The sequence below is a fragment of the Mycobacterium sp. WUMAC-067 genome (assembly GCF_020217485.1).
In the GTDB taxonomy this organism is placed as follows: domain Bacteria; phylum Actinomycetota; class Actinomycetes; order Mycobacteriales; family Mycobacteriaceae; genus Mycobacterium.
Map to the genome: position 1 here is coordinate 1 of NZ_JAEKMI010000033.1, position 51,970 is coordinate 51,970.

General features: G+C 68.5%; 50 protein-coding genes and 2 pseudogenes. 25 read left to right on the forward strand and 27 right to left on the reverse strand.

Annotated elements, in window-relative coordinates:
- Positions 1-153: pseudogene (locus JF781_RS28745) on the forward strand (hypothetical protein); the annotation flags it as partial.
- Between the two features lie 16 nt (positions 154-169).
- On the opposite strand, the gene JF781_RS20125 reads toward JF781_RS28745, so the two are convergent.
- Positions 170-1,912 (reverse strand): 3-ketosteroid-delta-1-dehydrogenase, encoded by a 1,743-nt coding sequence (locus JF781_RS20125; protein WP_225328723.1) that lies wholly within the window; start codon positions 1,910-1,912, stop codon positions 170-172.
- Between the two features lie 101 nt (positions 1,913-2,013).
- Between JF781_RS20125 and JF781_RS20130 the strand changes: the two genes are divergently transcribed.
- Genes JF781_RS20130 through JF781_RS20140 form a run of 3 tightly spaced genes read left to right on the forward strand, consistent with a single transcriptional unit; the run spans position 2,014 to position 4,246 of the window.
- On the forward strand, positions 2,014-3,147 hold the full coding sequence (locus JF781_RS20130) for a Rieske 2Fe-2S domain-containing protein (protein WP_225328724.1): 1,134 nt from the start codon (positions 2,014-2,016) through the stop codon (positions 3,145-3,147).
- A complete protein-coding gene (locus JF781_RS20135) occupies positions 3,147-3,434 on the forward strand; it encodes a ferredoxin (protein ID WP_225328725.1) in 288 nt (95 codons plus the stop codon). Before JF781_RS20130 ends, JF781_RS20135 begins: the two co-directional genes overlap by 1 nt.
- Positions 3,434-4,246, forward strand: coding sequence for an SDR family NAD(P)-dependent oxidoreductase (locus JF781_RS20140; RefSeq protein WP_225328726.1), 813 nt, complete (start codon positions 3,434-3,436; stop codon positions 4,244-4,246). The genes JF781_RS20135 and JF781_RS20140 overlap by 1 nt, the downstream gene beginning before the upstream one ends.
- Before the next feature lie 18 nt (positions 4,247-4,264).
- Here JF781_RS20140 and JF781_RS20145 read toward each other — a convergent pair whose 3' ends face one another.
- From JF781_RS20145 to JF781_RS20200, 12 genes and pseudogenes are all read right to left on the reverse strand, one after another.
- The gene (locus JF781_RS20145; RefSeq protein ID WP_225328727.1) at positions 4,265-4,708 is read right to left on the reverse strand and encodes a nuclear transport factor 2 family protein; all 444 of its coding nucleotides are present in this window, start codon (positions 4,706-4,708) and stop codon (positions 4,265-4,267) included.
- Positions 4,709-4,725: 17 nt separating this feature from the next.
- On the reverse strand, positions 4,726-5,508 hold the full coding sequence (locus JF781_RS20150) for an SDR family NAD(P)-dependent oxidoreductase (RefSeq protein WP_225328728.1): 783 nt from the start codon (positions 5,506-5,508) through the stop codon (positions 4,726-4,728).
- 17 nt (positions 5,509-5,525) lie between these two features.
- Entirely contained in the window at positions 5,526-6,602 is a 1,077-nt protein-coding gene (locus tag JF781_RS20155) for a hypothetical protein (protein WP_225328729.1), read from the reverse strand.
- Between the two features lie 45 nt (positions 6,603-6,647).
- Positions 6,648-7,632, reverse strand: a pseudogene (locus JF781_RS20160) (alpha/beta hydrolase).
- Positions 7,633-7,644: 12 nt separating this feature from the next.
- Entirely contained in the window at positions 7,645-8,517 is an 873-nt protein-coding gene (locus tag JF781_RS20165) for an SDR family oxidoreductase (RefSeq protein ID WP_225328731.1), read from the reverse strand.
- Between the two features lie 2 nt (positions 8,518-8,519).
- A complete protein-coding gene (locus JF781_RS20170) occupies positions 8,520-9,008 on the reverse strand; it encodes a nuclear transport factor 2 family protein (protein ID WP_225328732.1) in 489 nt (162 codons plus the stop codon).
- Positions 9,009-9,078: 70 nt separating this feature from the next.
- Positions 9,079-10,104: an acyl-CoA dehydrogenase family protein gene (locus tag JF781_RS20175; protein ID WP_225328733.1), complete on the reverse strand. Its 1,026-nt coding sequence runs from the start codon at positions 10,102-10,104 to the stop codon at positions 9,079-9,081.
- The gene (locus JF781_RS20180; protein ID WP_225328734.1) at positions 10,101-11,240 is read right to left on the reverse strand and encodes an acyl-CoA dehydrogenase family protein; all 1,140 of its coding nucleotides are present in this window, start codon (positions 11,238-11,240) and stop codon (positions 10,101-10,103) included. Before JF781_RS20180 ends, JF781_RS20175 begins: the two co-directional genes overlap by 4 nt.
- Positions 11,240-12,016, reverse strand: a complete 777-nt coding sequence (locus tag JF781_RS20185; protein WP_225328735.1) for a crotonase/enoyl-CoA hydratase family protein — start codon at positions 12,014-12,016, stop codon at positions 11,240-11,242. Before JF781_RS20185 ends, JF781_RS20180 begins: the two co-directional genes overlap by 1 nt.
- A complete protein-coding gene (locus tag JF781_RS20190; protein ID WP_225328736.1) occupies positions 12,013-13,431 on the reverse strand; it encodes an aldehyde dehydrogenase family protein in 1,419 nt (472 codons plus the stop codon). The genes JF781_RS20185 and JF781_RS20190 overlap by 4 nt, the downstream gene beginning before the upstream one ends.
- Positions 13,432-13,444: 13 nt before the next feature.
- The gene (locus tag JF781_RS20195; protein ID WP_225328737.1) at positions 13,445-14,551 is read right to left on the reverse strand and encodes a zinc-binding dehydrogenase; all 1,107 of its coding nucleotides are present in this window, start codon (positions 14,549-14,551) and stop codon (positions 13,445-13,447) included.
- Positions 14,552-14,589: 38 nt separating this feature from the next.
- Positions 14,590-16,188, reverse strand: coding sequence for an acyl-CoA synthetase (locus tag JF781_RS20200; RefSeq protein WP_225328738.1), 1,599 nt, complete (start codon positions 16,186-16,188; stop codon positions 14,590-14,592).
- 93 nt (positions 16,189-16,281) lie between these two features.
- Between JF781_RS20200 and JF781_RS20205 the strand changes: the two genes are divergently transcribed.
- Complete coding sequence (locus JF781_RS20205) at positions 16,282-18,219, forward strand: NAD(P)/FAD-dependent oxidoreductase (RefSeq protein ID WP_225328739.1); 1,938 nt, start codon at positions 16,282-16,284, stop codon at positions 18,217-18,219.
- Complete coding sequence (locus JF781_RS20210; RefSeq protein ID WP_225328740.1) at positions 18,216-19,106, forward strand: SDR family NAD(P)-dependent oxidoreductase; 891 nt, start codon at positions 18,216-18,218, stop codon at positions 19,104-19,106. The genes JF781_RS20205 and JF781_RS20210 overlap by 4 nt, the downstream gene beginning before the upstream one ends.
- Here JF781_RS20210 and JF781_RS20215 read toward each other — a convergent pair.
- Together JF781_RS20215 and JF781_RS20220 are read right to left on the reverse strand one after the other, a co-directional pair.
- On the reverse strand, positions 19,103-19,729 hold the full coding sequence (locus tag JF781_RS20215; RefSeq protein WP_225328741.1) for a Dabb family protein: 627 nt from the start codon (positions 19,727-19,729) through the stop codon (positions 19,103-19,105). The two genes, JF781_RS20210 and JF781_RS20215, sit on opposite strands and share 4 nt — an antisense overlap.
- Complete coding sequence (locus tag JF781_RS20220) at positions 19,722-20,078, reverse strand: hypothetical protein (protein WP_225328742.1); 357 nt, start codon at positions 20,076-20,078, stop codon at positions 19,722-19,724. The genes JF781_RS20215 and JF781_RS20220 overlap by 8 nt, the downstream gene beginning before the upstream one ends.
- Before the next feature lie 100 nt (positions 20,079-20,178).
- On the opposite strand from JF781_RS20220, the gene JF781_RS20225 reads away from it, so the two are divergent.
- Complete coding sequence (locus JF781_RS20225) at positions 20,179-21,408, forward strand: NADH:flavin oxidoreductase (protein ID WP_225328743.1); 1,230 nt, start codon at positions 20,179-20,181, stop codon at positions 21,406-21,408.
- On the opposite strand, the gene JF781_RS20230 is transcribed toward JF781_RS20225, so the two are convergent.
- The 6 genes from JF781_RS20230 to JF781_RS20255 form a co-directional block, all read right to left on the reverse strand.
- Entirely contained in the window at positions 21,394-22,317 is a 924-nt protein-coding gene (locus tag JF781_RS20230; protein ID WP_225328744.1) for an alpha/beta hydrolase, read from the reverse strand. The genes JF781_RS20225 and JF781_RS20230 overlap by 15 nt on opposite strands.
- Positions 22,314-23,150 carry an IclR family transcriptional regulator gene (locus JF781_RS20235; protein WP_225328745.1) on the reverse strand — a complete coding sequence of 279 codons (837 nt, stop codon included), beginning with the start codon at positions 23,148-23,150 and terminating at the stop codon, positions 22,314-22,316. Before JF781_RS20235 ends, JF781_RS20230 begins: the two co-directional genes overlap by 4 nt.
- A 157-nt stretch (positions 23,151-23,307) precedes the next feature.
- Positions 23,308-24,807: an FAD-dependent oxidoreductase gene (locus tag JF781_RS20240; RefSeq protein WP_225328746.1), complete on the reverse strand. Its 1,500-nt coding sequence runs from the start codon at positions 24,805-24,807 to the stop codon at positions 23,308-23,310.
- Complete coding sequence (gene bphC / locus JF781_RS20245; RefSeq protein ID WP_225328747.1) at positions 24,771-25,679, reverse strand: biphenyl-2,3-diol 1,2-dioxygenase; 909 nt, start codon at positions 25,677-25,679, stop codon at positions 24,771-24,773. Before bphC ends, JF781_RS20240 begins: the two co-directional genes overlap by 37 nt.
- 10 nt (positions 25,680-25,689) lie before the next feature.
- Complete coding sequence (locus tag JF781_RS20250) at positions 25,690-26,874, reverse strand: acyl-CoA dehydrogenase family protein (RefSeq protein ID WP_225328748.1); 1,185 nt, start codon at positions 26,872-26,874, stop codon at positions 25,690-25,692.
- 90 nt (positions 26,875-26,964) lie between these two features.
- The gene (locus JF781_RS20255; protein WP_225328749.1) at positions 26,965-27,243 is read right to left on the reverse strand and encodes a 2Fe-2S iron-sulfur cluster binding domain-containing protein; all 279 of its coding nucleotides are present in this window, start codon (positions 27,241-27,243) and stop codon (positions 26,965-26,967) included.
- A gap of 130 nt (positions 27,244-27,373) precedes the next feature.
- Here JF781_RS20255 and JF781_RS20260 point away from each other — a divergent pair, with 130 nt between their 5' ends.
- Genes JF781_RS20260 through JF781_RS20285 form a run of 6 tightly spaced genes read left to right on the forward strand, consistent with a single transcriptional unit; the run spans position 27,374 to position 32,766 of the window.
- On the forward strand, positions 27,374-28,984 hold the full coding sequence (locus JF781_RS20260) for an NAD(P)/FAD-dependent oxidoreductase (RefSeq protein ID WP_225328750.1): 1,611 nt from the start codon (positions 27,374-27,376) through the stop codon (positions 28,982-28,984).
- Entirely contained in the window at positions 28,981-29,784 is an 804-nt protein-coding gene (locus tag JF781_RS20265; protein ID WP_225328751.1) for a mycofactocin-coupled SDR family oxidoreductase, read from the forward strand. The genes JF781_RS20260 and JF781_RS20265 overlap by 4 nt, the downstream gene beginning before the upstream one ends.
- On the forward strand, positions 29,781-30,626 hold the full coding sequence (locus JF781_RS20270; RefSeq protein WP_225328752.1) for a mycofactocin-coupled SDR family oxidoreductase: 846 nt from the start codon (positions 29,781-29,783) through the stop codon (positions 30,624-30,626). Before JF781_RS20265 ends, JF781_RS20270 begins: the two co-directional genes overlap by 4 nt.
- A gap of 9 nt (positions 30,627-30,635) precedes the next feature.
- Positions 30,636-31,427, forward strand: coding sequence for an SDR family oxidoreductase (locus JF781_RS20275; protein WP_225328753.1), 792 nt, complete (start codon positions 30,636-30,638; stop codon positions 31,425-31,427).
- A gap of 59 nt (positions 31,428-31,486) precedes the next feature.
- Entirely contained in the window at positions 31,487-31,990 is a 504-nt protein-coding gene (locus JF781_RS20280; RefSeq protein ID WP_225328773.1) for a nuclear transport factor 2 family protein, read from the forward strand.
- Positions 31,991-32,004: 14 nt separating this feature from the next.
- Positions 32,005-32,766 carry a hypothetical protein gene (locus JF781_RS20285; protein WP_225328754.1) on the forward strand — a complete coding sequence of 254 codons (762 nt, stop codon included), beginning with the start codon at positions 32,005-32,007 and terminating at the stop codon, positions 32,764-32,766.
- A 117-nt stretch (positions 32,767-32,883) separates the two neighbouring features.
- On the opposite strand, the gene JF781_RS20290 is transcribed toward JF781_RS20285, so the two are convergent.
- The 3 genes from JF781_RS20290 to JF781_RS20300 form a co-directional block, all read right to left on the reverse strand.
- Positions 32,884-33,765, reverse strand: a complete 882-nt coding sequence (locus JF781_RS20290) for an alpha/beta fold hydrolase (protein WP_225328755.1) — start codon at positions 33,763-33,765, stop codon at positions 32,884-32,886.
- A gap of 62 nt (positions 33,766-33,827) precedes the next feature.
- Positions 33,828-35,216: a wax ester/triacylglycerol synthase family O-acyltransferase gene (locus JF781_RS20295; protein WP_225328756.1), complete on the reverse strand. Its 1,389-nt coding sequence runs from the start codon at positions 35,214-35,216 to the stop codon at positions 33,828-33,830.
- A gap of 253 nt (positions 35,217-35,469) precedes the next feature.
- Positions 35,470-35,904 carry a nuclear transport factor 2 family protein gene (locus JF781_RS20300; RefSeq protein ID WP_225328757.1) on the reverse strand — a complete coding sequence of 145 codons (435 nt, stop codon included), beginning with the start codon at positions 35,902-35,904 and terminating at the stop codon, positions 35,470-35,472.
- 184 nt (positions 35,905-36,088) lie between these two features.
- On the opposite strand from JF781_RS20300, the gene JF781_RS20305 reads away from it, so the two are divergent.
- Positions 36,089-36,322 carry a CsbD family protein gene (locus JF781_RS20305; protein ID WP_225328758.1) on the forward strand — a complete coding sequence of 78 codons (234 nt, stop codon included), beginning with the start codon at positions 36,089-36,091 and terminating at the stop codon, positions 36,320-36,322.
- A 135-nt stretch (positions 36,323-36,457) separates the two neighbouring features.
- Here the strand turns inward: JF781_RS20305 and JF781_RS20310 are convergent, their stop codons facing one another.
- Positions 36,458-37,303, reverse strand: a complete 846-nt coding sequence (locus JF781_RS20310; RefSeq protein WP_225328759.1) for an SDR family oxidoreductase — start codon at positions 37,301-37,303, stop codon at positions 36,458-36,460.
- Between the two features lie 197 nt (positions 37,304-37,500).
- Between JF781_RS20310 and JF781_RS20315 the strand changes: the two genes are divergently transcribed.
- Positions 37,501-38,556 (forward strand): alpha/beta hydrolase, encoded by a 1,056-nt coding sequence (locus tag JF781_RS20315; protein ID WP_225328760.1) that lies wholly within the window; start codon positions 37,501-37,503, stop codon positions 38,554-38,556.
- Between the two features lie 161 nt (positions 38,557-38,717).
- Positions 38,718-41,387 (forward strand): FHA domain-containing protein, encoded by a 2,670-nt coding sequence (locus tag JF781_RS20320; RefSeq protein WP_225328761.1) that lies wholly within the window; start codon positions 38,718-38,720, stop codon positions 41,385-41,387.
- 19 nt (positions 41,388-41,406) lie between these two features.
- Here JF781_RS20320 and JF781_RS20325 read toward each other — a convergent pair whose 3' ends face one another.
- The gene (locus JF781_RS20325; RefSeq protein ID WP_165605099.1) at positions 41,407-41,571 is read right to left on the reverse strand and encodes a hypothetical protein; all 165 of its coding nucleotides are present in this window, start codon (positions 41,569-41,571) and stop codon (positions 41,407-41,409) included.
- A gap of 241 nt (positions 41,572-41,812) precedes the next feature.
- Between JF781_RS20325 and JF781_RS20330 the strand changes: the two genes are divergently transcribed.
- From JF781_RS20330 to fadD1, 7 genes are read left to right on the forward strand one after another with little or no spacing between them, the layout of a single operon-like run.
- Complete coding sequence (locus tag JF781_RS20330) at positions 41,813-42,991, forward strand: acyl-CoA dehydrogenase family protein (RefSeq protein ID WP_225328762.1); 1,179 nt, start codon at positions 41,813-41,815, stop codon at positions 42,989-42,991.
- Between the two features lie 21 nt (positions 42,992-43,012).
- A complete protein-coding gene (locus JF781_RS20335) occupies positions 43,013-44,146 on the forward strand; it encodes an acyl-CoA dehydrogenase family protein (RefSeq protein WP_225328763.1) in 1,134 nt (377 codons plus the stop codon).
- Complete coding sequence (locus JF781_RS20340) at positions 44,139-44,639, forward strand: MaoC family dehydratase N-terminal domain-containing protein (RefSeq protein ID WP_225328764.1); 501 nt, start codon at positions 44,139-44,141, stop codon at positions 44,637-44,639. The genes JF781_RS20335 and JF781_RS20340 overlap by 8 nt, the downstream gene beginning before the upstream one ends.
- Positions 44,636-45,091 (forward strand): MaoC/PaaZ C-terminal domain-containing protein, encoded by a 456-nt coding sequence (locus JF781_RS20345; protein WP_225328765.1) that lies wholly within the window; start codon positions 44,636-44,638, stop codon positions 45,089-45,091. The genes JF781_RS20340 and JF781_RS20345 overlap by 4 nt, the downstream gene beginning before the upstream one ends.
- A complete protein-coding gene (locus JF781_RS20350; RefSeq protein WP_225328766.1) occupies positions 45,088-46,290 on the forward strand; it encodes a thiolase family protein in 1,203 nt (400 codons plus the stop codon). Before JF781_RS20345 ends, JF781_RS20350 begins: the two co-directional genes overlap by 4 nt.
- A gap of 2 nt (positions 46,291-46,292) precedes the next feature.
- Positions 46,293-46,733, forward strand: a complete 441-nt coding sequence (locus tag JF781_RS20355) for a Zn-ribbon domain-containing OB-fold protein (protein WP_225328767.1) — start codon at positions 46,293-46,295, stop codon at positions 46,731-46,733.
- Between the two features lie 21 nt (positions 46,734-46,754).
- Complete coding sequence (fadD1, locus tag JF781_RS20360; RefSeq protein WP_225328768.1) at positions 46,755-48,374, forward strand: fatty-acid--CoA ligase FadD1; 1,620 nt, start codon at positions 46,755-46,757, stop codon at positions 48,372-48,374.
- Position 48,375: 1 nt separating this feature from the next.
- Here fadD1 and JF781_RS20365 read toward each other — a convergent pair whose 3' ends face one another.
- Positions 48,376-49,248 carry a DMT family transporter gene (locus tag JF781_RS20365; RefSeq protein WP_308011566.1) on the reverse strand — a complete coding sequence of 291 codons (873 nt, stop codon included), beginning with the start codon at positions 49,246-49,248 and terminating at the stop codon, positions 48,376-48,378.
- Positions 49,249-49,398: 150 nt separating this feature from the next.
- Here JF781_RS20365 and JF781_RS20370 point away from each other — a divergent pair, with 150 nt between their 5' ends.
- Complete coding sequence (locus JF781_RS20370) at positions 49,399-50,496, forward strand: ferredoxin reductase (protein ID WP_225328770.1); 1,098 nt, start codon at positions 49,399-49,401, stop codon at positions 50,494-50,496.
- Positions 50,497-50,512: 16 nt separating this feature from the next.
- On the forward strand, positions 50,513-51,916 hold the full coding sequence (locus JF781_RS20375) for an acyl-CoA desaturase (RefSeq protein WP_225328771.1): 1,404 nt from the start codon (positions 50,513-50,515) through the stop codon (positions 51,914-51,916).
- Positions 51,917-51,970: the final 54 nt, after the last annotated feature.

A 51,970-nucleotide genomic window follows, 5' to 3' on the forward strand; every position in this document is an offset into this window, starting at 1 on the left:
AGCACCCGCAAAAACGCCCGGGGCGAGACCGAATGGAAACCCCCGCCCCACCTCGAGCGCGGCCAACCCCGCACCAACACCTACCACCACCCCGAAAAACTCCTCCACCACGAACACGACGACGACGAAGCCGACAACCCCGGCGCGGCATAACACTTCGCGATCGCCGCTAGGTCCGATGGCGGCGACCCGCCTCGCCCGGCTGCGCCGCGCTCGCGATCGCCGCGTCTTGCGCCGCGATGTAGCCGTACACCAGACCCTGCGCGATCGTTGCGCCCGCACCCGGATACGTCGTGCCGAACGCATTCGCGGCGGTGTTGCCGATCGCGTACAACCCGGGGATCACCCCGCCGTCCTCACGCAGCACCCGCGCCCGCTCGTCGGTCCTGAGGCCGCCGCAGGTGCCCAGATCGGACAGCACCACCTGCACGGCGTAGAAGGGGCCTTTGACCAACGGACGCAGGTTTGGGTTCGGCGTGACCGTCGGGTCGCCGTAATAGCGGTCGTACGCGCTGCGGCCGCGGCCGAAGTCGGGGTCCTCGCCGACGGCGGCATGGTGGTTGAACCGCGTCATCGTCTCAAAGAACGTCGAGACCGGCACCCCGATCCGCGCGCCCAGATCGGTGAGATTATCGGCCCGGGCCGCGATGCCGGCGCCATACCACGCCTGCGGGACGCGCATGCGCGGGAACAGTTCGGCGCCAAAGACATAACTGTTGCGGTACTGCTGATCGAAGATGATCCACATCGCCTCGACCGGGCTGCCGGATCGCTCCAGCTCGAGCACCCGCTGCCCGAACGTCATGTAATCGGTCGCTTCGTTGGCGAACCGGCACCCGTTCTGGTCGACGATCAGGCAGCCCGGCAGCGAGCGCTCGGCCAGCATCACCGCCGGCGCCTTGCCGGGCAATGGCGCGATGGCGGGGAACCACCACGCCTGATCCATCAGGTCGATGCCGGCACCGAGTTCCTGCCCCGCGCGGATGCCGTCGCCGGTGTTGGCCGCGGCGCCGAGGCTGAGATCGGCGCCCAACGACTCCGATTGAAACTTCCACCGCATGTCCATGCTGTGGTCGAAACCGCCGGTGGCCAGCACCACGCCGCGCCGGGCGGTGATCGTCACCTCGCGGCCGCCGTGTTCGACGACGGCGCCCGTCACGCGTTCACCGTCGTGGGCGAGGCGCGCGAGCGCGGTGTCGGTCCACACGGGGATCCCGGCGCGCAGCACCCCGGTGAACAGCCCGGCCGCCAGGCCCTGACCGCCCGCCGCGTAGCGCCGGCCCAGCATGCGGCCCGCCACGCCCTGCGCCAATCGCTTGCCGTACGTGGGAATACCCTTGCGCGGCATCCGGGCGACGAGGTTCATCCAGCGGTAGTCCGCGCCCGTCGTCGGCATCGGAATACTGACCTCCATCAAGCCGGGCTCCAGCCGGGTGCGGTATTCGCCGAGCAGCGCGGTGTCGAATGGGCGGCATTCGCAGGTGCGCCCGGCCGCGCTGCCGCCGGGCTTCTCGGGGTGGTAGTCGGAATAGTCGCGGGCCCAGAACAGCCGCAACGGCGTCGTGCGGCGCAACATGTCCACCGTCGCCGACACGTGCGCCAGGAACCCGGCCGACCGCTGCGCGGGCGCCGACCCGGCGACCACCGAATCCAGGTAAGCGCCGGCGCTTTCGGCGGTGTCGCCGGCGCCGGCCTCGGCCAGCACCGGGCTGGCCGGCAGCCACAGCGCTCCGCCGGACCGGGCGGTCGAGCCACCCACATACGACGATTTCTCCACGATCAACGCAGACAGCCCGGATTCGTGGGCGGCCAACGCCGCCGCCATGCCGGTACCGGAGCCGACGACGAGCAGATCAACGGCGGTGTCGGCCACGGGAAGGCCGGCAGGGATCGTCGTGCTGCGCGTCGTCACGTCCGAAACGGTAGGCCGCGCCGGCGCGCTACCGGAAGAGCCGTCCTGATGAGTGGAACAACGCGGCCCACGTGCCGGGCCGGGGGAGTTGAATCGCGCCCATGACGTCGCAGACTGAGGCCGACGAGGTTCGGCTGATAGAAGCGCAGGCGGCGCCGACGCGGTTCGCCCGCGGCTGGCACTGCCTGGGACTGATAAGGGACTTCGCCGACGGCAAACCCCACGCGATCAACGCGTTCGGACAGAAGCTCGTCGTGTTCCGCAGCGGTGACGGCAGCATCAACGTGCTCGACAGCTATTGCCGGCACATGGGCGGCGACCTGTCGCAGGGCGAGGTGAAGGGCGACGAGATCGCCTGCCCGTTCCACGATTGGCGCTGGGGCGGCGACGGCCGCTGCAAGCAGGTGCCCTACAGCCGTCGCACCCCCAAACTGGCCCGCACACAAGCCTGGACGACGCTGCAGCAGGACGGCTTGCTGTTCGTCTGGAACGACCCCGAGCGCAAACCCCCGCCGTCGGACGTGACGATCCCGCGCATCGAGGGCGCCACCAGCGACCAGTGGACCGACTGGCATTGGTACACCACCGTCGTGGGAAGCAACTGCCGCGAAATCATCGACAACGTCGTGGATATGGCGCACTTCTTCTATATCCACGGCTCGTTGCCCACGTACTTCAAGAACATCTTCGAGGGGCACGTGGCCACGCAATACATGAACGGTGGGAGCCGGCCGGACATGGGTGGCACCGGATCGCAGATGCTGGGGACGACATCGGTGGCGTCCTACTACGGTCCCTCGTTCATGATCGACGACCTGACGTATCACTACGAGCACGGGGACGCCAACACGATCCTCATCAATTGCCACTATCCGATCGACGCGAATTCCTTTGTGCTGCAATACGGCATCATCGTGAAGAAGTCGGAGGTGATGCCGGACGACCAGGCGATGGAGACCGCGATCACCCTCGGCGACTACGTCAAGCTCGGTTTCGAGCAGGACGTGCAGATCTGGCGGCACAAGGCGCGCATCGACAACCCGCTGCTGGTCGAGGAGGACGGGCCGGTCTATCAGCTGCGTCGCTGGTATCAGCAGTTCTACGTCGACGCCGCCGACGTGCAACCGGACATGGTTGATCGCTTCGAGTTCGAACTCGACACGACCCGACCGTACGAAGCATGGATGAAAGAGGTCGAAGCGAACCTCGCGGCCCAGGCGGCGGGTTCCGTGTGATGGCACTCGACGGGTCCGTCAGGACCGACAACCGACTCGTCGACATGGCCATGGCCCCGATCACGTGCCGCGAGTGCGGTGCGCGGGTGCTGGCCCGCAAAAGCAGCTGGAACCAGACGAGTGTGCAGTGGAACGAGCGCGCCTCGGCGAGCTGCATCGAGCGGCGTGAAGCCGAGCGCCTCGCCGGTCATCATCACGGGCCGTTCCTGGTGTGTGCCGCACTGCGGGACTCGATCCAGGCCGCCGTGGCCACAGGAGAATTGGCGGTCGTCGACCCCGTAATGTGATGACCGTGAGTGGTGCAGCACGGGTCGCCGTCGTGACAGGAGCCAGCCGCGGCGCCGGACGCGGTATCGCGGCTGCGCTTGCCGCCCGCGACTGGCGGGTGTATGCGACAAGCCGCACCATCAGCGACGCTCCGCCCGGCATCGTGCCCGTTCGTGTCGATCATGGGGACGACGACGCCGTCAAGGGCCTGTTCGACCGCGTGCACGATGAGTGCGGGCGCCTCGATCTTCTGGTCAACAACGCCGCGACCATCTCCGACGCGCTGGTCAGCCCAAAGCCCTTCTGGGAGAAGCCACTCGAGCTGGCCGACGTGCTCGATGTGGGATTGCGTTCGTCCTACGTCGCGTCATGGTGTGCCGCACCGCTGCTGGTCGCCGCCGGCGGCGGCCTGATCGCGTTCACGTCCTCGCCGGGGTCGGTGTGCTACATGCACGGTCCCGCGTACGGCGCGCAGAAGGCCGGGGTCGACAAGATGGTCGCGGACATGGCCGTGGACTTCCGGGGCACCGGGGTCGCGACGGTGTCGATCTGGATGGGCATCCTGCTGACCGAAAAGCTGCGCGCCGCTTTCAGTGCGGATTCGGCGGCGCTGGCCGCGACCGCCGAGCACGCCGAAACACCCGAATTCACTGGGCATTTGATTCATGCGTTGTTCTGCGATCCGGCCCTGGAGGAGCTGAGCGGGCAGGCGCTGATCGGGGCGGAACTTGCGGAGCGTTACGGGATCACCGACGAGGGCGGCCGCCGCCCGCCGTCGCACCGGGAAATGCTCGGCTCGCCCCGGACGCCGAGCAGCGTCGTGGTGCGCTAGCCGGAATCGGATGAACCGTCAGCCACCGAAAACATCGAGCGCTCCGACGTAAGCGCGGTTGGCCTTCACCCGCTCCGTCAGGCACCACGATCCGTCATGGCGGCGCCGCCATGTGTCGTGATAGTCGCCGACCGTGTAGAACCGCGTCGATGGGTCAGCCGCCGAATTCAGGTGCACGTCACGGACATAGGCGCGGCTCACTGCGGTGTCGCCCGTGACGTCGACGACGACATTGCCCAGGAGGTGTTGGGTGGGGCCGCACTTGTCGAGAAACCCGCCAATCGTTTCGATGATCGCCGCGCTTCCCTCCAGGCGCCCCGTCCCCAAATCCCCGTGCGCATCCTCGGCAAGGATCTCGGCCATCGTGTCCCAATCGCGATTGTCCATGGCCCTCGCGGAAAGATTCAGCGCGCGTTCGATGTCGCGTTCGTCGCAGAGAGCCTGCAATCGTTCGTCATCCATGTGGCTGTTCCCTTGTCCTAGGCGTGCGCCCCGCCGTCGACGCGGATCTCGGTGCCGGTGATGAATGCACCGTCGTCGGAGGCCACCATGGCGATCACCGCGGCGACCGCACTGGCGTCGCCGAGTATTTCGCTGTCCTTGCCGTGCAACAGCGGAGTCTGCTTGGCCCACAGGCCGAGGTCATACCCGTCGGGCATTTTCTCCAGCGTGCTGTTGGCCAAAGCCGTTGAGATCCCGCCGGGTTGGATGTTCACCGCGCGCAACCCCTGCTTGGAGTACTCCAGCGCCAGCGAATGGGTGAAACTCAGGATGCCGCCCTTGCTGGCGGCGTACGCGGCCATGTAGGGGTGGGCGAACGACGCGGCGGTGGAGGTGAAGTTGACGACGACACCGCGGCCGGATTCCAATAGCGCCGGCAGCGCCTGGCGCGTCATCAGGAAGGTGCCGGTCAGGTTGACCGCCAGCGTCCTGTTCCAGTCGGCCAGCGTGGTCTGGTGAGTGTGCGAACAGGTCTGCACGGCCGCAACATTGACGAGTACCTCGAGGCCGCCCAGGTCGGCCACCGCGGCATCGACGGCGGCGATCACGTCGTCCTCGGCGGAGATATCGAGCACCGCGGTGGTCAAGCGCTTGGCGGTGCCGGCGTCGTCGGCGGCGGCCGCCGTGCGCGCCAACCCCTCCGCGGCGACGTCGTAGGCCACGACCGTCGCCCCCTCGTCGAGCAACCGGGCCACGGTGGCCTGCCCGATGCCGGAGCCGGCTCCGGTGACGATGGACCGCCGATCGGCGAAACGATCCATCAGTGCAGGCCTTTCGTTCATGCCAGTTGGAAGGCGCTGATCGGGGCTTCCTCCGGGTACGCGGTCGGCCCGCCGAGGTCGTAGGCGGCGTTGAGCGCGGCGATGAACGCCGGGTCGTGCAGCGGTTCGCTCGGGATGTCGAGCTTGATGCCCTTGGCCTTGAGGTCATCGACCATGATGTCGATGGCCTTCTCGACGGTCAGGTCATCCGAGCCTTCCATGTTCTTTTTCAGCTCGTCGTAGTCGGAGAACACTTCGGCCGACCAGTGCACCAGGAACCGGAGTTCGTCGGTGTGGTGGCGGGCGATCACGTCCTCGCCGTTCTTCAGCAGCCAGTGGTCGCGGCTGGCGGGGTCTCCCGCGAACACGGTGTCGAAGGCCAGGCCCGCCGGAATTTGTTGGTCCAGTGGGCCATTCGCCTCGCCGCGGTGCACCATCATCTCGTTTTGCACCACCACGCCGCGGTTGTTGATCGGCGGCAGGATGCGCTGGGGCGCCTTGAGCGGCCCCTGCGGCCAGTAGGTGAATCCGCTGCCGGCGTCGAGTGAGAACCAGGTGATGACCTGCGCCATCTTGATCAGATGGTCGCGGAACAGGCCGGATTTGCCCATGACGCTGGTCAACCACGTCGGGGCGTTCTCGTGGCGGACGCCGCGGAAGCTCGGCGAATCCAGGTGGCCGGGGTCGCGATTGGCGCAGGGCCCGTTGATGTTGAACAGCATCAACTGGGGCTTGGCGTATTCGGCGTTCCAGTAGCTCTTGGCCATGTCCAGGAAGCGCTCGTTGTAGAAGCAGTCGTGCAGTTGCGGGTAGAGCACCGCGCCGTAGTTGGCCAGGTAGCCGCGGAAGGTCGGGGTCAGGAACAAGTCCAGCGAGGGGGAGAAGCCCTCGGGGAACATGCCGCTCATCGTCGCCATCAATTCGTCGGCCGACGCGAAGTGCTGAGCGATGATCAGCTTCCACGGACCTTCGGTGCGCACCACGTCGAGCAGGCGCTCACGCTGGTCGTCGGTGTAGACGTTGTCGATTTCGCGGGGTGGGGCGGCCGGCCGCAGCACGTCGGAAAGCTCCATCCGGCGCTCGTCGGTGAGCATCAGCGGTCTCCTTTGCAGTTCGAGATCGGTTGATTGTGCGCAGTGTCACCGCGATTCGGTGGACGGCTGTCCGGTGATCGGGACGTCAAAAATGGAGCGGATGGGCGAACTTCACCCGAAGCAGGGCCCCGACCTCCGCGAGGGCCAGCCGGCCCCGCGCGGTGGCGTCGGAACGCATCAAAAAACCGTGGTACATGCCGGGATAGCGGGTGACGGTGGTCTGCACGTCGGCGTCGCGCAGCCGGGCCGCGTAGCGCTCACCCCAGTCCCGAATCGGATCGCAGCCCCCGGTGACCACGATCGCCGGCGGAAGAGCCGACAGATCGGTCGCATACGCCGGTACGAGATACGGGTCGGTGGGCGGACCGGCGTCGCCGTCGACCACCGCGTGCATGTAGTCGATGTCGTCGCGGGTGAGCAGCGGCGCGTCGGGCATCGCCGCAATCGAGGCGACGGACATGTCGCGGTCCAGGCCGGGATACAGCAGCACCTGTGCGCAGATGGCCGGTCCGTGGCGATCGCGCGCGGCCAGCGCCACCGCCGCCGCCAGCGAACCGCCCGCGCTGTCGCCGACGACCGCGAGCCGCTCGGCGTCGACACCCAGTTGGTCGGCGTTGTGCGACACCCATTCCGTTGCGGCGTAGGCGTCGTCGAACTGCGCGGGCGGCGGTGCCTCCGGGGCCAACCGGTAGTCCACGGCGACGACGACGGCCGCCGCCGCCGAGGCCAGCTCGCGTGCCAAGGGTTCGAACGAGCGGTTGGAGCCCATCACCAGCCCACCGCCGTGTAGGTAGATCAACACCGGTCCACCGGAATCCGTTGTCGGACAATAAATCCTGACGGGGACAACGCCGGCGGCGGTGGGTGCGAGCGTCTCGGTCACGGCCGCCATCTCGGGCATCGCCTCGGGCGGCGGCGCGGCCTCCAGCCCGGCGCGCACCGCGGCCAAACCCCGCTGCCGCATCGGGGCGATCTCGCCGAACGAGGCGATCCGGGCGGCCGCGTCGGGATCCAGTGCGGGAGAAGTCATGTCGCCGCCACGTCAGTGCGGTGCGGATTCGAACCGGGTCTCGGTCCGCAGTCGTGGGGGCTGTTGCGCGGCAAGCACATTGGCTCGCTCTGTCATCGCGGCGCCGACGCTGTCCGGGTGGGTGTGCAGGTAGAAGCGCCCCTCGGCGGACTGTTTGAAGATCGTCTCGGCGGCCTCCAGCGGATCCATGGACGCGGTCTTGATGCCGAGCATGGTCGAGCGGTGGGTTTCGGCCGCAGCCACGTCGCTGGCCGCGCCGGGGTCGACGCCTCCCGCGGACTCGAAGATGTTGGAGCGCACCGGCCCGGGCAGCACGGCCTGGACGTGGATGTGATGGGCGTGCCCGGTGGCCCGCACCTCCAGGTGCAAACACTCGGTCAGCGACAGCACCGCGTGCTTGCTCACGATGTAGGGCGCCTGCAGCGGCATCGCCACCACCGCGCCCACCGATGCGATGTTCCACACCCACGCCTGCTCGTCGCTGGCCATCATCTTCGGCAGAAACGCGCGCACGCCGTGGAAGACACCGCTGACGTTGACGTCCATGACGCGTTGCCAGTTGGCCACCGGCGTGTCCCACAGGTAGCCGAATTGTTCGATGCCCGCGTTGTTCACCAACAGGCGCACCGGCCCGGCGTCGCGGTAGGCACGGTCGGCGAGGTCCTGCACGGCGTCGGGGTCACGCACGTCGCAGACGACGTCGTGCGCCACGCCGCCGGCCGCGGACAGCTCGTCGCGCAGCGCTGTGGCGGCGTCCCCGTCGACGTCGGCCAATACCACCGCCATGCCCAACCGGGAGGCGTACCGGGCCAGTCCGGCGCCGATGCCGGATCCTGCGCCGGTGATGACCGCGACACCGCCGCCGAAGGCTGTCTGGGCGTCCATCGCTATGAGCCGGCGCCGCTTTCGGCGTGCATTTCCGACAGCAGAACGGAGTTGGTGGCGTCGAGGACGACGTCCATCTCGGTGAATTCCAGTCCCCGGACGCCGCGCCGGACCCCGACGTTGACCACGCCGCTGGACACCGCGAACGGCACGAAGTTGGCGATCTGGTTGACGAAGATGTAGAACCGCGCGCGGGTGACCCCGTCGTCAGGGCCGTCGCCTCCGGTGCGGTGCAGGTTGGTGGCGTGATGCCGCAACGGGTAGGGGCTCTGCTTGCGGTGCTCGGACAGCCATTCCATCACCGCGTCGCGACCGCTGAGCTCCGGTGACATCAGTTCTTCGAAAGGGCTTGCGCCGGAATCGCTCCGGGTCAGATAGTGCACATCCTCGGCGTAACTGGTCGCCAGTTCTTCGTAGTGGGCCTCGTCGTAGTGGTACCAGAAGGACGCGATGAACTCCTGCAGCTCGGCCAGGCTGATGTCGTTGCTCATGGGCACAAGTCAACTCCGGTGTTGTCCCGCTGAGTTTGCCGATGCCCGGTCAGTGGAACACGGTCTGGATTCAGCCGGTGATCAGCTCCCACAGGGCTCCAGCGCTCGCGTGCATCGCCGCGTCGGTGATCCGTTCGTCCCAATACCGCACCGAGCCGAACTCCGAACGCCACGCGAGCGCCGCGCGGGTGAACTCGTGCAACCGGTGCTCGCGGGTGGTGCCGATCGCGCCGTGCACCTGATGAGCGTTGCGCACCGCCACCGAAGCCGCATGACCGGCACACGAACGTGCCACGGCCACAAGGAATTCCAGGTGGGGCGCCGACCATTGACTGATGACTCCGGCGTGCAGTGCCGCCTCGGTCGCCGCTCGGGCGAGCGCGGCTTCGGCGGCGATATCGGAGATCAGGTTCTGTACGGCCTGGAACTTGGCCAGGGGGCGGCCGAACTGGACCCGTGCGGCCGCGTGGTCGGTACACAGCTGCACTATCCGATCCAGGGCGGCGCTCACTTGGATGGATCGCACCAGCGCGGCCTTCAGCCGAAGCTGGGTGATGAGGGCAAGGCCGACCGGGATCCCTTGCAGGTCCGCCGGATCGGCGGTCACCGTGTCGCGTGGCTCGCCGATCAGGTTGCTGCCCGGGGTGACCGTGAGCTGCTCGGCGGCGACGTCGGCAACTCGGTGTCCGCCCTCGGCTCGCCACACGACCACGATCCGCTCGGCGGAAGTGGCCCAGGGCACCGCCGTTGCGGTTGCCCGTTTGTCGAGCACGCACACGGTCCGAACCGTGTCGTCCGCGGGCATCCCGCCGGCCTCCAGCAGCCAGCAGGCCAATAAGTCGTGCTCGGCCAACGGGATTCGAACCCCGTGGCCGGCGGCCGCGGCCACCAGTTCGGCGGCTTCGTACCAGGTTGCCCCGCTACCGCCGTGCTGTTCGGCACCGGTCAGGCGCACGAGGCCGAGTTCGTCGAGGTGCCGCCAGAGGGCGGGTTCGCGCTCGATCGTCGCCGCGGGTGGGTGCTTGTCGCGGTAATCGGAGAAAACCGCGTCCATCATCTCGACGAGGGCGCGGTCAACGGAGGGCCCGGTGCTCATCGCATGCCCAACCCGCGCGCGAGCACACCGCGCAACACCTCGTTGGTGCCGCCGCGCAGCGTGAAGCCGGGCCGCTGATCGACGGCCGCACACACCAGGTCCGAGAAGGCCGAGTCGGGGGCCTCCTGCAGGTCGGCGAATTCGGCGATGTCGCCTTCGGTGGTGGTGCCCAGCACCTTGACGACCGCGGCCGGTAGGTCCGCGGCTTCGTGCCGTTCCAGCGCACCCGCCACCGCGGTGGACATCTGATGTAGGCCGGCGATGCGCGCCACCAGGCGCCCCATATTGGGGTCGCGGGGGATGGCGTTCGACGCCATGCGATCGGCGCAGGCCGCCAACAGCACGAACGTGGACAGGAACCGCTCGGGCCCGCTGCGTTCGAAGGCGAGCTCGGAGGTCACCTGTTGCCAGCCGTTGCCGATTTCACCGAAGACCATGGCGTCGGGAACGAACGCCGAATCCAGGATCACCTCGTTGAAGTGGTGGGCGCCGTTCATCGACACGATCGGCCGGATCTCGACGCCGGGTCCGCGCAGGTCGACGATGAACTGGCTCAGGCCGGCGTGCCGGTTCGCGGGGTCCACCGGTGCGGTGCGCGCGAGCGCGATGAACGCGTGCGCGAGGTGGGCACCCGACGTCCACACTTTGGTGCCGGTCAGCGACCAGCCACCGTCGACCTGCACCGCCCGGGTGTGCACGCTGGCCAGATCGGAGCCGGAGTCCGGCTCGCTCATCCCGATGGCGAAGAAGCACTCGCCGCGCACGATCCGGGGCAGGAACTCCGACTTCTGGTGCTCTGTCCCGTATTTGAGCAGCGAGGGCACGATCTGGCGATCGGCGATCCAGTGTGCCGCCACGGGTGCGCCGGCGGCCAGGAGTTCCTCGGTGACGACGAACCGTTCCAGGAATGAGCGCCCGTGCCCGCCGTATTCGGCCGGCACCGTCATGCCCAGCCAACCGCGCGCGGCGAGGGCGGCGGTGAATTCTTCGTCCCACCCCGTCAGCCAGGCGTCGACGGACGGGGTGAACGCCCCCGCGGCCGATTGGTCGGCCAGGAAATCGCGCACCTCGAAACGCAGGTCCTCGGTCGCCGCGGTGTCCACGCCGGCGGGCGGCACCAGGCGCGGGAGTGCCATCAGCGTGCCTTCCACTTCTCGATGCGCCGCGCGTGTTCGGCGGAGCGGTGCGCCAGCGGTTGCATGGCCGCGGCCATGCCGAGCGTGGCATCGAGCGAGCCCGTGCGGGACTCCCGAAGTAGCCGCTTGGCCATTCGCAGCGCGTGGGGCGGATTCTTGCCGATCCGCTCGGCCAGCGCCCGGGACTGCGGCAGCAGGTCGTCGTGCGGCACCACGCGGCTGACCATGCCCCATTCCAGGGCGGTCGCCGCGTCCACGCGATCGCCGGTGAACGTCATCTCGGCGGCGCGTTCGTAGCCCACCGCACGTGGCAGGAACCAGGTGCCGCCGTCGCCGGGAATCAGGCCGAGCTGCACGAAACTCTCCGCGAACGACGCGCGCTCCGAAGCGATCCGGATGTCGCACATCATCGCCAGGTCACAGCCGGCGCCGACGGCCGCGCCGTTGACCGCGGCGATCAGCGGCACCTCGAGCAGTTGCAGCGCCCGCGGGATCCGCTGGATTCCGGCGATGTAGGCGTGCCGTTGGTCCAGAGCGTCGAGACCGAACATCCCGGCACGGTCGGCCATTTCCTTGACGTTGCCGCCGGCGGAGAAGATCTTGCCCGCGCCCGTGAGGATCACCGCGCAGATCGAGGTGTCGGCGTTGGCGGCGTCGACCGCCTCCTCGAACGCGGCGATGAAGTCCTTGCCGGTGATCGCGTTGCCCATGTCGGGCAGGTTGATCGTCCAGACCTGTGTCGGTCCGACGGTGGCGATATCGAGAGGCGCGGTCATGCGGGCAACTGTAGGGACTTGGTCTGCAGGTACTCCTCGAACCCCGCGCGTCCGAGCTCGCGCCCGATGCCGGACTTCTTGTAGCCGCCGAAGGGGGCGACCGGGTTGTACGTGCCGCCGTTGATGTCGAGCTGACCGGTCTGGACACCGCGCGCGAAGGCGATGGCGCGGTCGATGTCACCGGCCCACACCGCGCCGGACAGGCCGTAGGGGGTGCAGTTGGCGATCCGCAGGGCGTCGGCGTCGTCGTCGAACGGGATGACCGCGAGGACGGGCCCGAACACCTCCTCCTGGCCCAGCTCCGAGTGGGGGTCGACGTCGGCGAAGACCGTCGGCGCGACGTAGTAGCCGACGTCGCGGACCTTCTCGGCGCCGCCGGTGACCAGTCGGGCGCCCTCACGCACGGCGCGCTCGATGTAACCGAGCACCGTTCCGAACTGCTTGGCCGAGGCCGAGGGGCCGATCCGGGTGGCAGGGTCGAACGGGTCTCCCACGGTGTATTTCGACGCCGCCGCCCGCGCCATGTCCAGTGCCTCGCCGTACCGGGACCGCGGCACCAGCATCCGGGTCCAGGCCATGCAGGTCTGGCCGCCGTTGAGGAAGGCGTTGCCGACGCCCACCTTGACCGCGGTGGCCAGGTCGGCGTCTTCGAGGATCACGTTGGCCGACTTGCCACCCAGCTCGAGCGCCACCTTCTTCACCGTGCGCCCGGCCAGTTCGCCGACCCGCGCCCCGACGTCGGTCGAGCCCGTGAACGAGACGAAGTCGACCTCGGGATGTTCGGCGAGCCGCTCGCCGATCACGGCGCCCGCCCCCGACACCAGATTCACCACGCCGGCGGGCAGGGCCGCCTCCGCGACGGCCTCCATGAATTCGAACACCGACAGCGGCGCCTCGTTGCTGGGCTTGAGCACCACCGTGCAGCCGGCCGCGACCGCAGGCAGCACCTTCGCGACCACCTGGTACAGCGGGTAGTTCCACGGGGTGATCGCCCCGACCACGCCGTAGGGCTCCCGCAGGACCAGCGAATTGCTCACGCGCTCTTCGAATTCGAAGGAGTCCAGCACGCCGGCGAAACCCCGGGCCACCGCCAGCGGCACCTGCGTCTGCACGGTTTGGGCGATGCGCAGCGGGGCGCCCATCTCGCGGCTGATGGTCTCGGCAATGTCGGGCAGCCTCTTCTCCATCGCGGCGATCACCGCGGCGACCCGCCCTCGGCGCTCGGCGATGCCGATCAGCGGGTCGAACGCACGCCGGGCGGCGGCGACCGCCGCGTCCACGTCGGCCTGCGTGCCGGCGGGCACCGAACCGATCGGCTTCTCGGTCGAGGGGTCGATCACCTCGATGGCGTCGCGCCCGGCGGGCTCGACCCATTGCCCGTCGATGAACAGCGTGGTGCGGTCGTAGTCGTGCATGGTCTTCTTTCGGTCAGGGGACAATGCTGGCTCGGACGTCGCGCCTGCCTTCGGCGGCCGCGAAGGCCTCATTGATGTCGTCGAGCGAATAGCATTTCGCGGCAAGGTGACTCAGTGGCAGCCTGGCTTGGTTCTGTTCCAGGAAGGCCAGCGCCCGCGACAATACCTCCGGGTCGTACAGCGACACTCCGATCATCGTCTTGTTGGCGAACACGAATCGGGAAGGATCGAACTCGAAGGTCTTGCCGATGTTGATGTTGCCGATCTCGACGTAGCGGCCGAATTGCCCGAGCAGCTTGAGGCCCTCGTCGATCGCCGCCGGGTGGCCCGCCACCTCCACCGCCACGTCGGCCCCCTGCCCATCGGTGAGCTTGCGGACGAGCTTGGCGCGGTCCTTGACGTCGGGCACCTCGGTGATGTCGATGACATGGTCGGCGCCGAAGGCGCCCGCCAGTTCCAGGCGTTCGGGCACCCCGTCGAGGACGATCACACGTGCCGCCCCGCGCGCCTTGGCGACCGCGACCGCATACAGGCCGAGCGCACCGGCGCCCTGCACCACCACGGTCTCGCCGAGCTGCTGGCCGACCCGCTCGAGGCCGTACATCACCTGCGACAGTGCGCAATTGGCGCCGGCGGCGATGTCGTCGGAAACACCGTCGGGCACGGTGTACACCACCGCGCCGGCCGGCAGCAGGTAGTAGTCGCCGTATCCGCCGACGAAATACGGCGGCGCGTCGGCACGGCCGAGCATCGCCATCGTCAAGTTCAGACACGCGTTACGCCGGCCGGCCAGGCAATTCCGGCACCGATGGCAGCAGAAAAAATACGGGAAGACCACCCGGGCGCCCGGTTGCAGAGGTGTGCCGCTGGAATCCGTGCTGACGCCGTCGCCGAGCGCTTCGACCGCGCCGACCATCTCGTGGCCCAGAACGGTCGGCAGCTGGCCGCCCAGGCCCCGGGTGGCGAAGGTCCCGTGCCAGGCGTGCACATCCGAGCCGCAGATGTTGGCCCGGGTGACTTTGACGAGGATCTCGCCGGGGCCGACGTCGGGCAGGCTGACGGTTTCGATTTCGAAGGGCTTACCGGGCCCGTCGAAGCGTGCGATGCGGCCTGTGTACACGGGCGACGAATTCCTTTCGGGCAGATGCTATTTCGAGGTCAACTGAATGCGTGCTCTTCAATACTGAACCGTTCCCGCAGCAAGCGTTTGAGCAACTTCCCGCTGGGGTTCTTCGGCAGCGCGTCGACGAAGAAGACACGTTTGGGCGTCTTGAAGCCGGCCAGATGAGCCCGGCAGTGGGAGAACAGGTCTTCCTCGGTGAGGGTGGCGCCGTCGCGGGGGACGACGGCGGCCACCACGGCTTCCACCCACACGGGGTGGGGCAGGCCGAACACCGCGACTTCCTCAACACCGTTGTGCCGGTAGATGACTTCCTCGACCTCCCGGCTGGCCACGTTCTCGCCGCCGGTCTTGATCATGTCCTTCTTGCGGTCGACGACGTGCAGCAGCCCGTGTTCGTCGAAGTAGCCGAGGTCACCGGAGTGGAACCAGCCGCCCTTGAAGGCCGCCGCCGTGCGTTCCGGGTCATTCAGGTAGCCCGGGGTCAAATGCGGGCTGCGGTGGGCGATCTCGCCGACCACGCCGGCCGCGACGGGGTTGTCGTCGTCGTCGAGGATGACCGTTTCCACGTTGAGCACCGGCCGCCCGGCCGCACCGCCGTGCGCGTCCTGTTCGTCGGGTCCCAGCGCGGAGGCCAGCGGCGCCATCTCGGTCTGGCCGTAGAAGTTCCACAGCCGCAGGTTGGGCAGCCGCTCGCGGATCTCGCGCAGGATCTCCACCGGCATTGCCGAGGCGCCGTAATAGCCCTTGCGCAGGCTGGACAGGTCCACCTGATCGAACACCGGTGAGCGCAGCAGCGAGATCCAGACCGTCGGGGGAGCGAAATAGTTCGTGACACGGTAGCGCTCGATCGTCCGCAGCACGGTTTCGGGCTCGGGCCGCGGCAGGATGACGCTGGTCGCGCCCAGGTAAATATCGGTGGCCAAGAAGTTGTCTAGCTGCGCGCAGTGATACAGCGGCAGCGAGTGGATTTCGACGTCGTCGGGCGACATCTCGCCCGCGACGATCGTGCTGACGTACTGCCACATCAGGCTGCGGCTGGTGTGGATGGCGGCCTTGGGACGGGATTCGGTTCCGCTGGTGTACATCAACCGCACGGGTTGGTCGTCGTCGACGTGCGGGCTCGGGGCCGGTGCGTCGGTGGTCAGCCACTGGCTGAAATCCGCCCAACCGGGCACGCCCTGGTGTCCCCTCGGCACCAGGGCGACCTTGGCCCTGACCGCCCCACCTCGCCGCATCGCCTCCTCGGCGGTCGGTGTCAGATCCGCTTCGACGACGAGGCCGCCGACCCGACTGTGATCGAGGATGTAGGCGATCTCCTCTGCGGTCAGCATGAAGTTGATCGGGACCAGGACCACTCCCGCACGCGCCGTCGCGAATGCCAGCACGGCGTACTGCCAGCAGTTGCGTGACAAGAGCCCTAATCGGCCGCCGGGTCCAAACCCGCTGTCGTGCAAGGCCGCCGCCGTCCGGTCTACCAGGTCATCGAATTCGGCAAACGTCAGCACGACACCGTCGTCGATGATCGCGATCTTGTGCGGGTGCCGGCGGGCCGATCGCCGGGGGATATCGCCGAGTCCATGGCTACGTGCCCGTTCGATCATGGCGTCGAGGTCATCGGACTGCATGCCGGTCACGGTAAGCGCCGCCGCCCGCGAGCGGGCCATCCGTGTCCCGCTGAGTAGGCAGGGGCCCGCCAAGCGCGGGGGACCGCGCCGATACTCATCCGCATGAGCACTGGTGTCCCTTTCACGACCGAAAGCGCCGGGTGGACGGGTCCGGATCACGACGGCGTCGACGAACTGCGCGCCAACCTGCGTCAGGCGGACCCCGGCGTGCTGGTCGCCGTCCTGGCGCAGCTGACCGGCGATCCGACCGTGGCCGAGCGGTTCGCACCGAAGATCAGCCACGTGCCCAACCCGCCGGAGCAGGCCGGCGTCACCGATCCGGAGACCGCCGCACGGCTCATCGAGGAGATCGTCACGGCACTGGGGGAGCCGCGCCGGCAGGACGCGGTGCCCGCCGACGACCTCGACCTGTTCGCCCGTATCGCCCCCATCGCGCTCGGGGGAGAGATCGGACCCGAGTATCTGCAGCTGCTCCTCGAGCAGGGCGGGTTCCAGCCCTCACAACCGGTACTGCCGCGCACCGCAAAGCTTCCCGCGGACTTCCGGGTGGTCATCATCGGCGCGGGCATTGCGGGCATCACCGCCGCGCTCGCGTGCGCGGACGCGGGGATCGAATACCAGATCATCGAGCGAAACGACGAGGTCGGCGGCACCTGGTACACCACCACCTATCCCGGCATCGGTGTCGACACGCCCTCGGCCTACTACTCCCTGTCGCGTGACGTCAACGGCGACTGGTCGAGTTATTACCCGCAGGGTGCGGAGTATCAGGCCTACCTGGTGTCGGTGGCGGACAAGAACGATCTGCGCCGGCACACCCGGTTCGGCACCGAGGTCGAAGCGTTGTGGTGGGACGAGGGGCGCCGGCAGTGGCAGATCCACGCGGTCGGCCCGGACGGAACCCGCGACGTCAGTTACGCGAATGTGGTGATTCCGGCCGCCGGGTATCTCAATCGGCCGCGGTGGCCGGAACTGCCTGGCCGCGAGACGTTCTCGGGAATTTCGATCCATTCCGCACAGTGGGATCCGAAGCTGGATCTCACGGGCAAGAGGGTCGCGATCATCGGAGCCGGGTGCACCGCGGTCCAGATCGTCGACGCATGCGTGGACCAGGTCGCGCACATGACGGTGTTCCAACGCCAGCCGCACTGGGTCGCGCCGCGACGGCGGCCATCCGACGATGTTCCCGCCTACCAGAGGTGGCTGGGCACCCGGCTCCCGTTCTACGCCAATTGGGTTCGGCTCAAGTCCTATTGGGGCACATCGGACAACAACTATCCGGTGATCCTGCATGACGAGGAGTGGGCGGCCGAGCACCTGTCGATCTCGCCGGCCAACGACGTGCTGCTGCAGATCTGCCTCGATTACATCGATCGCGTGTTCGGCGCGGGCAGCGAGCTCGCCCGCAAGGTCACCCCCGACTTCGCTCCCTACGGCAAGCGGATCATCCGCGACCCCGGCGGCTACTATGCCGCGCTGGCCCGTGAGCACGTCGACGTCGAGGCCAGCGAACCGGCCCGGGTCAACGAGGCCGGAATCGTGACCGCCGACGGCAGGCAGATCGACCTCGACATCATCATCTACGCGACCGGCTACTACCTGGATTTCCTTTCCAACGTGGATATTCGGGGCCGCGACGGCAAGAAGCTGACCGACGAGTGGGGCGACGCTCCCCGGGCCTACCGGGGCGGGATGGTGCCCGGATTCCCGAACCTGTTCATTTCCTCCGCACCCAACTACAGTCCGGGTCACGGCGCGGGGCACAACTTCGGTGTCGAAGTGATGGTGCACTACGTGATGGAATGCCTGCAGTTGCTGGCGTTGCGCGAGGCCGCCACGATGGAGGTCACGCAGCGCGCCTACGAGGACTACGTCGACCGCATCGATGCGACCATGGCCGGCACCGTATGGCGCCACACGCCGTCGGCCCACACCTACTATCGGTCGGGGGGCCGGATCGTGATCGCTTTCCCGTACCGCCTGGTCGACTTCTGGCACGACCATCGTGCCCCCGTCGAGGGGGATCTCGAGCTGCGATGAGCGACGGGTTACTTTCCGGCAAGACGGCTTTGGTCACCGGTAGCAGCCGGGGTATAGGGCGCGCCATCGCGCAGCGACTGGCCGCCGAGGGCGCGACCGTGGCGGTCACCGCACGATCGCACACGTCTTCTCTGTCGACGCGGGCCGGAACCACCGCCGCGTTGCCGGGGACCATCGGCGAAACGATCGAGCTGATCGAGGCCGCCGGGGGCTCGGCGTTCGGTGTTGCGAGCGACCTGGAGGATGCGCGGCAGCGCGACGGTTTGGTCGGGGCGGTGCTCGAGCGCACCGGACGCATCGACATCCTGGTCAACAACGCCGGTTTCGCCGACTACTCGCTGGTCGAGGACATGAGTCTGGAAACGTTCGATCGCACCGTGGAGCACTACCTTCGCGTTCCGTTCGTACTGACGAAATCCGCTGTGCCGCACATGCGTAACCAGGGCGCGGGCTGGATCGTCAACATCGGCTCGGTGACGGGCGTGGCCCCCGTCCGGCCGTACCGGGAATACAACAAGACGTCCGGCGACGTGATCTATGCGTCCATGAAAGCGGCCCTGCACCGGTTCACCCAGGGCGTGGCCGCCGAGCTGCTGGACGCCAACATCGCCGTGAATTGCGTCGGGCCCTCGACGGCGGTACGCACTCCCGGTGCCGCGCAACTGATCCCGGACTCGTTCCCCACCGAACCGGTGGAGTATCTGGCCGAGACGGTGCTGGCGATGTGCCATCTGGCCGCCCAGGAGCGCACCGGCTTGGTCGCGTTCAGCCTGCACTACCCGTGGTCACAACGACTACCGGTGCACAGCCTGGACGGCACCGAGGTGTTGCCACCCTTGCAGCCGCCCGCGACCGCCAACCCGAATATCGCCCCGGCGGGGGTCTAGACGAGTACCGGGTCGGGGATGGCGCAGAAGCTGTGGCATACCCGGTCGCGGATGATCACGTCGGTGGTCTCCGGGTCGAACCAGCGGTCCACCACCGCCCAGTGGATCGGGTGCATCAGGTAGGGCCCCATCAGCGCCTCGACGTCGGCGAACTCCTGCTCGAAAACGTGCGTCCACGAGCAGTTTCCGACCACGGCGGATACCCGGCTCAGCTGCCACGCCCGGATCGTCGGTAGGTACCGGGGCATCGACGACAGCTCGCGCTCGAACCGGGCGACGGTGTGCTCGGGTGTGTCGGGCTGCACGCGCAGCAAAAGCGTTCGGTAAACCGTGCCGGCGTTGTCGCCGCAGCGAACGGGTGCGCCCGCGTAGCCCGCGCCGTTGACTCGATCCACCGACGGATCAGCCAGCACGGCGGCGAGATCATCTGCCGCGCGATCACATTGGTCTTTCGTCGCGAACCGCAGATGCAGCAGAATGTCGCCCCCGTTGCGCGAGCCGGGCAGCGTCGGTTGCACCACCCGGCGCAGCGGCGCCGCCGCACCGGCGGCCGTGCGCAACTCGTCGAGGATCCGGTCGCGATCGGCCTCGGCGACGTCGATCAGCCGCGTGAGGTTATACATCGCACAGTCCGTCTACGTCGTCGGCGGCCGCGGCGAAGGATCGGGACCGATCGGTCAGCAATTCGCCTATCCGCGACCACCATTCGCGCAGCGCGGGATCCGGGCGCCCCTTCCACGTCATCTCCCACCACGCCTGCGCGCTGGGCAGTGTCCAGGTGATGGTGACGGTGTTGACCTGCTCCTCGGACTCGTCGAACCAGATCGGCGGGCTCACCAGGATGTCGCGCAGCGTCATGCCCCGTTCGCGCGCGCCGGGGGCGTATTCGGCGAGGTAGGCGTCGACGAATCGGCGGGCACACCCGGGTCGGGTCACCACCCGGTCGATCACGAACACTTCGCCGTCGGCCATGAGCCGACCGTATGGCACGCCGGGGACGCGGCGCCGTCGGCTCCCGGCCACCGGGAACCTACCGTTGACCAACTGCGGATGCGGGGGTCAGTGTCGCCGCATGAGTGTAGCGCCGCCCGACCCTTTCGCCCCCGCCGTACTGGGGCCGGTGACATTGCGTAACAGGGTGATCAAGGCGGCGACGTCGGAAGGCCGATCACCGCGGGGCTTGGTGACCGATGATCTGATCGAGTTCCATCGGTCGTTCGCCTCCGGTGGCGTCGGGATGACGACCGTCGCGTACTGCTGCGTGGCGCCCGAGGGTGCCAGCGCGCCCGGACAAATCGTGATGAGCGAGGCGGCCCGTCCGGGCCTGCGGAAGCTGACCGACGCGGTGCACCAGGACGGTGCGGCGATCTCGGCCCAACTCGGGCACGCGGGTGTCGTGGCGCAGAAAAGGCTGACCGGGGTCACGCCCATGGCGCCGAGCAGGTTCGTCAACCCCGCATCCATGGGTTACTGCCGCGAGATCACCCGCGCCGAGATCGCCCGGGTGATCGACCAATTCGGTGCCGCCGCCCGGGTGGCCGCCGACGCGGGCTTCGATGCCGTGGAACTGCATTTCGGTCACCTATACCTGCCGAGCTCGTTTTTGAGTCCGTTGATCAACCGACGCAGGGATGAATACGGCGGCGACATCGACAACCGGTCGCGGTTCTGCCGTGAGATCGCCCGGCGCGTTCGCGACGAGATCGGTGACCGCATCGCGGTGACCGCCAAGCTCGATATGGACGACGGTGTGCCCGGTAGCATCTGGGTCGACGAGGCGCTGCGCACCGCGGCGCTGCTCGATGCCGACGCCGTGCTGGATGCCATCGAATTGACCCAGGGCTCTTCGGTTTTCAAGCCCATGTATCTGTTTCGTGGTGACGTCCCCGTCAAGGAATTCGCCCAGGTCATGCCGCAGCCCATGCGCACCGGCATCCGTCTCATCGGAAAGTGGGCGATGGGCGACTATCCCTACCGTGACCTTTACATGCTGGAAAATGCCCGCCAGTTCGTTCCCCTCATGCGCAACACCAAGCTGATCCTGCTGGGAGGCATCACCAATCGCGAGCACGTCGAGACCGGCATGCGCGAGGGCTTCGATTTCGTGGCGATGGGGCGGGCGCTGCTGCGCGAACCGGACCTGGTCTCGAGGATGATCGCCGATCCGGCCACCCGAAGCCGCTGCACCCACAACAATCAGTGCATGGTCACCGTGTTCGGGCGGACCCATTGCGTGCTCGATCCCGGACAGCGCTACGGTGCGGCAGAACCGTTGCGCGCCAACGAACTACCGCTGCAATAGATCGGACAGGGCTGCGGCGGCCTCTTTGCGCGCCCGGTGCGCGATGTCGAGCATCGGCATCGTCATGAACCCGTGGATGCCGCCGTGGTAACACAATTGCCTGGTCGGCACGCCGGCCGCTGTCAACGCGCCGGCGTAGGCCAATCCCTCGTCGCGCAGGGGATCGTGGCCGGCGACCACCACCACGGCGGGCGGCACCCCGCGCAGGTCGGCGCTCAGCGGCGCGGCGTACGGGTGCGCGCGGTCCTCGCGCGAGGGCAAGTAGCAATCCCAGTACCACTGCAGCGCCGGTTTGGGATTGTAGAAGCCCCGGCCGAACAGCCGGTAGGACTCGGTGTCGAAGTCGGCCGCGATCACCGGGTAGAGCAGCAGTTGGGCCGCCGGCGCCGGGCCGCCGCGGTCGCGGGCCATGATCGCGGTCACCGCGGCCAGGTTGCCGCCCGCGCTGTCGCCGCCCACGACCAGACGCTCGGGGTCAGCCCCGAGCGACCCGGCGTTGTCGTACGCCCAGCACGTCACGGCGTACACGTCCTCGACCGCCGCCGGCCAGGGATTCTCCGGAGCCAACCGATAGTCGACCGAAACCACAACGGCGGGAACGAGGTTGGCGATATTGCGGCAGAGCCCGTCGTGGCTGTCCAGGTCGCAGAACACGAACCCGCCGCCGTGCGCGTAGACCAGGATCGGCACCGGTCCCGCCGCCTCGGGACGGTATACGCGCACGGGGATCGGGCCACCCTGACCCTCCACCGAGCGATCGGCGACCGCGGCGACGGGTTCGGGCCGCGCCGGCGGCACGAGCCTTGACCGGATGAGCGCTCGGGCCTCGGCGCCGCTCATCTCCTGCACGGGTGGGAACCCGCCATCCAATTGCGGGAGGATCGCAGCGATCTGCGGATCGAGGCTCACGCGTACTGCAGGGCCGGCCGTCGCGCCGGCGCCGGGTGTTGCGGCCGCAGGGAAGGCAACGGCCGCAGCGGCTGCAGGGTCGGGGCGACTCGTTGCGGGCCGCCTTCGACGTTGCGCCACACGCCCATCGCGGTCATGCGCACCGGGGCGGCGAGGCGCTGGTCAAGCGCCATGCGATTCAGCGGACCGCATACCGACACGGCCGCCACGGCCTCACCGGGACACCCGATAGGGGCCGCGACACAGCCAAACCCGAGCAGGGATTCTTCGCGCTCGAAGGCGACGCCGTGCGCCCTGACCTTGGCCAGTTCCGCCGCCAGTTGCGGAGCGCTGGAAATCGAGTACTTCGTCAGGCGGGCCCCCAGATCGATGTCGGTCTCCTCGTCGCGATAAGCCAGGATCGCCTTACCGACGGCGGTACAGTGCGCGGGCTGACGGCCGCCGACCCGGGTGGGGATCGCACCGATCATCCGGTCGCCGACCTTGTCGAGGTAGACGACGTCGGCTCCGTCCAGCACCGCGAGGTGCACGACAAGCCCGGTGGCGCGGTGCAATTCACCCAGCAGTGGGCCCGCGGCCCGCACCAACCGATCCTGGTGCACGGCAAGCGAACCCAGCTCCACCAGCCGCATGCCGAGTTCGTAGTCACGACCGCTGCGACGCAGCCAGCGCAATTGAACCAGCCGCTCGAGCATGCGGTGCGCCGACGAGCGTGGCAGGCCGGTGCGGCGCACGATCTGGGCCAGCGTCAGCCGTCCGGGGCCGTCGAAGGCGTCCAGGACCAGCGAGATGCGGTCGATGACGGCGGTGGGGGTTTCGGCAGGCGCGGCCATACGTCCTCCTGGCTGGCATATTCCTATTAGGAATATAGTTCTACCACACCGCTGTGGTCGCTGTCACACACCGCGCCGACAAACCCGCGAGCGTAACGGCACTGCGAATCTCCGCGCGATTTTTCGCAGTGGCGTTACGCCCGCGGGCAAAAGGGAATCAGGCGTTGGCGGCCGAGCGTCCGGCGCGGCGGCCGTAGAAGCTGCCGTCACCGAGCGAGACGCCGCTGGCATAACCCCACGCGGCCAGGCCGGCGGTGCACCGGCCCGCGGCGAACAGCCCGGGTATGGGCGCGCCGCTGACGTGCAACACCTCGGCGTCCAGCGTGGTGGCGAGCCCGCCGAGGGTGAAGCCGCCGGTGCTTTCCCGCAGGTCGATGGCGCCGACGGGGGAGCCGATCGGCCTGATCCACTCGGCCTTCTTGTGCAGCAGCGGGTCCTCGCCGCGCGCGGCGCCCTCGTTGTAGGCGGCCACGGTGGCCTGCAGCGAACCGGGCGGCAGGCCCATGTCGCGTTCCAGGTCGCCGACGGTGTCGGCCACCCAGGTCGCCGGGCGCAGCATCAGCTTCGGCGACCACGACGCCTCCGCCTCCTCCTGCGCGTCACCGTCGATGATCAGGTACGCGACGTTGTCCTGCTGGTACAGCGTGAGCTGGCCGATGCGGCCCGGGTAGGTGTCCTCGGCGACGTAGCGCTGACCGCGCCCGTTGACCAGGACGCCGCGCACCAGCTGTTGGGGGTCGACGAAGATCGCGACCTCGGTGGCGTCCATGTGCGCCAGGTCGGCGCCCAGCGCCTGCGCCATCCGTATCGCCTGCCCGTCGTGTTGCTCGATCGACGCGGCCGGCCGTCCCGCGATGCGCGGCGCGTAGCGCGCCACCATCGCGTCGTTGTAGGCGAAACTGCCGGTGGCGAGCACGACCCCGCGGCGCGCCCGGATCGCCATGTCGCTCCCGTACTGGCGGGCGCAGATGCCCACCACCCGGCCGTCGGATTCGGTGATCAGCCGCTGCACCCGCACGTCGTAGAGCGCCCGCGCGCCGGCGGCGGCGGCCGTTTCGACGAGCGGCTTCATCAGCATGTAGCCCGCGCTTGCTTCGCCCTGCTTCTTGTTCTGCATCTGCGGGACGTGCCCGCGCGGGGCGGGGGCAGCGATCGTGTTGAACGGATAGGAGTTTTCGCCGCCGCTGTACATCAACCCCTGATCGCCCATGGGCTCCCAGCCCGGCTCGGAGAAGAACTCCGCCTTGAACGGGACGCCGCAGCCCACCAGCCAGTCGAAGTGGGCGACGCTGCCGGCGCAGTAGTCGGCGATCCTGGTCTCGTCGGCGCCGGGGCCCATCGCGACGTTGAGGAATGCCGCCATGTTGTCGACGGAATCGTCGAAGCCGCAAGCCTTTTGCAGCGGCGTGCCGCCCCCGAGATAGATGAATCCGCCCGCCATCGACGCCGCGCCGCCCCAGGAGCCGGTGCGCTCGAGCACCAGGACGTCGGCGCCGGACCGGGCGGCTTCCACCGCCGCGGCGGCGCCCGCGATCCCATAGCCGGCGATGACGACGTCGGCCTCGGCGTCCCACGACGTGATCGACGACGCCGCCACCGGCGTCACATCGAATTCGGCGATCACATGCGCATGGCCGCGGGTGGATCCGGAATCCACTCGTGGCCCCAATAGCTGTCGGCGGTGATTTCCTCTGCGGTGTAGTACGTTTCGTCGACCCGCATCCCATCGGTGCCGAATTCGATGTCCCAGTCGCCGGGCGCGCGGACGTAGAAGGACACCATCTTGTCGTTGGTGTGCCGGCCCAGGGTGGACGCGACGGTGAAGCCATCGGCGTTGACGCGGTCCAGCGCCTGGCCGACCGCGTCGAGGGTGTCCACCTCCACCATGACGTGCACCAGTCCGGGATCGCGCTGCTGGGCGGCGGGGCAGATCGCCAGGCTGTGATGGCGCGCGTTGATGCCGAGGAACCGCACCCGGATCGGGCCGAACTCGGCGGGCAGCGGCACCCGGAACGCGCCGCGGGACCGGAAACCGAGCACCTCGGTGTAGAAGTCGACGACGCCATTGAAATCGGTTGCGGGAACGACGACGTGGCCCAGGCCCTGGTCGCCCGTCACGAACTTCGCGCCGAACGGCGTGATCACCGGGCTGTGGTCGAGCACCGCGCTGTGGAAGACCTCCAGCGTGGTGCCGGCCGGGTCCTCGAAGGTGATCACCTCTTCGACGCGGCGGGCGTCGGCCTCCTGGACGGACAATTCCTTGAAACCGACACCGGCACCGTCCAGGGCGGCCTTGACCCGTTGCAGCGCCTGGTGGTCGCGCACCTCCCAGCCGACGGTGATCACCCGGTCAACGTCGCCGGGCACGACGATGATCCGGGCCGCGCGCTCGTCCATCCGCAAGTACAGCGCGGACTCGTCAGGTCCTTTCCCTTCGGCGAATCCCAGCACACCGAACGCGAAATGGCGCCAACGCTCGATATCGGCGGTCGAAACCGTGATGTAGCCAAGGCTTTTCAGGTCAGTCACCGAAAGCTCCTCAGATCAGGGCCCGCAGCGGGCCCTCGGGCGGGTCGATGCCGATCGAACTCAGCGCCGCCGCGTGATAGGTGGTGCCGGGGACATGGATGGCGTGCATCTGTCCGACGTGCACGTCACGCCAATACCGTTGCAGCGGCTTGTCCATCCGGGCCGCGTTGCCGCCGGAGCGGGCGAAGATCTCGTCGACGGCCGAGACCGCGCGCCACACCGCGCGAACCTGGGTGCGGCGCCCGGCCGCGCGGTCGGCGAACGACACCTCCTTGCCGGCCGCGACCATGTCGTAGATGCGGTCGGCGTTGGCCAGCAGCTCCTGGCGGGCGGCGTTGATGTCGGCGGCGGCCTCGCCGATCGCGTGCATCACGTAGGGGTCGTCCTTGATCGCGGTGCCGGTCGCGCCGACCCGGCCCCGCTGGTAATCCAGGTGCGCGGCCAGCGCGCCCTCGGCGATGCCGATGGTGGCCGCCGAGATGCCGAGCGGGAACATCGTCGACCACGGCATCAGGTACAGCGGTTCGGTCATGCCGGCCTCGCGCTGGGCGGTGCCGTCCATCACCTTCGCCGCGTCCATGGTCCGGTAGGCGGGGACGAACGCGTCTTTGACGATGACGTCCTTGGAGCCAGTTCCGCGCAGCCCCACCACATTCCACGAGTCCTCGACGATCTCGTAGTCCTTGCGCGGCAGGATCATGTGCAGCATCTGCGGCGGCATCAACGGGACGCCCTTGTCGTCGCCGAGCATGGCCCCCAGGATGATCCAGTCGCAGTGATCGGTGCCCGAGCTGAACTGCCAGCGCCCGTTGAAGAGGTAGCCGCCGTCGACCGGTTTGGCCACGCCCTGCGGCGCGTACGGGGAGGCCATCCAGGTGTCGACGTCGTCGGCCCAGATTTCGGCGGCGACCTTGGGGTCCGCGTAGGCCAGCTGGTAGGGATGCACACCCACCACGCCGACGATCCAGCCGGCGGCGGGATCCAGCGCCGCGGTCGCCATGGTCGTTTCGGCGAACTCGCGGGGGTGGACCTCGAAGCCCTGGTATTGCTTGGTCTGCAGCAGCCGGATCAGGCCTGCGCCCTTCATCAGCTTGACGGTGTCGTCGGTCAGCCGGCCGAGTTGTTCGGCTTCCGCGGCCTGGTCGCGCAATTGATCGGCCATCGCCACTACCCGGTCGATTACCCGGTCGCTCATATCGTTGTCCTTACGTGTGGGGCTTAGTAATGGTCTACCGCAGTGGGGGCCAGTCCCAAAGGAAATCCCGATGAGCGGACACGGCGGTTGTCAAAATTTGACCCGAACATCGGTGCCGGCCGGCCGCGCCTGGCAGGCGAGAATCAGGCCGTCTTCGAGATCTTCCGGGCCCAGGACGTCGCACGGGGCCATGGCCACCTCGCCCGTGACGACGGTCGCCACGCACGAACCGCAGCGGCCTTCCCGGCACGAGTGGGGCACCGCGATCCCCGCGTCCAGCAATGTCTCGACCAGCGTCTGACCGCACGGCCAGCGCAAACGATGCCGACGACCGTCCAGATCGACTTCGACGTGTGCGACTTCCGCCATCGGCCGATCGTCGGCCGGGGCGCCGGGATGGCGGACGCCCGCGCCCGGTGGCCGGGAAAACTCGCCTCAAGCGTCCGGTGACCGGGAGGGGGAGCGGGTCGCGATGCCCAAGGCTTTACGGTGAGTACTTGTGAGCGATCTCGGCCAGCAGTCCGTCGATGTCGTCGTGGTCGGCGCCGGCTTCGCCGGCCTCTACGCCCTGCACACGCTGCGCGGCCGGGGCCTCTCGGTGCGAGTGCTCGAAGCCGCGCCCGAGATCGGCGGCACCTGGTATTACAACCGCTATCCCGGCGCGCGCTGCGACGTCGAGAGCGTCGATTACTGCTACTCGTTCTCCGACGAACTACAGCAGGAATGGAACTGGACCGAACGCTATGCCACCCAGGCCGAGATCCTCGAGTATCTGAACTGGGCCGCCGACAAACTCGACCTGCGCCGCAACATCGCGCTGCGCACCCGGGTGGTCTCGGCGACGCTCGACGAGGCCACGCTGCGCTGGACGATCGCCACCGATGCCGGACAGACGATCTCGGCGCGGTTCTGTCTGATGGCCACCGGCCCGTTGTCGGCCGCACTGACCCCGGACTTCGACGGCCTGGACACCTTTGGCGGCGAGATCTACCACACCGCCCAATGGCCCCACGACCCCGTCGACTTCCGCGGTAAACGGGTGGCCGTCATCGGCACCGGATCCTCTGGCATCCAATCGATCCCGATCATCGCCGAGCAGGCCGCGCACCTCTACGTCTTCCAGCGCACCCCCAATTACAGTGTCCCGGCGGGCAACAGGCCGCTGTCGGCCGCAGAGCTCGACGGAATCAAGGCGGAATATGCGCAGCGGCGCGCGCTGTCGTGGCGCAGCGGCGGCGGGTCACCGCACCTCACCGCCCCGAAGCCGACGATGCAGTTCACGCCCGAGGAGCGCCGAGCGGCGTTCGAAAAGCGGTGGCAGCTGGGCGGTGTGCTGTTCTCGAAGACCTTCCCGGACCAGATGACCGATCTGGAGGCCAACGAAGAGGCCCGCAAATTCTACGAGGAGAAAGTCCGGGCGATCATCGACGACCCGGCCGTCGCCGACCTACTGATCCCCAACGACCACCCCATCGGCACCAAGCGAATCTGCACCGACAGCAACTACTTCCAGACCTTCAACCGGCCGAACGTGTCGCTGATCAGCGTCCGCGCCACCCCCATCGAATCCGTCGACACCACCGGCATCAACACCACCGACGCCCACTACGACGTCGACATGATCGTGCTGGCAACGGGTTTCGACGCGATGACCGGGGCGTTGGGCAGGATCGACATCGTCGGACGCCGCGGCACCGCCCTGCGCGACGACTGGGCACACGGACCCCGCACCTATCTGGGGCTGGGCGTCGACGGGTTCCCCAACATGTTCCTGATCTCGGGCCCGGGGGCGCCCGCCGTGCTGGCGAACATGGTGCTGCACGCCGAAGCCCAGGTGAACTGGATCGCCGAGGCCATCGCGTTCCTCGACGAGCACGGTTACGCCGCAATCGAAGCCAAGGTCGACAGCGTGGACGCCTGGGGCGCCGAATGCGCCCGCCGGGCCGAGACGACGTTGTTCACCAAGGCGAACTCCTGGTACATGGGCGCGAACGTGCCGGGAAAGCCGCGGGGCTTCATGCTGTTCGTCGGGGGCTTCGCCGCGTACAACGACATCTGCGCCGAGGTCGCCGACGCCCGCTACCGCGGCTTCGATCTGATCGAACGATGACGGGATTGCTGGACAAGGTTGTCGTCGTCACCGGCGCCGCCAAAGGAACCGGGCGGGTGCACTGTCAGCGCTTCGCCGACGAGGGCGCCGATGTGATCGCGCTCGACGCGCCCGCCGCGGCCGACGAATTGCGGGGCACTGCAAGGGAAGTCGCCGGCCGCGGTCGGCGATGCGTGATCGGCCTGGCCGATGTCACCGACCTCGGGGCCGTCACCACCGCCATCGATGCCGGCGTCGCCGAGCTGGGCCGCCTCGACGTCATCGTCGCCAACGCCGGCGTCCACCTGCAGGGCGCGCCGTCCTGGGAACTCGACCCGCAGGTGTGGCAGCGCACGCTGGACATCAACCTCACCGGCGTCTGGCACACCGTCAGGGCCGGCGTGCCGCATATCGGCACCGACGGCGGCTCCGTCGTCATCATCAGCTCCACCAGCGGCATTCGCGGCCTGCCCAACACCGCCCACTACACCGCCAGCAAGCACGCGGTGGTGGGACTGGCCCGCACGCTCGCCAACGAGCTCGGGCCCCGCGGCATTCGGGTCAACACCGTGCACCCTGGCCCGGTCGCGACCCCAATGGTGCTCAACGAGACCACCTTTCGGCGGTTGCGACCGGACCTAGCCAACCCGACGGAGGCCGACGCCGCCGAGGTGCTGCGCGCTCGCAACCTGCTTCCGGTGCCGTGGGTCGAGCCCGTCGACATCGCCAACGCCGTGCTGTTCCTGGCCTCGGATGAAGCCCGCTACATCACCGGCACACAGCTCGTCGTCGATGCCGGCCTGACCCAGAAGACGACATGAGGGCGGCCCCCGCCGCGCGACTCCAAGGCAAGGTCGCCCTGATCACCGGCGCGGCGCGGGGGATCGGTCGCGCGCAGGCGGTGCGGTTCGCGCAGGAGGGCGCCGACATCGTCGCGCTCGACGTGTGCGGCCCGATCGACACGGTGATCGTCCCGCACAGCACCCCGGACGACCTCGACACCACCGCCTCGCTGGTCCGCGAGGCCGGCGGCCGGGTGCACACCGACATCGTCGACGTCCGCGACCTCGCCGGCCTGCAGGCCGCCACCGACCGAGGCGCCGAGCGGTTCGGCGGCCTGGACGTGGTGTGCGCGACCGCGGGGATCACGTCGCGCGGCCTGGCGGTCGACCTGGACGAAAACGCCTGGCGCACCATGCTGGACGTCAACCTCACCGGTGTCTGGCAGACCTGCCGCGTTGGCGCGCCCCACCTCATCGCCCGCGGCGCCGGGTCGGTGATCCTGACGAGCTCCATCGCCGGGCTGCGCGGGCTGGTCGGCGTCGCGCACTACACGGCCGCCAAGCACGGCGTGGTCGGCCTGATGCGCTCGTTGGCCAGTGAGCTTGCGCCGCATAATGTTCGGGTCAACTGCATCAACCCGACCAACGTCGACACGCCGATGATCCACAATGAGTTCGTCAGCAGCGCATTTCGCCCGGACCTGGACCGCCCGCCCACGCGCGCCGAATTCGCCGACGCCGCGCGTTCGATGAACATGCTTGCGGTGCCGTGGATCGACCCGATCGATGTCGCCAACGCCGCGCTGTTTCTGGCCTCCGACGAGGCGCGCTACATCACCGCGATCACCCTGCCCGTCGACGCGGGCGCCACCGGAAAATAAGGAGGATCCGTGACCGACATTGCGAAGTACGGGCCGTGGGCGTTGATCGCCGGCGGCTCGGAAGGGGTGGGCGCCGAGTTCGCAAAGCGCTTGGCCGGTGACGGGTTCGGCCTGGTGCTGATCGCTCGTAAGCCGGGACCGCTGCAGGACACGGCGCGGCAGTGCCGCGAGATCGGCGCACAGGTGCGCACGTTGGCGATAGATCTGCTGGACCCCGATGCGGTCGCGCGAATCACGGCGCAGACCACAGACATTGAGGTCGGCCTCTTGATCTACAACGCCGGCGCCAACACCTGTAGCGAGCGGTTCCTGGACGCCGAGCTCAGCGACTTCGGCCGGGTGATCGACCTCAACGTGACGCGGATGCTGCAACTCGTGCAGCACTTTGGCCGGCCGATGCGGTCCCGCGGCCGCGGCGGCATATTGGTGGTCGGCTCGATGGCGGCGACCCACGGTTCGATGCGCCAATCGGTCTACACCGGCGTGAAGGCCTTCAGCCGCCTCTTCGCCGAGAGCCTCTGGCTGGAGCTGCGCGAGCACGGTGTCGACGTGCTGGAACTGGTGCTGGGTGTGACGCGCACGCCGGCCATGGCCCGGGTCGGCCTGAAGTTCGATGTGCCGGGGCTGTCGGTCTCCGAACCGGTTGACGTGGCCCGCGAGGGATTGGAGAACCTGGCCAACGGCCCGGTGTTCATCGCGGGCGGCAACGCGGCCGCGGTGCAGCGGGGCAGCGGACCGGACCGCGCCGCGATCGTCCTGGGCGCCCACAGAACCGTGCAGGAACTCCTGGGCCAGAAGTAATTTGCCCCGGTGTGGGCACGGAGGTGCCCTCCCTGGCCGATCGACTGGAAGGAGCGACGGTGATCGACGCCGACGAACTGTTGACGCGGCTATGCCGGCTCGAGGACGAACGCGACATCGCCCGATTGATCGCGTCCTACGGTCCGGCGGTGGACGCCGGGGATGCCGACGCCGCGGCGCGGCTCTGGGCGGCCGACGGCGGCTACGACGTCGAGGGTTGGCAGATGCACAGCCAGGCCGACGTGCACGCCATGGTGAGCTCGGCCTCGCATCGGAAGCTGGTGGGTGATGGCTGCTGCCACTTCCTCGGACCGGCGGTCGTGACGGTCACGGGAGATTCGGCAGTGGCGGTCAGCGAATCGCTGGTCCTCGTGCGTGACGGCGAGGGCTATCGCGTATGGCGTTGCACGGCAAACCATTTCGAGTTGCGGCGCATCGAGAATCGTTGGCGGATCACCAAGCGTACGAGCCGTGTCCTCAATGGTAATCCCGGCGCCCACGCCTTGCTCACCGCAGGCCTGGCGGGTGCGACGGCGCCGACGCTAGGTGTGGAGGAGACGTGAAGGATTGCCCGTTGGTGTTCTTTTCGTTTGTCGCGCTGGACAACCCGGAGCCCGAAGCGCACCGCCGCTACAACGAGTGGCATCAACTCGACCATCGACCGGAGAACCTGGCACTGCCGGGCGTCGCGTGGGGAGACCGGTGGGCTCGCACCGCCGGATGCCGCGCCGAATCGGTCGCCGGCCCCGAGCATGCGGCAACCGACTACGTTGCCATGTACTGGTTTCGGGAACCGGTCGACCGATCGGTACGGGAGTGGGAGCGACTCGGACGCGACTCGTTCGAGTGGGGCCGGGGACCCATGATCGCCAGAGTGCGCCGAACGCTGCTGGCTTTCTTCCGGCCCGTCAAGGGTTACGCCGCGGCTTCGTCGTTGGTGTCGCCCCAGGTCATTCCCTACCGCCCCAACCGCGGGCTGCACCTGAGCATGACGCGGTTCACCGATCCGTTGGGCGCTGACACGCACGAGCACCACCGCTGGGAGGATCGGGTGTTGATTCCGGCATTGCTCGACATTCCGGGAGTGGCTGGGGTGTGGACATTTTCGCTCGACCGCCACCAAGGCAACGGACTTGGACTTCGTGCCCTCGACCCGGTGGCCGACCGTGGCGCGCTGCGGATCCGCCTGCTCTACCTCGACGACGAGCCCGTGGCGACCTCGAGCCGGATTCGTGATCGTGTCGGCGCCACAGATATGCGACTACCGGACTCGGCGGCTTCCGGTGACGTCGTGATCAGCACACCGCTGCGCACGATAATCCCGTGGCAGGACTGGTGACTCGCTCATCGTGGCGGACGGGCACGCGAGCGGAGGTCGACGGTGGCTGACGGCGACGGTGAGCCCAGGCTGCCGGCCGCTTCGGGGCCGCCACCCGGTGACGAGGACGGTCCTGCGCTAGCCGCGTGAGAGGAACGCCAGCACGGTGCTTTCGAACGCCTCTTTGGCCTCGATCATCGCCCAGTGCCCCGAGTTGGGGAAGATGTGCAGCTCCGCGTTGGGAATGGTGCGCATCGGGATGAGGGCCATATCGGGCGGGCTCACCCGGTCGTCGCGCCCCCAGGTCAGCAGGGTGGGCGCGGTGAGCTTGTGCATGGTCGCCCACGGCAGCGGCCGGTCGGAGGCGGCCAGCGCGGCGTTCATCCCGGCGAACGCCGCCTTGCCGTACATGCGTCGCGCCGCGGCCAGGGTGTCGGGGTCCGTGGCCAGCTGCCAGCGCTCCTCGATCAGCTGCTCGGTGACCAGCCCCTGGTCGTAGACCATCGATTTGAGCCAGTCGACCAGGCGTTGCCGGGTCGGGTCTTCGACGAATTCCTGCAGCAGCCGGATGCCTTCGCTGGGGCTAGGGCTGAAGATGTTGGTGCCGATCCCACCGATGGTCACCAGCCGATCGACGCGGTCGGGATTGTGGGTGGCGAAGTTGATGCCCACACCGCCGCCCATCGAGTTGCCGACGATGTGCACCTTGGCGACGCCGAGCGCGTCCAACAATGGCGATACGGTGCCGAACGCGGTCACCATCGGGTGGCCGCCGAAGTCGTCGCTGACCCCGAACCCCGGGAATTCCAGGATCAGACAGCGGAACCGCTCGGCGAAGGCCGGCAGCACCCCGCGGAAGTTGCGCCACCCGGTGACACCGGGCCCCGAGCCGTGCAGGAACAGCAGCACCGGGGCGGAATCGCCGCCCCCGCTGTCGTAGTAGCGCAAAGCGCCCTTTTCCGTGCTGATTTCACGCAGGTCGTGCTCTGCGATGGTCGTCTGTCCAAAAGTGTCTGCCACGGATGTCACCCTGCCATGCCGCGGCGGCGGGATGGGGAAGGGTTCCGCTGAACGGGCGGCGGTCAGGTTCCGCGGACCGGCGCGCTCGAATTGATCAGCTCTTTGAGGGCGGCGGGGAACGCGTCGGCCAGGTCCCACAGGTCGGGCACGAGATCGGGGCAGGAAATGATGCCGACGCCGAGACGGCCCCCCAGCGACATCACGGTGATATTGAGCCCGGCGCCGGCGATGATCGGACCCAGCGGGTACATCGCGTCGAGCCGGCAACCCAGGAAGTAGAGCTGGTCTCGTGGCCCGGCCACGTTCGACATCACCAGGTTGTGCGGCGGCTTCTCGGGCAGCGGGATGCGGGGCAGCAATTTCATCGCGGCGCCGAACATGGTCTGCCCGGCCACTTGCGTCCAGTCCTGCAGCAGCGACGGGCCCATCGCCGCGGCGTGGTCCTTGGCCGCGGCGTTCCCGGCGGCAATGCTGGTGAGTCGTTCGACGGGGTCGGCGATGTGGGTTTCGAGCCGGCACAGCATCCAGGTCGTCTGGTTGCGGCCCGGCCGCGACGACTTGCCGCGGACGGACACCGGCACGCTGGCGACCAGAGGGATGGCCGGTAGGGCGTGGCGGTCCAGAAAGAACTGCCGCAGCGCCCCCGCACACATCGCCGTCACCACGTCGTTGACGGTCACCCCGAACCGCGCTTTGACGGTTTTGATGTCGTCGAGGTCCACGCCGGCCAGGGCGACGTTGCGGCGCCGGGTGAAACGGCCGTTGAACGCCGTCGGCGGCGCCGCGAACGGGGCCGCCATCGTGTGGCCGCCGCCGCGGGCGCGCAGGACCGTCTGCGCCAGCGTCAGCGCCGTGGCCGGCACCACCCTGGCCAGGCGCCACGGCCGCAACGCCGCCCCGATCAGACCGCTGGCGGCGATCTGCAGGGGATTCGCCGCGCCGGTGCGGGCGGCCGGTTTCGGCGGCGGGCCGTCGGGCGCGGCGCTGCACAACTGCGCGAGCAGGTTGGCACCGCCCACGCCATCGACCACCGCGTGGTGGGCCTTGAGGACGACGGACAGCGCGTCGCCGCGCAGGCCTTCGAGCACCCACATTTCCCACAGCGGACGATCGCGATCGAGCGCAAGCCCGGCGACGTGGCCGCAGATATCCGCCAGTTCTTCGGGTCCGCCGGGCGAGGGCAGGGCGACGCGGTGTAGGTGGCGAGCCAGATCGAACCGGTCGTCGTCCACCCAGACCGGATGGTCGAAGTTCAGTTGGTTGTCGGCCAGCTTGAGGCGGAATTCCGGCACGGCGTCAACCCGCTCCGCCAGCGCTTCACGAAAACGCGCGAAGCTATACCCGCCCGGCGCGGTCGTCGGGTCGAGCTCCAGGACGCAGCAAACATTCAACGGCTGCGTCGGTGATTCGAGGTACAAGAAGAACGCATCTAGCCCGCTGAGTCGTTGCATATCTGCTCGTCTCTTGTATGTGGCTCTGACCGCTGGTCACATGACCATCGGTCATCCCAGGCCCGCTGACGGGACGCCCGCTCGGTGCGACCGCAATGTGTTGGTGTGACATTTATCTGTAGCCGGTGAGGGGCTTTCGGCAAACATCTCGCCGGCACAGTGTTCGAAGCCGCCCCCCGGCGTCCCGGTGCGATACGAAAACGCCACGCGGCCAAAGTCTTTGACCAGGCCGAGACGACGACGTCGCGGAGTGCTAGCGGGCCATCGCCGAGTCGGGCGCTGCCCAGTCGGTCGACACCTGGCGGTGCTTGATCAGCCAGGTGTCGTCCTCGGGCACCAGGATGTCGCGGTAGCGGCCGCAATGGTCGAGGCCGATATGGGTGACCACGGTGAAGTACGACCTGACGCGCGCCTGGCCGGGTGCCAGCTCGGTGAACGACACGTTGGCGACGTTGTGGCGCACAAGGGGTTTGACGCCCACGTCGACGGCGAGGTTTCCGGTGACACCGCCCAGGAACTCCGCGATCGCCGATCGCCCGCGCAGTGGGTCGAATCCCCGTATCTCGAGGACACCGTCCGAGCAGAATGTCTCCGCGAGGGCGTCGAGCGCACCGGCGTCGCCGGACCAGTTGTAGCGCGCCAAGGTGTCGCGGATCTGCTCGCGGGCCACCAGCTCCCACATTTCCACTGTTACGGCTCCTCCCGCCGGTCCCTTGCCAAACATCCTGAACGGCAAGGCAATTAAACGGAGCTGCCCGCGGTCTCGCCCGCCCGCCGCATCGCCGCTGTGGCGAAGGCTACTCCGAGGTTTTGGGAGCCGGCCGGTTGGGCAATAAGTGCTGAGCAAGACGCACGACACGGAGGGAGTACCTATGTCGGACAAGAGCGGTCCCGAGGAAGCCATCAAGGGCGTCGTCGAGGGAGTCAAGGGCAAGGTGAAGGAAGTCGCCGGCGCGGTCGCCGGACGTGACGACCTGATGCGCGAAGGCCAGGCCCAGCAGGACAAGGCCGACGCGCAGCGCGAGGCCGCCAAGAAGGAGGCCGAGGCCGAAAGCGCCCGAAAGGCCGCCGAGATCAACGAAGCTCGCCAGAAAGCCGAACAATAGCGGCAGTCCCCGCGACGCTTCGCGACCCGCCGCCCGGCAACGCGGTGATCGACGGCATCCGGTGACGATCATCGGCGATCAAGCCGGATTCCGTCCCGCACAAGCGCTTCGAGGCCGGCGGCGTACGAAAGACCCTCAGGGGTCGACGGGCCGATTCGTCCACTCGCGGCCGGGCCGGCGTGCCGAGCGGAACCATCCGCCGGCCGCGCCGGTGCCGCCGTCGGTCGCAATGGTGTGGCCCGTAACGAACGACGACAGGTCCGAGGCCAGAAACAGGATCACGTTGGCCTGATCCTCGGGCACGCCCATCCGACCGACCGGCACCCACTGCGGCCATCGCGTCTGCTCCTCGGGCGAAAGCCATTGCGAGTAGGGCACTTGAAGGGACTCGGTGACGTCGGGCGCGATCGCGTTGACCCGCACGCCGTGGATGCCCACTTGCACGGCGAGGCTCCGAGTGAACGCGATCAGGCCGGCTTTGAACGCGGCATACACCGGATCCTCCGGGTAACCGCGCAGCCCCTCGACCGACGAGACGTTCACGATCGCGCCGGCGTGCCGGTCTACCATGGCGGGCAGGAACGCCCGCGTGAGCAGGAAAACGTGGTGCAGGTTGATTCGGTAGAGCTCATCCCAGAGCTGCGGGTCGGTGTCGGCGAAGTTCCCGGGGTGGCGCAGCCAGTGGCCCACGTTGTTGACCAGCACGTCGACCCGGCCATACCCATCTAGCACCGTTCGGGCCAGGCGGGTGACGTGGTCGGGGGCCCGGACGTCGGTGATGACCGCCCGCGCGGACCCGCCGGAGGCCGTGATGGCGTCGGCGGTCGCATCGGCCAGCTCGCCGTCGATATCCGCGATCACGACGTGGGCGCCGTGGCGGGCGAAGAGCCGCGCGGTGGCCGCGCCGATGCCGCCGCCACCGCCCGTCACGACCGCCACCCGGCCGGCCAGCAACAGGTCCGGATGCTGTGCGTGTGTCATCGCTCATATCTTGGGCCACTCGGCGGGCCGGCCCACACCCGGTCCGGCCCCGATCGGCCCGCGCGACAACCGCAAACGGGATCAGGCAGTGGTACCCATCTCTGCGGCCAGCAAACAGTGACGTATGCGACGTTTGCTGCGCGCTGCATCGGCCGGTATGCCGGGTATCCGGTGTCCACTTGAGGAGTTGATGACACATGGTGAGCACAATCGATCCGGCCCGCATATTGCCGAGCGTGGCGACGACGCGGCGCATGCATCATCGGCATAGCCCGCAGTCGGTTGCCGTCTCGCTCGCCAGCCGCCTGATCGTGAAGAACGCCGTGCGCGCCTGGGCCATGACGCCCAACCTGCACTGGCCGCTCGAGTACGTCGACGATTTCGCCGGGATGTTTCCCCGCCTCGGCTCCGGGGCGAGCACCGAGCAGGTTCGTCTTGAGCACTGCGCCGCCGAGTGGGTCCGCGCTCCCGGCGTCTCGGGGGACCGGGCCATCCTGTATCTGCACGGCGGCGCGTTCCTCACCTGCGGCCTCAACACGCATCGCTCGATGGTGACTCGCTTGTCCAAGGAGGCCGACGCCGCCGTGCTCGCCGTCGCGTACCGGAAGTTGCCCGCGCATCAGATCACCGATGCCATCGACGATGGGATCAGCGGCCTGCGGTGGCTGCAGGATCGCGGCTACGACGGCGACCGGGTCGTCGTGGCCGGGGACTCGGCCGGGGGATACCTGGCGTTCATGACCACGCTGTCGGCGATTCGCGACGACGTCATGGAGCCGGCCGGGGTTGCGACCATCTCGCCGTTCACCGACGCGGACCCGGCACGAAAGCTCAAGCACCGCAACGCACGCAAGTGCTCGATGTTCACCCGCCGCGCCTTCTCGAGGTTCGCTCAGTACCTCGGCGACCAGCAGGTCGTCGAAGGCCGGGGCGAGTCCACGGTCGCCTCGCCCGTGGACGCCGACCTGTCGTCTTTGCCGCCGGTGACCATCCACGCAAGCTCGGACGAATTGTTGCTCGCCGACGCCGAACTGATGGCGAAGCGCCTGGAAGCCAGCGGGATCCGCTGCGATCTGCACCTCTGGGACGGCCAAATTCACGATTTCCCGCTGGCCGCCGACATCTTGCCGGAGGGCCGACGCGCCATCAAATACCTCGGGGACTTCGTCAAAGACGTCACCCCGGTCAGGGACGCGGTCCGGAGAAAGGTCCGGAACGCGCGCCGCCTGCGCAACGCCGCGGCGGCGGGTTGAAGACGACGAAAGTAATTGTGCCGCAGTCTGATTCGATGGACGGTGTCCGTCCTCGATCGCGGGCGCTGCGGTTGCTTCACGCTGCCGGTGCCGGCCGGCGGCGGTGGCCGGGGACGGGACGCAGCGCGTAAGTCGCGCCGCTGCCGTTACAGTTGGTCCTGATGAGCCCACCAGCCCCGCCTGCGCTGACCGTGCGGTACGAGGGAGCCGAACGCACCTTCGCGCCAGGCAACGACGTAGTGATCGGGCGTGACCTTCGTGCGGACGTCCGCGTCGCCCACCCGCTGATCTCCCGCACCCACCTCATCGTGAGGTATGACCAGGGCCGATGGATCGCCGTCGACAACGGCAGCCTCAACGGCCTTTACGTGAACAACCGCCGCGTCCCGGTCATCGACATCCAGGACGGGCAGCGCGTCAACGTCGGCAATCCGGACGGCCCGGCGCTGACCTTCGAGGTCGGCCGTCACCAGGGTTCGGCCGGGCGGCCGCCGCTGACGACGTCGATACCGATCGTCGGCGCGTCCAGCGCGCCACCGGTGGGGGCGCCGCAGGGCCCGCCCACCGGCACCCGCCACCCCGCCCAGCCTCAGCAGCCGGCGTCGGCCTCGTTCCGTCACCCGGCCCATCCGCCCACCGCAACACAGCCCAGCCAGCCGCCCAGCGGGCCCATCCCGAGCCAGCCGTCGGGCCCGCAGCCCCGCTATCCGACCAGCGGCCCCCTCGCCGCGCCGCCCAGCGCAGCCCAGCCCGCACCGCAGATCTACCGGGCGCCGTCGGCGCACGCGGCCCCGCCCACCACCGCGCAGCCGGCGGCATCCCAGACGGGCCGCATCGGCGGTGACTCGTCGAACATCGCGACCTCGATGATGAAGATCCTGCGGCCGGGCAAGGCCGGGCTGGAGTCGACACCGGGCGCGATCACGATCGGCCGCGCCAACGACAACGACATCGTCATCCCCGAGGTCCTCGCGTCACGCCACCACGCCACCCTGATCCCGGCGCTCGGCGGCACCGAGATCCACGACAACCGCAGCATCAACGGCACGTTCGTCAACGGCGCCCGGGTCGATTCGGCCGTGCTGCGCGACGGCGACGTCGTCACGATCGGCAACATCGACCTCGTCTTTCACGGCGGCACCCTGGCCCGCCGCGACCAGACCGCCACCGAGACGCGCACCGGTGGCCTCGACGTGCGCGGGGTGACCTGGACGATCGAGAACACCAAGACGCTGCTGGACAACATCTCGCTGACCGCGCTGCCCGGGACGTTGACGGCGATCATCGGGCCGTCCGGCGCCGGCAAATCGACGTTCGCGCGGCTGGTCGCCGGGTACACGCACCCCACCACGGGCACCGTGGCGTTCGAGGGCCACAACGTCCACGCCGAGTACGCCTCGCTGCGCAGCCGAATCGGGATGGTGCCGCAGGACGACGTGGTGCACGGGCAGCTGACCGTTCAGCAGGCGTTGATGTACGCCGCCGAGCTGCGCCTGCCGCCGGACACCACCAAGGACGACCGCGCCCAGGTGGTGGCCCGGGTGCTCGAGGAACTCGAGATGACCCAGCACCTGCACACGCGGGTCGACAAGCTGTCCGGCGGCCAGCGCAAGCGCGCCTCGGTGGCGCTGGAGTTGCTCACCGGGCCGTCGCTGCTGATCCTCGACGAACCGACGTCCGGGCTGGACCCGGCGCTGGACCGGCAGGTGATGACCATGCTGCGGCAGCTGGCCGACGCCGGCCGGGTGGTGCTCGTCGTCACCCACTCGCTGACCTACCTGGACGTCTGCGACCAGGTGCTCCTGCTCGCCCCCGGCGGCAAGACGGCGTTCAGCGGGCCGCCCAGCCAGATCGGCCCCGCCATGGGCACCACCAACTGGGCCGACATCTTCAGCACCGTCGCCAACGACCCCGACGGCTCCCGGGCGCGCTACCTGGCCCGCACGGGCCCGGCCCCGGCGCCGCCGCCGGCGGAGAAACCCGCCGAACTGGGCGACCCCTCACACACCAGCCTGTTCCGGCAGTTCTCCACGATCGCCCGGCGCCAGATGCGGCTGATCATCTCGGATCGCGGTTACTTCGTGTTCCTGGCGTTGCTGCCGTTCATCATGGGTTCGCTGTCGATGTCGGTGCCCGGTGATGTCGGCTTCGGCATCCCGAACCCGATGGGTGCGGCACCCAACGAGCCGGGCCAGATCCTGGTGCTGCTGAACGTCGGCGCGGTGTTCATGGGCACCGCGCTCACCATCCGCGATCTCATCGGCGAACGCGCGATCTTCTTGCGCGAGCAGGCGGTTGGCCTGTCCACGTCGGCGTACCTGTTGGCGAAGGTGTGCGTCTACACGGTGTTCGCGATCGTCCAGTCGGCGATCGTGAGCATCATCGCGGTGCTCGGCAAGGGCGCGCCGACCCAGGGTGCGGTGGCGCTGGGCAAGCCCGCCCTGGAGTTGTTCGTCGACGTCGCGCTGACGTGCGTCGCCTCCGCCATGCTCGGGCTGGCGCTGTCGGCGGTCGCCAAGTCCAACGAGCAGATCATGCCCCTGCTGGTGGTGGCCGTCATGTCGCAGCTGGTGTTCTCCGGCGGGATGATCCCGGTGACCGGCCGGGTGGGCCTGGATCAGATGGCCTGGGCCACGCCCGCCCGATGGGGGTTCGCGGCGTCGGCGTCCACCGCCGACCTGACCAAGCTGGTGCCGGGCCCCCTGACCCCGAAGGATTCGCACTGGCAGCACACGCCGGCCGCATGGTGGTTCGACGTCGGCATGCTGGCGCTCATCAGCGCCGTCTATCTGGGTTTCGTGCGCTGGAAGATTCGCCTCAAGGGCGGCTGATCGCGCGCGGCCGCGTCCGTCAGGCGCCCTTGCGGACCACTTGGTCGGCCGCGGCGCGCATGCGATCGGACAATTGCAAGAGATTGTGCTCGCCCACGCCCAGGGGAAGGGTGTACGCCAGCTGCCTCAACTCGACGGCGTAGTTGCGCAAATCTTCGCGGAGGCGCATCTCAACTGTGGGCATGATTTCTCCCTCGGGCTGGGCAGAATGCCTGGTCCGCGTCGACCAACCAATCCGAGAATCTTCGCAGCCTTTCGCCGAATCCGCCAGAGCGTCGGCGGGTCTTAACAGCGGATTTACAGTCGGAGCCCCGGCCGTTCGCGACGGACGCACCGGAGAATGCCACGCGTGATCTCGCGCCGGCGTTACGCTGACGCTGCCCGATGTAAGGCCTCGAGGCTGCGAGAAAGGCACAGGCGCCGGAATGGATTTCGAACTCGACGCCGGGCAGCGCGCCTGGCTGGCCGAGGTCCGCGAATTTCTGCACGACAACGTCACCCCGGCCCTGCGCGCCGAGCTCGCCGCGCACGACTTGGAGTTTCCCGACGGCGAAGTGGCGCGGTTTCGACGCAAGATCGGCGCCAAGGGCTGGTTCGGGCTGAACTGGCCGCGCGAGTACGGGGGCCTGGGCCTCGGTGCCATCCACCTGCACCTGTTGATGAGCGAATTCGAATACTGGGGCGTGCCCGGCCCCGACCTGACCGTCACGTCGGTGGCGCCGATGATCATGCGGCACGGCACCGAGCGGAACAAGAGCGAGTGGCTGCCCCCGATCGCCCGGGGCGAAATGATCTGCGCGGTCGGCTATTCCGAGCCCGAGGCCGGCACCGATCTGGCGAACCTGCGGACCAGCGCGACCCGCGACGCCGAGGAATGGGTGATCAACGGCACCAAGATCTGGAACAGCGGGGCGCAGCGGGCGACGCACGAATGGCTCTGCGTCCGTACCGATCCGAGCGGTGCCCGCCACCGCGGCATCTCGGTCATCATCGTCCCGATCGACAGCCCCGGCGTCGAAATCCGCCCGCTCTACGCGTGGTCGGGCTACCGCACCAACGAGGTGGGATTCCGCGACGTGCGGGTGCCGGTCACCAATCTCGTCGGCGAAGTCAACCGCGGCTGGACCTACATCACCGGCGCGCTCGACCTCGAACGCGGCGCGCTGACCAACGCCGGAGACCTGCGCCGCGCCGTCGAGGAACTGCACGAGCTTTCGCGGCGTCCGCGGCGCGACGGGACGGTGCCCGCCGAGGACCCGTCGCTTCGCCGCCGGCTGGCGCAGGCCGACGCCGACGTCGCGGTGGCCACCCTGATGGGCTACGAGGCGGCCTCGATCCTCGACAGCGGCGTCATTCCGACCGTCGAAGTCAGCGTCGAAAAGGTGTTCACCAGCGAGCTACGGCAGCGCATCGCCGCCCTCGCGCTCGATGTCCTCGGCCCGGACGGCCTGTTGGCGCACCGCAGCGAGCAGGCTCCGCTGGCCGGCAAATTCGAGCGGCTCTATCGGGCCGCGCCGCTGATGCGCTTCGGCGGGGGTACCAACGAGGTGCTTCGCGACATCATCGCCCAGCGCGGTCACGGGATGCCCTCTTATGGACGCTGACTCGGAGCCCCGCACCCACCGATGAAGACGATCCCGTCCGCCGAACAGCGCGAGTTCGCCGCGGCGCTACGCGCCCTGCTGGCCGCCGAGAACCCGGTCAGCCAGGTGCGCGCCCTCGACCAACCGGGCGCGGACCGCCGCACACCGGCTCTGTGGAAGGCGCTCGCCGACGCGGGTGTGTTCGGGCTGGCCATCGCCGAGGAGTACGGCGGCGCCGGCGGCTCCCTCGACGACCTGGCCGTGTTCTACACCGAAGCCGGTCGCGCCCTGTGCCCGACGACGGTGCACAGCAGCGTGCACGCCGCCCTCGCGCTCGACCAGCTCGGCTCCCCGGACGCCAAGGCCGTCTGGCTGCCACCCCTCGCGTCCGGGAGCGTCCGCGCCACCACCGCGCTCTGGAACGCACGCGACGCCGCGCTCGTCTGTCCGCCGCTGCGCGCCGAACCTGACTCGCAACGGTGGCGGCTCAACGGGATTGCGGATTACGTCGCCGACGCCGACGTCGCCGATCTCATCGTGGTGTCGGCCGTCTCTTCGCGGGACGTAGCCGAACGCACACTGATCTTCATCGTCGATGTGCACGCCGGTGGCGTGACCGTCGAGCCGCTCGACATGGCGGGCGGGCACCGGGCGTTCACCGTGCGCTTCGACGATGTGGTCGTGGCCGGTGACGCCGTGCTCGGCGGCGTCACGGCGCCGGGATTGCGCCGGCTGGCCAACACCGCGGTGGCGCTGGGATCACTCGACTTGGTGGGGGTGGGGCAGGCGGTGCTGGACCGCACCGTCGACTACACCAAGCTGCGTCACCAGTTCGGCCGGCCCATCGCATCGTTTCAGGCGGCCCAGCATCTGATCGCCAACATGCACATCGCGCTGGCGGCCGCGCGATTGGCGGCGCACGCGGCGGTGTTCTGGCTGGGGCGCGGCCGCACCGCGAGCAGGGAGACGGCCATCGCCCGCATGCACGCGGCCACCGCGGCCCGGCTGATCACGCTGGACGCCCACCAGCTGCACGGCGGGATGGGCTACGTCACCGAGACGGACCTGCACTTGTGGACCGAACGGGCCCGGCTCGGTTCGACGCTCGGTGGCGGCCCCGACGTCGCGGCGTCGTGGCTTCAGGAAACCATGCACGAAGGGAGCGCCGATGAGTGAGGACAGCTTGATCGACGCCGAGTCCGCGTCGCGGGTGGGCACGGTCGCCGCGTCGGCGACCGGTGAGGTGAACCGGCGCGACTGGCAACGGTGGGCGGCCGCGGTGGGCGAGGACAACCCGTTGTATTTCGACCCGGAGTACGCCCGCGCCAACGGCTTTCGCGACATCATCTGCCCGCCGCTGTTCCTGCAGTACGCGATCCTCGGGGTGGCGCGGCTCGGGTCGCTGCGCCCCGACGGATCCTCCGGCGCGGTCTCCGGCGGCCTCGCGTTTCCCCGCGCGCCCAAGCGGATGGCCGGCGGGGAGAGCTTCACCTTTCACCTGCCGGCCTACCACCGCGACGAGATCGAAATGGTCCGCACCGTCGAGTCGATCGTCGAAAAGCAGGGCCGCTCCGGCAGATTCGTCCTCGTCACCTGGCACACGGTGTACCGCAACCAGGACCGCGACCTGCTGGCGGAAGCATCGACGTCGATGATCGCCCGCCCATGAGCGACCAGCAGGTCTTCTTCGAAGACATCGCCGTCGGCGATCACATCCCCACGCTGACGGTGACCGTCGACGAGACCCAGATGTTCTTCTTCAGCGCCGCCACCTACAACGGCCACCGCATCCACTACGACAAGGAATGGGCCCGCGACACCGAGGGATACGCCAACGTGCTGGTGCACGGTCCGCTGCAGGCGGCGCTGCTGGCCCGCGCCCTCGGGGACTGGATCGGCGGGCGGGGCCGGCTGGTGACCTTCGCCGTGCAGAATCGGGCGATCGCCTATCCCGGTGAGCCGCTCAGTTTCGGCGGCACGGTCACCGGTAAACGCTTGGGAGACGACGTTTTCAGGGGGACCGGGTTGGTGGATCTGGACATCGCCGGGCGTCGCGAGGACACGGTGCTGATGCCGGGCACCGCCAGCGTCGCGCTGCCGCGGCGGGGGAGCCGGGGATGAGCGGCCTGCGAGGGGAGGCCGCGATCGTCGGCATCGCCGAGTTGCCTGCCGAGCGGCGCCCCACCCGGCCGGCGCTGTTCACCCTGGACCAATACGCGCTGTTGGCGAAGATGGTGATCGAGGACGCCGGCATCGACCCGGGTTGCGTGAACGGCCTGCTGACCCACGGTGTCGCCGAGTCGGCCATGTTCGCCCCGGCCACCCTGTGCGAATACCTGGGCCTGGCACTGGATTTCGGTGAGCGGGTCGACTTGGGCGGGGCCACCTCGGCCGGCATGGTGTGGCGTGCCGCGGCCGCCGTCGAACTCGGTGTCTGCGAGGCGGCGCTGGCCGTGGTACCGGGCTCCGCGTCGGTGCCGCAGTCCGGGCGGCAACCCCCGGCCGACCCGAATTGGTACGGGGCATCCTCCAACAACTACGGCTCGCCGCAGGCCGAATTCGAGATCCCCTACGGCAACGTGGGCCAAAACGCGCCCTACGCACAGATCGCCCAGCGGTACGCGGCCGAATACGGTTACGACCCCGCCGCCGTCGCCAAGATCGCCGTCGACCAACGCACCAACGCGTGCGCCCACCCCAGCGCCGTTTTTCACGGCACCCCCATCACGGTGGACGACGTGCTGGACAGCCCGATGATCGCCGACCCCATCCACATGCTGGAAACGGTGATGCGCGTGCACGGGGGAGCGGCGGTGTTGATCGCCAACCCCGACATCGCGCGCCGCGCCCGCCACCGCCCCGTGTGGATCAAGGGTTTCGGCGAACACATCGCCTTCAAGACCCCCACCTACGCGGAGGACTTGCTGTCCACACCCATCGCGCGCGCCGCGGAGCGGGCCTTCGCGATGGCCGGGCTGTCCCGGTCCGATGTCGACGTCGCCTCGATCTACGATTGCTACACCATCACGGTGCTGATGAGCCTGGAGGACGCCGGGTTCTGCGCGAAAGGCAAAGGCATGTCGTGGATTAACGAACGCGACCTGACCTATCGCGGAGAGTTCCCGCTCAACACCGCGGGCGGGCAACTGTCCTTCGGTCAGGCCGGCATGGCCGGCGGCATGCACCACGTCGTTGACGGCGCGCGGCAGATCATGGGGCGCGCCGGCGACGCGCAGGTGCCCGACTGCCACACCGCCTTCGTGACCGGTAACGGCGGCATCATGAGCGAGCAGGTCGCGCTGCTCATGCAGGGGGACTAGCCATGAATCCAGCGGCCCTTCCCGTTCCCGAGCCCACGCCCGTCTCCCGGCCGTTTTGGGACGCCCTGGCGCAGCGCCGGATTCTGGTGCAGTACTCGCCGTCGCTTCAGCGCTACGTGTTCTACCCGCGCACCCTGGCTCCGGGGACGCTGGCCGACGACCTGGAATGGCGTGAAATCGACGGCGCTGCAACGCTGTACACCTTCACGATCGCCCGCCGGCCCACCGGCCCGCCGTGGGCCGACGCGGTGCCGCAGCTGCCCGCGGTGGTGCAGTGGGATGCCGGACCGAAATTCAGCACCGAGCTGGTCGACGTCGATCCCGACGGCATCCGGATCGGGATGCGGCTCGAGCCGGTGTTCTGCGACCTCGCAGACGGGATCACGTTGCTGAAGTACCGGCCGTCCGACCTCGGCGGTGGCCTCGGAGGCCGCACCCGATGACGGCAAAGAGGAAGTGAGACGGTGCCGGAGACGGTTCAGCAGCTCCTGCGGCAGCGCAGGCACGAGGACACCCCCGCGATCGCCCACCACGAAAAGACGTGGACCTGGCGCGAGCACGTCGCCGAAGCCGAGGCCGAGGCGGCGGCACTGATCGCGCGTGCCGATCCCAGCCGGCCGCTGCATGTCGGTGCCGCACTGGGCAATTCACCGGCGATGCTGCGCGCGATGGCCGCGGCCGCGCTCGGCGGCTACGTGCTGTGCGGCCTGAACACGACCCGCCGCGGACCCGCGCTGCTCGCCGACATCCGGCGCTCCGACTGCCAGATCGTGCTCGTCGACCACGATCACCTGCCCCTGCTGGACGGCCTGGACCTCACGGGAATTCAGGTTCTCGACGTGGGCGGGACGAGTTACGCCGATGCGGTGGCCGCGGCGCCACCGCTGACCCCCCATCGCGAGGTCGCCGCCGCCGACACGTTCATGATGATCTTCACCTCGGGGACTAGCGGTGACCCCAAGGTGGTCCGATTCGCGCACGGGATGGCCGTCATGTGCGGCGCCAGCCTGATCTTCCAGTACGACGTCACCGCCGCCGACGTCTGCTACCTGGCGATGCCGCTGTTTCACTCCAACGGCGTCGCCGCGGGGTGGGCGGTGGCCATCGGCAGCGGGGCCACCATGGTCCCCGCCAAGTTTTCGCCGTCCCGTTTCCTCGACGACGTGCGCCGCTACGGCGTGACCTACCTGAACTACGTCGGCAAGCCCCTGGCGTTGATCCTGTCCACCCCCGAACGTCCCGACGACGCCGAGAACACGTTGCGCGTGGCCTTCGGCAACGAGGCGACCGATCGCGACATCGCCGAATTCGCACGGCGTTTCGGGTGCCGCGTGGTGGACAGCTTCGGCTCCAGCGAATTCGCGGTGATCGTGGTCCGCGAGGACGGCACCCCGCCCGGCTCCATCGGCAAGCCGTACCCCGGGGTGAGCATCTACAACGCGGCAACGCTGACCGAATGTGACGTCGCCCGGTTCGACGCGCACGGCGCGCTGACGAACTTCGACGAGGCCGTCGGCGAACTCGTCAACACCCAGGGCGCCGGGCCCTTCGCCGGCTACTACAACGATCCGGGGGCCACGGCCGAGCGCATGCGGCACGGGATGTACTGGTCGGGCGATCTGGCCTACCGCGACGCCGACGGGTGGATTTACCTCGCCGGGCGGACCTCCGATTGGATGCGGGTGGACGGGGAGAACTTGGCGGCCGCCCCGATCGAACGGATCCTGGCGCGGCTGCCCGCTATCAGCCAGGTCGCCGTCTACGCGGTCCCCGACGACCAAGTCGGTGACCAGGTGATGGCCGCCCTGGTGCTGCGCGCCGGGGCGGATCTGACCCCGGACGACTTCGGGAAGTTCCTCGCGGCCCAGCCCGATCTGTCACCCAAGGCGTGGCCGCGCTACGTGCGCATCAACGACCAGCTGCCGGCGACCGCGACCAACAAGATCCTCAAACGCGCGCTCATCGCCGCGGGCGTCAGCGCCCAGGACGGGGTGTTGTGGACGCGCCCCGCGCGCGCCACCACGTATGCGCCGGCGGTCGAAAACACCGGTGGCCGTTCGGCATCCGCCACCGCGGGCGCCTGAATCAACCGCCCGACACAGGGTCGCTAGGTACTGGGGCTTCCCCGAACCGCGCCAGCACCAGTGTGGCCGCCACGGCGACGGCGAATCCCGCGATCACCAGCCAGCCGAGCCCGTCGCGTGCGGTGTCGCCCAACCACGCCACCCCGACGAACGCCGGCGCGAGGGTTTCCCCGACGACCATGCCCGCGACCGCCGTGGTCACAGAGCCACGATGTAGAGCGGACGTGAGCAGCAGAAATCCCGCGGCGCCACCCGCGGCCGCCGCGTACAGGGCGGGGTTCGTGTAGAACGCGCGCGTGGTCGGATCGATCACGTCGATCAGCCGCACGCCGACCTCGACGACGCCGAAGCCCGTCCCGGCGCCCAGCCCTAATGCGAGGGCACGCGCGCGGTCCGGCAGACGCCCGGCGGCGGCGCCGGCGATGAATATCGCGGCCACCACCCCCAGGAGCGCCCAGCCGAGCCCGGCCGGGGCATGTCGAAAGTGCCCGGGCCCGGCCGCCAGTGCGAGGACGACGAGGCTGGCGCAGACCACGCCGACGGCACTCCATTCGGCCGGCGACAGCCGGGCCGACAAGACCCATGCGGCCACAACGCCGGTGACCGCGATCGAGGCGGCCAACGCCGCGGCGACGACGTAGATCGGAACGAGCCGCAGCGCGGCCACCTGCAGGAGGAATCCGACGACGTCGAGGCCGACACCGGCCAGGTAGCGCCACTGCCGGACGGCCCGCAACAGCAAGACGGTGTCGACGCCCGAGCCGCTGCCCGCTTCCACCGACCGCGTCCCCGCCGCTTGCAGCACGGTCGCGGTGCCGTAACAGACCGAGCAGCCCAACGCGAGAAGGAAGCCCATCAACACACCCACCGACATTAGCCGCGCGGGGCGCCGACCCCGTCCAAACACTGAATGGTGAACGCGTATGCGACAAGTGTGGGCACATTTTGCATATGTGTAACCATGTGTGCCAACCAATTTCAAATCTGCGGTTTAAGTCGGTGTACACCTGTGTACTCCATTGCCATGGCTGAACGCGGCGCCCGGCCCCACGTCCCCCGCGGGCGTCGGCTGTTCCTGCGGGCGGTGCGGCGGCTGTTCAGCCCGCTGGAACCCGATGACTATCTCGAGATGATCAATCCGCTGTGGACCACCAAAGAGCTGCGCGGAAAGGTCGAACGGGTCGAGCCGCAGGGCTCGGAAGCGGCGAGTGTGCTGATCCGGCCCGGGTACGAATGGCCAGGCCACAAGCCCGGTCAGTATGTTCGGCTCGGCGTGGTCGTCGACGGCGTCTACTACTGGCGTGCGTATTCGCTGACGTCGGATCCGGCGCCCGAGGACGGGCTGATCAGCGTGACGCCCAAGCGGGTCGACGGCGGTGTCGTGTCGCCGTATCTGGTGCACACGATCCGGCCCGGGGATCTGGTCCGGCTGGGCGAGGTTGAAGGCGTGTTCACCTTGCCGGAGCCGTTGCCGGCCAAGCTGCTGTTCATCAGCGCAGGCAGTGGCATTACCCCGATCATCAGCATGTTGCGCAGCATCGATCACGGCGGTGACGTCGGCGATGTCGTGGTCATTCACTCCGCCCGCACCCGCGAGCAAGTCATGTTTTTGTCGGTCCTCGAAGAGTTCGACCGCCGCCACCCCGGCATGCGGCTGGATCTGCGCCTGACCTCCGAGCGGGGCCGGCTCAAGCCGAATGACCTGGACGAAGCCTGTCCGGATTGGCGCGAACGCGAGGCGTTCTGCTCGGGTCCCGGCGACATGCTCGACGCGCTGATCGAGCACTGGGAACGCAACGGCGACCGCGACCGGCTGCACTTCGAGCGGTTTCAGCCCAAGATCGGTGGCGACGCCAACGCCGGCGAGGGCGGCACGGTGTCCTTCCTCGACAGTGCGAAGACCGCCGAATGCGATGGCGGCACATCGATTTTGGAGACCGGGGAAAAGGCGGGCCTCAACCTGGCCTACGGCTGCCGGATCGGAATCTGCCATACCTGCGTCGGGACGCTGAAGTCGGGCAAGCTGCGTGACCTTCGCTCGGGTGAAGTGATCGAGCCCACCGGACAAGACGTCCGGATCTGCATCAACACCGCCGAAGGTGATGTCGAGCTCGAGCTGTGACGGAAAGGAGCGGGTTGTGACAGCCGCTGCGAAAACCACCGGGGGCGAGTTGCTCGCCCGCCTGGGGGAGCAAGAACGCGAAAAGCTCGCGAAGGAGTTGGACGCGATTCATGACGAGGTGTTCGCCGATCTCGGTGAACGCGACCGGCATTACATCAAGACGGTGATCTCGGTGCAGCGACAGATTGTGGTCGCCGCCCGGGTGCTGTTGCTCGGCTCGCGCTCGAAGACCGCATGGGTCCTGGGAACGGCCTGTCTGGGAATGGCCAAGATCCTGGAGAACATGGAGATCGGCCACAACGTCATGCACGGGCAATGGGATTGGATGAACGATCCCGATATCCATTCCTCGGTGTGGGACTGGGACACCGCGTCGACCGCCGAGGCCTGGAAACACTCCCACAACTACGTTCACCACACCTTCACCAACATCTTGGGCAAGGACAAGGATCTCGGCTACGAGCTCCTGCGGATCGATCCGAATCAACAATGGCACCCGCGGTTCCTCTTTCAGCCGCTCTACAACGTCTTGCTGATGCTGCTGTTCGAGTGGGGCGTGGCCATTCACGACATGGACATCGACGCCATTCGGCGCCGCGAGAAGCCGTGGTCGGAGGTGCGCAAGGACCTGAGGGGCATCGGGGGCAAGGCCCGCGCGCAGATCTTCAAGGACTATCTCGGGTGGCCGCTGATCAGCGCCGGCGCCTTCGCGCTCGCCCAGCTGGCCTTGCGTGGCAGGCTCGATCAGCCCGCGGAGTCGCGCCTGGGCAGGGCGCTCCGTAAGGCCGGGGCGGGCCGCCTGGGCTCGACGGCGGGGTTCCTCGACAAGATCCTGCCGGGCGTGGAAAGCACCTATCTACGAACCATGGGTGCCGACGCGGCCGCCAACCTCATCCGCAACGTGTGGTCGAACGCGATCATCTTCTGCGGTCATTTCCCCGACCAGACCTACACGTTCAGCCAGGAAGACGTTGAAGACGAGACGCGCGGCGGGTGGTATCTGCGCCAGTTGGTTGGCGCCGCGAACATCGAGGGCAGCCCGCTGTTCCACATCATCAGCGGCAACCTGGGTTATCAGGTGGAGCACCACCTCTACCCCGACATGCCGAGCAGCCGATACTCGGAGATCGCGCCCAAGGTCAAAGACATTTGCGAGCGCTACGAGCTGCCGTACAACTCCGGGCGGTTCTCCAAGCAGTGGCTGATGGTGCAGCGCACCATCTTTCGGCTGGCATTCCCCGGTGGAAAGCCTCGGCGGAAACCCGGCCCGTACCGAAGCCAGGGCGGCCAACCCGCACCGCAGCGTCCCAGCGAGGGCGCCCGTTTCCGCGACCGTGTCCCTCCCGAACACCCCGCCGCGGGTCCCGAACACCAATCAACGGGCGTGGCGGTGCAACCGCCACCGCGCGGAAACGACTGACGGCATCCCCGCTCGCGCCGCGTGGGTGACTAGGGACGAACCGTCTTTTCCCTA

Coding starts and splice junctions, on each gene's coding strand:
- JF781_RS20190 (WP_225328736.1), bottom strand. CDS start 13,431: ATGCACGACTACGACCGCACCACGCTGTTCATCGACGGGCAATGGGTC.
- JF781_RS20305 (WP_225328758.1), top strand. CDS start 36,089: ATGTCGGACAAGAGCGGTCCCGAGGAAGCCATCAAGGGCGTCGTCGAG.
- JF781_RS20205 (WP_225328739.1), top strand. CDS start 16,282: ATGAGCACTGGTGTCCCTTTCACGACCGAAAGCGCCGGGTGGACGGGT.
- JF781_RS20150 (WP_225328728.1), bottom strand. CDS start 5,508: ATGGATCGTTTCGCCGATCGGCGGTCCATCGTCACCGGAGCCGGCTCC.
- JF781_RS20255 (WP_225328749.1), bottom strand. CDS start 27,243: ATGGCGGAAGTCGCACACGTCGAAGTCGATCTGGACGGTCGTCGGCAT.
- JF781_RS20315 (WP_225328760.1), top strand. CDS start 37,501: ATGGTGAGCACAATCGATCCGGCCCGCATATTGCCGAGCGTGGCGACG.
- JF781_RS20225 (WP_225328743.1), top strand. CDS start 20,179: ATGAGTGTAGCGCCGCCCGACCCTTTCGCCCCCGCCGTACTGGGGCCG.
- JF781_RS20250 (WP_225328748.1), bottom strand. CDS start 26,874: ATGAGCGACCGGGTAATCGACCGGGTAGTGGCGATGGCCGATCAATTG.
- JF781_RS20270 (WP_225328752.1), top strand. CDS start 29,781: ATGAGGGCGGCCCCCGCCGCGCGACTCCAAGGCAAGGTCGCCCTGATC.
- JF781_RS20335 (WP_225328763.1), top strand. CDS start 43,013: ATGAAGACGATCCCGTCCGCCGAACAGCGCGAGTTCGCCGCGGCGCTA.
- JF781_RS20170 (WP_225328732.1), bottom strand. CDS start 9,008: ATGAGCAACGACATCAGCCTGGCCGAGCTGCAGGAGTTCATCGCGTCC.
- JF781_RS20295 (WP_225328756.1), bottom strand. CDS start 35,216: ATGCAACGACTCAGCGGGCTAGATGCGTTCTTCTTGTACCTCGAATCA.
- JF781_RS20135 (WP_225328725.1), top strand. CDS start 3,147: ATGGCACTCGACGGGTCCGTCAGGACCGACAACCGACTCGTCGACATG.
- JF781_RS20310 (WP_225328759.1), bottom strand. CDS start 37,303: ATGACACACGCACAGCATCCGGACCTGTTGCTGGCCGGCCGGGTGGCG.
- JF781_RS20325 (WP_165605099.1), bottom strand. CDS start 41,571: ATGCCCACAGTTGAGATGCGCCTCCGCGAAGATTTGCGCAACTACGCC.
- JF781_RS20165 (WP_225328731.1), bottom strand. CDS start 8,517: ATGGACGCCCAGACAGCCTTCGGCGGCGGTGTCGCGGTCATCACCGGC.
- JF781_RS20345 (WP_225328765.1), top strand. CDS start 44,636: ATGAGCGACCAGCAGGTCTTCTTCGAAGACATCGCCGTCGGCGATCAC.
- JF781_RS20235 (WP_225328745.1), bottom strand. CDS start 23,150: ATGGCCGCGCCTGCCGAAACCCCCACCGCCGTCATCGACCGCATCTCG.
- JF781_RS20365 (WP_308011566.1), bottom strand. CDS start 49,248: ATGTCGGTGGGTGTGTTGATGGGCTTCCTTCTCGCGTTGGGCTGCTCG.
- JF781_RS20220 (WP_225328742.1), bottom strand. CDS start 20,078: ATGGCCGACGGCGAAGTGTTCGTGATCGACCGGGTGGTGACCCGACCC.
- JF781_RS20180 (WP_225328734.1), bottom strand. CDS start 11,240: ATGGCACTCCCGCGCCTGGTGCCGCCCGCCGGCGTGGACACCGCGGCG.
- JF781_RS20175 (WP_225328733.1), bottom strand. CDS start 10,104: ATGAGCACCGGGCCCTCCGTTGACCGCGCCCTCGTCGAGATGATGGAC.
- JF781_RS20185 (WP_225328735.1), bottom strand. CDS start 12,016: ATGACCGCGCCTCTCGATATCGCCACCGTCGGACCGACACAGGTCTGG.
- JF781_RS20210 (WP_225328740.1), top strand. CDS start 18,216: ATGAGCGACGGGTTACTTTCCGGCAAGACGGCTTTGGTCACCGGTAGC.
- JF781_RS20155 (WP_225328729.1), bottom strand. CDS start 6,602: ATGCTCACCGACGAGCGCCGGATGGAGCTTTCCGACGTGCTGCGGCCG.
- JF781_RS20215 (WP_225328741.1), bottom strand. CDS start 19,729: ATGTATAACCTCACGCGGCTGATCGACGTCGCCGAGGCCGATCGCGAC.
- JF781_RS20140 (WP_225328726.1), top strand. CDS start 3,434: ATGACCGTGAGTGGTGCAGCACGGGTCGCCGTCGTGACAGGAGCCAGC.
- JF781_RS20265 (WP_225328751.1), top strand. CDS start 28,981: ATGACGGGATTGCTGGACAAGGTTGTCGTCGTCACCGGCGCCGCCAAA.
- JF781_RS20355 (WP_225328767.1), top strand. CDS start 46,293: ATGAATCCAGCGGCCCTTCCCGTTCCCGAGCCCACGCCCGTCTCCCGG.
- JF781_RS20130 (WP_225328724.1), top strand. CDS start 2,014: ATGACGTCGCAGACTGAGGCCGACGAGGTTCGGCTGATAGAAGCGCAG.
- JF781_RS20145 (WP_225328727.1), bottom strand. CDS start 4,708: ATGGATGACGAACGATTGCAGGCTCTCTGCGACGAACGCGACATCGAA.
- JF781_RS20350 (WP_225328766.1), top strand. CDS start 45,088: ATGAGCGGCCTGCGAGGGGAGGCCGCGATCGTCGGCATCGCCGAGTTG.
- JF781_RS20340 (WP_225328764.1), top strand. CDS start 44,139: ATGAGTGAGGACAGCTTGATCGACGCCGAGTCCGCGTCGCGGGTGGGC.
- JF781_RS20320 (WP_225328761.1), top strand. CDS start 38,718: ATGAGCCCACCAGCCCCGCCTGCGCTGACCGTGCGGTACGAGGGAGCC.
- JF781_RS20370 (WP_225328770.1), top strand. CDS start 49,399: ATGGCTGAACGCGGCGCCCGGCCCCACGTCCCCCGCGGGCGTCGGCTG.
- JF781_RS20330 (WP_225328762.1), top strand. CDS start 41,813: ATGGATTTCGAACTCGACGCCGGGCAGCGCGCCTGGCTGGCCGAGGTC.